Genomic DNA, 57,671 nt, shown 5'->3' with positions numbered 1-57,671 from the left:
CGCGGCCACCTCGGCCGCCTTGCCGGACGCCTCCTGGTCGCGGTTCTCCCCCACGTCGGTCACCCCGAGGCCGGCCAGCGCGACCACGTCGCCGGCCGGGTACGTCTTGGTGACCGCGATCATGGTGACCTCGGCGCGGTCGCGTCCGGCGGCGGCGCAGGCGTCCGCGATCCGGGCCCGCACCCGGGCGAGCCCGGCCGCGAGTTCGGCGCGCCGGTCGGGCCGCACCGTGGCTGGTTCGTCGGTCATCGGCGGAGCTCAGGAACCGTTCTTGAGGAAGTCGGGCACGTCCACGTCGTCGAAGAGCACCCGGCGCGGCGACTGCTGCGGGGCCGGCATGGTGGCCGGCGGCGTCACCGGCTGGCTCTGCGGCGCCGGCTGGTTCTGGTTGGTCTTGCGCGGCGCCTCGGCCGCCTTGTACGCCGGCGCGCCGCCGTCGAAGCCGGCCGCGATGACGGTGACCCGCACCTCGTCGCCGAGCGCGTCGTCGATGACCGCTCCGAAGATGATGTTGGCGTCCGGGTGGGCCGCGTCGGTGACCAGCTGGGCCGCGTCGTTGATCTCGAAGAGACCGAGGTCGGAGCCGCCGGCGATGGAGAGCAGCACGCCCCGTGCGCCGTCCATGCTCTGCTCCAGCAGCGGGCTGGAGATGGCCGCCTCGGCCGCCTCCACCGCGCGGTTCTCACCGCGGGCGCTGCCGATGCCCATCAACGCGCTGCCGGCGCCGCTCATCACGCTCTTGACGTCCGCGAAGTCCAGGTTGATCAGACCCGGCGTCGTGATCAGGTCGGTGATGCCCTGGACACCGGAGAGGAGCACCTGGTCGGCGGTGCGGAAGGCGTCCATCATGGAGATGTTGCGGTCGCCGAGCGCCAGCAGCCGGTCGTTGGGGATCACGATCAGGGTGTCGCACTGGTTGCGCAGTTCGTCTATGCCGGACTCGGCCTGCACCTGGCGGCGCTTGCCCTCGAAGGAGAACGGCCGGGTCACCACGCCGATGGTGAGCGCGCCGAGCTTGCGGGCGATGTTGGCCACCACCGGCGCGCCGCCGGTGCCGGTGCCGCCGCCCTCGCCGCAGGTGACGAAGACCATGTCGGCGCCCTTGAGCACCTCCTCGATCTCGTCGCGGTGGTCCTCGGCGGCGTTCTTGCCCACGTCCGGATTGGCGCCGGCGCCGAGGCCCCGGGTCAGCTCCCGGCCGACGTCGAGCTTGACGTCGGCGTCACTCATCAGCAGCGCCTGTGCGTCGGTGTTGATCGCGATGAACTCGACGCCCTTGAGCCCAACCTCGATCATCCGGTTGACGGCGTTGACGCCGCCGCCACCGATGCCGACGACCTTGATGACCGCCAGGTAGTTGTGCGGAGGTGTCATCTCCGGTCCTTCCCTTCGAGATTGGCATCGCCCCGACCGGGTATGGCGTGGCCAGACCGGCGGTCGACGACAGCTGTCACCACAGAGGATCAGGCTTAAACCCTCACCCTCTACTAGAGGCTTACAGTTATGTCAACCACTGATCCTCTTCGGGGCAACGTAAGCGCCCCCACGCCGAGAGCCAAGGACCCGCCCGGCGTGTCGCCGCCCCAAGCGGGACGGGTCACGTTCCGATGCGGAATCACTTGAAGGTCACCACGTCAGGCGCGCTGACGTCGATCGTGTCGGCTTTGCGACCCAGCAGCGCGGTGGCCACCCGCGCCTTGTCCGCTCCCCGGGTCGCGTCACCCCAGACGATCGTCCGGTCCGCCCGGAGGGTGAGGCTGATCCGGGCCAGACCCTCCACAGTGAGCGCGGTGAGTTCCGCGCGCAGCTGCGGGGTGAGCACCGCCAGCACCTCCAGCGCGGCCCGGGTGCCCGGGTCGTCCGGGCCGGGGGTCGCCAACCGGACCACCGGCAGGCCGTCCGGGGCACGCGGCACCGTCCGGAACACCACCCCGTCGGCGTCGAAGACCACGAACTGCCCGTCCCGGGGCACCGCGGCGACCCCGGTCCGCTCGACCACGGTCACCACCAGGGTGCCCGGCCAGTCCCGGGTGACCGTGGCCCGCCGCACCGGGGCCAGTGCGCCGATCCGCCGGCCGGTCGCGGCCAGGTCCACCCGGGCCAGCGGGACGCCGTCCGCCACCCCCGCCGCCTCCCGCACCTCGACCGGAGTGACCAGCTCGGCGCCGACCACGCGCACCTCGCGCACCCCGAACAGCCCGGTGCCGAGCACCGTCCAGGCGATCAGCGTGGCCACGGCGAGCACCGCGGCGGCCACCGCCCAGGGCAGGGCCGCGCGCATCCGCCGCTGCCGCGCCCGGGCCATGAACCGTCGGGTGGACGGCGGGACCGCGTCGCTGCCGGCCCGGACGAGCTGCCAGCGGCGCACCGGACCGCGCCGGGGGCCGCCGCCGTCCGTGCCGGCGGTACGGCCCCGCGCCGGGCCGGGGCTCATCCGGCGGCGGAGGCCGCGCCGTCCGGGTCGACGGCCGTGCCGAGGACCGCCTCGTCGGCGGGACCGGTGGAGGCCCGCGCGGTGAGGGCGTCGAGCAGCTGGTCACCCATCAGGGAGATCGGCGGGGCGCCCATGGTCACCACCACGTCGCCGGGGCGGGCCCGGCGGGCCACCTCGACCGGAGCGTCCTCCCACGAGTCGACGAACACCTTGTGCGCGGCGTCCAACGGCACCACCTCGAGCAGCGCCGCCGACCCCTCGCCGGGCTGGCGCAGCTCGCCCGGCCCGAAGACCTCCAGCAGCACCACCTCGTCGGCGATGCCCAGCGCCGCGGCGATCTCCGCCTGGAGGTCCCGGGTGCGGTAGAGCCGGTAGGGCTGGAAGACCACGATCAGCCGGCCGTCCCCGGCCACCTCGCGCAGCGTCTGCAACGCCAGCGTCATCGAGGTCGGGTGGTACGCGTACTCGTCGTAGACCAGCACGCCGTCCGCGAGGCCCTTGCGCTCGAAGCGCCGGCGTACGCCGGGGAACCCGCCCAGCGCCGCCTCGGCCGCCTCCACCGGCAGCCCCAGCAGGTACGCGGTGAGCACGGCGGAGGCGCTGTTGAGCCCCATGTGCCGGCCGGGGATCGGCAGCCGGATCTCGCCCAGCGAGCGGCCGTCGATCTCGGCCAGGTAGCGCACGCCCTGCGCGGTGGAGGCCATGTCGTCCAGCCGCAGGTCGGCGTCCGGGGAGAGGCCGTAGGTGTGCACCCGGCGGCCCTCGGCGCGCAGCGTCTCGGCCAGCCGGCGCCCGCCCGGGTCGTCGGCACAGGTGATGATGAAGCCGTCCGGGTCGGTGAGCCGGGCGAACTCGGCGAAGGTCGCCTCCAGGTTCGCCAGGTCCCCGTAGGTGTTGAGGTGGTCCGCCTCGACGTTGGTGATGATCGAGACGTACGGGCGGTAGATCAGGAACGAGCGGTCGCTCTCGTCCGCCTCGACCACGAAGTACTCGCCGGTGCCGTGGTGCGCGCCGGAGCCGACCTCGGAGATCTCCCCGCCGATGACGAAGGACGGGTCCGCGCCGGCCTGCTGGAGCACCATGGTCACCATCGAGGTGGTGGTGGTCTTGCCGTGGGTGCCGGCGACCGCCACCGTGCGGCGGCCGGTCATCGCCGCGGCGAGCGCCTCGGAGCGGTGCAGCACCCGCAGGCCGCGTCGGCGGGCCTCGGCCATCTCCAGGTGGTCCTGCGGGATGGCCGAGGAGTAGACCACGGTGTCCACGCCGTCGAGGTTGGCCACCTCGTGGGTCATGTGGATGGTGCCGCCGAGCGCGCGCAGGCCGGCCAGCGACGGCCACTCGCGCAGCTCGCTGCCGGAGACCGGCAGGCCACGGGTGAGGAAGAGCCGGGCCAGGCCGCTCATGCCGACCCCACCCACCCCGATCAGGTGGATCCGGCCCAGGTCCTCCGCGGTGAGCGTGCCGGCCGGGGTGAACTGCGCGGTGTTCATGCCAGGTACCTTCCCGTCGCGGTGGCCGGCTTCATCGGGCCACCGCCTCGTAGACGAAGTTCAGCAGCGCGACGTCGCCGTCACGCCGCCCGTACGCGGCCGCGGCGTTGCCCATCGCGGCGAGCCGGTGGGGGTCGCGGACCAGCGGGATGACCGTCCGCTCCAGCCAGTCCGGGGTCAGCTCGGCGTCGTCGACGAGCAGCCCGCCGCCGGCCTCCACCACGGGCAGCGCGTTGCGCTTCTGCTCCTGGTTGCTGTGCGGGTACGGCACGTAGATGGTGGGCAGGCCGATGGCGGCCACCTCGGCGCAGGTCATCGCCCCGCCCCGGCCCAGCATCAGGTCGGCGGCGGCGTAGCCCAGCTCCATCTCGGACAGGTAGGGCAGGGTCACGTACGGCACCGGCAGGTCGGTGGGGACCGGCACCGGCTCGTTGCGCGCGCCGATCACGTGCAGCACCTGCACGCCGTTGCGGGCCAGTTCCTTGGCGGCGCCGGAGACCGCCAGGTTGATCGAGCGGGCGCCCTGCGAGCCACCGGCGACGAAGAGCACCGGCAGGTCGGGGCGGAGTCCGAAGTGGGCCCGCGCGGCGTTGCGCATGGCGACCCGGTCCAGCCCGGCGATGCCCCGCCGCAGCGGCACGCCGACCACCCGGGCGTCGCGCAGCGACTCGGCCTGCGCGGGCTGGTGCGGGAAGCCGACCGCGATGTTCTTGGTGAACTTCATGCCGAGCCGGTTGGCCACGCCCGGCGGCACGTTCACCTCGTGGATCACGATCGGCAGCTCGCGACGCCAGGCGGCGAGGTAGCCGGGGACGGAGACGTACCCGCCGAAGCCGACCACCGCGTCGGCCTGCACCTCGTCGATCACCTTGCCCGCGGCGCGGGCGGCCTTCCACATCCGGTCCGGGGTACGCATCAGGCTCATGTTGACCGAGCGGGGCAGCTGGTACGCCGGGATCTGCCGCAGGTCGTAGCCGGCCGGCGGGATCAGCTCGTTCTCCAGCCCCTTCGGGGTGCCCAGGCAGGTGATCCGGACGCCCGGGTCGTGTCGGCGCAGGCAGTCGGCGAAGGCGAGCAGCGGGTAGATGTGCCCACCCGTGCCTCCTCCGCAGAGCACCACCGAACGCAGCGGACCCATCAGCGTCTCCTCTCGCTCGCCGTCCCGCCCCGGGTCCGGCCCTGCCGGCCGCCGCGCGGCGCGGCCTCGTCGTCCGACCGCCGCGCTCGCGACCGGGGTACGGACCCTCGGGCAGCCGGTGGCGTCGCCGGGCGGCGGCGCCGGCCGGGAAGCGGCGGCAACGGGGCCCAGAGTAGTCGGACCCACCGGGCCGGTGGACGGGCATGCAGGGCTCGGGCGGCGTCGGGCTCGGCGCGGGCGAACGAGGCGAGGATGCCGACCGCCGCCAGCGTCACGACCAGGGCGCTGCCGCCGTCGGAGATGAACGGCAGCGGCACACCGGTCAGCGGCAGCAGGCCGATCACTCCGCCGATGTTGATCACGGCCTGGCCGACCAGCCAGGCGGTGATCGCGGCGGCGGCGAGCCGGCGGAACGGGTCCTCGACCCGCCGCGCCACGCGCAGCCCGGTGTAGGCCAGCACGGCGAAGAGCACCAGGATGACGGTGCAGCCGACCACGCCGAGCTCCTCGGCGATCACCGCGAAGATGAAGTCGTTGTGCGCCGCCGGCAGCCAGCCGAACTTCAGGCTGCTCTTGCCCAGCCCGACGCCGAACCAGCCGCCGTGCTCGATGGCGTTGCGGGCCTGGACGAGCTGCCAGCAGTCGGTCTCCAGGCAGGTGGCCGGGTCGGGCGGGCTGATGAACGAGGTCAACCGGGCCAGCCGGTAGTTCTCCTCGCCGACGGCACCGGAGCCGGCGCCGAGCGACGCCACGGCCACCAGCACGCCGATGCCGAGCAGGCCCACCGCGGAGAGCGCTGCGAAGACCCGCATCCGCACCCCGGCGGCCCAGAGCAGCCCGACCACGATCGCCAGCAGGCAGAGCATGGTGCCCAGGTCGTTGTAGCCGACCAGCACGAAGAGCAGGCCGACCACCGGGAAGAGCGGGGTGGCCAGTTCCTTCCACCAGCCCAGCGCCGCGCCCTTGCGGGCGATCACGTGCGCCCCCCAGAGCACCAGCGCGAGCTTGGCCAACTCGGAGGGCTGCAGCTGGATCGGGCCGAGGTAGAGCCAGAGCAGGTTGGCCCGCAGCGGGCCCAGCGACTTGATCCGGAACAGCGAGTCCAGGGCCAGCAGCAGGTTGAGCACCAGCAGCAGCACCACGGCGGCGGCCAGCACGGGCCGGCCGAGCGAGCGGAAGGTGCTGGCGGGCAGGCGCTGGCAGGCCCAGAACGCCACGATGCCGATCACCGCGAAGACGGCCTGCTTGGTCACCGACGCCGAGGCGTCGCCGGCCTCGGCGTAGTCCTTGACGCTGGTCGCGGAGAAGACCATGGTCAGGCCGATCAGCAGCAGCAGGCCGGCGCTGGAGAGCAGCAGGTAGTAGGAGGCCAGCGGGCGGGCCAGCAGGCCGCGCAGCGCCGCCAGGCCGCCGGCGGCATCCAGGCCGGAGACCACCGCCGGCGGATCGGCGGTACGCCCCGCGCCCGCGACCCGCCGCGCCTGGGTCTGATCCGTCGTCGTCGTGCCGGTACCGCCTCGGTCCTCCCCCACGAGCCCATCATCGCCGTTTCGCCGGGCCGGTTCCCGCCGTTCGGCCCGGTCGGCGTGTCGGAATGCGCGACGGGGGCCCCTCGGCTATGAGGGACCCCCGTCGCGGGGCGTCGCGGCCCGGGCGTTCCCGGGTCCGGGCGGTGCCGGCCTGCGCGGCCCGGCGTCCGCGGCTCAGCCCATGCTGGCCAGGAAGTCGCTGTAGAACAGGCCGAGGGCGATGGCGACGCCGATCCCGGCGATGATCCAGAACCGCACCACGATGTTGACCTCGCTCCAGCCGGCGAGCTCGAAGTGGTGCTGCAGCGGCGACATCCGGAACACCCGCTTGCCGGTGGTCCGGAAGGAGATGATCTGGATCACCACCGACATGGTGATGATCACGAACAGCCCGCCGATGATCGGCAGCAGCAGGATCGTCCGGGTGGACATCGCCATGCCGGCGATCAGGCCGCCCAGCCCGAGCGCGCCGGTGTCGCCCATGAAGATCCGGGCGGGCGAGGTGTTCCACCACAGGAACCCGACGCAGGCTCCCGCCGCCGCCCCGGCGATCAGCGCGATCTCCAGCGGGTCCCGGACCGCGTAGCAGTAGTTGTCCGGGTTGGCGGTGTAGGTCGGGTCGGCGCACCAGTGCCGGTACTGCCAGAACGCGATCAACGCGTACGCGGCCAGGACCATCACCGAGGCGCCGGTGGCGAGGCCGTCGAGGCCGTCGGTGAGGTTCACGCCGTTGGTCGCGGCCATCACCACGAAGATGATGACGATCACCGAGGCGATCTTGCCGATCTCCAGCGCCGGGATGTCCCGGATGAAGCTGAGCGTGGTGGCGCCGACGGTCTCGGTGTTGGTGGCCGCGCCGCTGGCGTCGGTCATCGTGCTCGGGAAGTAGAGCGCCACCACCCCGAAGATCGCACCGACCAGGATCTGCCCGAAGAGCTTGCCGCGCTTGTTCAGGCCGCCGCTGTGCCGCTTGCGGACCTTGAGGAAGTCGTCGATGAAGCCGACCGCGCCGGAGAAGACCATCAGCCCCAGCAGCACCAGCGCGGTGATCGTCGGCTCGACCTGGGCGATCTGCGCGTCCGGCAGGGTGGTCAGGGCGAGGTGACCGGCGACGTACGCGATCACCGTGGCCAGGATGAAGACCACGCCGCCCATCGTCGGCGTGCCCTTCTTGCCCTGGTGCATCGCCGGGCCCTCGGCCCGGATCGGCTGGCCGGCCTTGAGCCGGGTGAAGACCTTGATCGCGATCGGGGTGCCGAGCAGCGAGATCAAAAACGCCACGCCGACGGCGATGATCACCGCCCTCATGCGGCGTCCCCGTTCCCGGTGGCGCCGGCGCGCAGGGCGTCGGCCACCTCCCAGGTGCGGTACCGGGAGCCCTTCACCAGGACCACATCGCCCGGTCGTAGCTCGCTGCGCAGCACCTCGACGGCCGCCGCCTGATCGGTGAGCAGCACCGACTCTCCTCCCCAGTCACTTACCGCTGTCGCGCCCTCGTGGATCGGCGCCGCCGGCTCGCCCACCACGAGCAGCCGGTCCACACCCAGCTCCGCCGCGAGCCGGCCGACCTCCCGGTGCCCGTCGCGTTCGAAGTCGCCCAGCTCGGCCATGTAGCCGAGCGCGGCAAAGATACGCCCCTCGCGGCGCAGGCCGGCAAGCGCGCGCAGCGCCACCGCCATCGACGCCGGGTTGGCGTTGTACGAGTCGTCGATCACGGTCACCCCGTCGGGCCGGTCGAAGACGTCCATCCGGCGGGTGGAGACCAGCCCCAGCTCGCCCAGGGCGACGGCCACCTCGGCCGGCGACATCCCGAGTTCGCGGGCCACCGCCGCGGCGGCCAGCGAGTTGGAGACCTGGTGCCGGCCGGTCAGCCCGAGCCGCACCGGCGCGCTCCCCTCCGGGGTGATGAGGGTGTACGACGGCCGGCCCCGGTCGTCCAGCGACACGTCGACCGCCCGGACGTCGGCGTGCGCGGCCTCGCCGTACCGGACCACCCGAGCGCCGGTGCGCGCCGCCATCGCGTCGACCAGGGGGTCGTCGGCGTTGAGCACGGCCAGCCCGTCGGCCGGCAGCGCCTCGACCAGCTCGCCCTTGGCCAGGGCGATGTTCTCCACCGAGCCGAACTCGCCGATGTGCGCGACCCCGACGTTGAGCACCACGGAGATCCGCGGCGGCACCACGTCGCACAGGTAGCGCACGTGCCCGATCCCGCGGGCGCCCTTCTCCATCACCAGGAAGCGGGTCTCCGGCGTGGCCTGCAACGCCGTGTACGGGTGCCCCAGCTCGTTGTTGAACGAGCCGGGCGGGGCCACCGTCGGGCCGAGCCGGACGGTGAGCTGGGCGATCAGGTCCTTGGTGGTGGTCTTGCCCGACGAGCCGGTCAGCCCGATCACCGTCAGCTGCGGCAGCCGGTCCACCACCGCGCGGGCCAGCCGGCCCAGCGCGGTCAGCGCGTCGCCCACCAGCACCATCGGCACCCCGGGCACCTCGCGGGTGCCGAGCACCGCCACCGCGCCCGCGTCCACCGCGCGGGCCGCGTAGTCGTGCCCGTCGACCTTCTCCCCGGGGAACGCGACGAAGAGCGCCCCGGCGGTGACCTTGCGCGAGTCGAACTCGATCGGGCCGGTGACCCGGGCGTCCGGGTCGGCGCCGACGAGACGGCCGTCGACGGCCGAGGCGACCTCGGCCAGGCTCAGCGGGATCACCGTCGGCCCGCCAGGTCCCCGAAGCGGGCGCCGAGCGCCTCCGCCAGCTCCACCCGGTCGTCGAAGGGGTGCACCTCGCCGCCGACCTCCTGGCCACGCTCGTGGCCCTTGCCGAGCAGCGCCACCACGTCGCCGGGCTCGGCGAGCCGGACCGCCTCGGCGATGGCGGCCCGTCGGCCCGGGGCCTCGATGATCCGGGCGGCGGTGCCGGCCTCGTACGCCCCGGCGAGCACCTCGGCCCGGATCGCGGCCGGGTCCTCGGTGCGCGGGTTGTCGTCGGTCACCAGCACCACGTCGGCGCCCCGGGCCGCGGCGGCGCCCATCACCGGCCGCTTGCCCCGGTCCCGGTCCCCGCCCGCGCCGATCACGCAGATCAGTCGCCCCGCGCTCAGCTCGCGCAGCGCGGCCAGGGCGGCCACGATGGCGTCGGACTTGTGCGCGTAGTCGACCACGCCGCGCACCGGACCGGCCGCGCTGACCAGCTCCAGCCGTCCCGGGACGCCGCCGCACGCGGCCACCCCTTCGGCGGCGGTCGCCGGGTCGACCCCGGCGGCCACCAGGCTGGCGACGGCCAGCAGCGCGTTGGCCACGTTGTGCCGGCCGGGCAGCGCCACCCCGGCGGGCAGCACCAGGCCGTCCGGGCCGTGGATCGTGAAGCGCTGGGCGTACCCCTCGCCGCCGACCTCGTCGGCCCACCAGGTGGCCGCGTGGTCGCCGGCCGCCGAGTAGCTGACCGTGGCGGGCTTGAACAGCGGCCGCAGCGCCGGGTCGTCGAGGTTGAGCACCTCCACGGCGCAGCGACCGTCGAAGAGCCGCGCCTTGGCCGCGAAGTAGTCGGCCGAGTCGGCGTGGAAGTCGAGGTGGTCGGAGCCGAAGTTGGTGTAACCGCCGACGGTGAACCGGACCCCGCCGACCCGCCCCATCGCAAGGGCGTGGCTGGAGACCTCCATCACCACCGCGGTCACCCCGCGCTCGCGCGCGGCGGCGAGCATCGCGTGCAGGTCGGTCGCCTCCGGAGTGGTCCGCACGCTGTCGATCACCAGGTCGCCCAGCCGGGTCTCCACGGTGCCGATCAGGCCGGTGGTGTGACCGGCGGCGCGCAGGCCCGACTCCACCAGGTAGGCGGTGGAGGTCTTGCCGGCGGTGCCGGTCACCCCGATCACGGTCAGCCCCGCGGTCGGGTCGCCGTAGACGGCGGAGGCGAGGTCGCCGAGCACCGCCCGGGGGTCGGGGACCACCAGGGCGGGCAGACCGGCCGCGGTCACCGCGGCCTCGCCGGCCGGGTCGGTCAGCGCGGCCACCGCGCCGGCGGCCGCCGCGGACGCGGCGAACTCCGCGCCGTGCCGGCGGGCGCCGGGCAGCGCGGCGTACAGGTCGCCGGGGCGAACCTCCTGGCTGGCGTGGGTCGCCCCGGTCACGGTCACGTCGGCCGCGCCCTCGGGCGGCGCGACGGCGAGCCGGGCGGCGAGGTCGCCGAGCCGGACTGCGGGCACGGTACGGGGACGTGGATTGCCGGGCACGGCGTCAGACCCTACCCGGTCGTCCGGTCCGGACCGAACAGCGCGCCTGAATGTCCGCCCCGGGAGTCGCGCCCACCGGGCCCGGCGCGGCAACTGCCTGCTGGCGTGGCCGGGACACGGTGACATGGACGCCGGACCCTCCGCAGCCGGGCGGCAGGTGACGAGCCGGGGAAGCGGGTGTCGGCCACGGCCCGACGAGCGCACCGCTTCCCGGACACCCGGTGCCATTTCCGACGCGGCGTGAGCCGAGAGGACGATTCGTCGTGGTCGGCTGCCGGCGGACCGGCGGAATGCCGCACCGGAGATTCAACGGAAGCGACGACACCCGACCCGGCGGCCCCGACATCCGGGCGATTTCCGCTGCGGGGATGCCCATTTCCGCCGCTCTCGTGACCGTCACCGGCGAACGGCCACGCCGCAGCCCCGCCGACTCGCCACCGGGGGAGCCGGACAGTGCCGCACGTCCCCGCGCCGCCCCATCCACGCCCCGGTTACCCATTGACGAAGGCAACTCGCCGCTCATCCGGGAAAGACGACGAATTTCGGCGCGGGGCCACCCGCGGGGGGAACCCGGGAGTGACGCAGGGCGAAACTCATCATGTCGCGGAAAGACTGGGTCGCCACCGGACGGCCGGCGGCCTGGGGGTCGTACACGAACACGGCGATCACATAGCGGGGCTTCTCCGCGGGCGCCATGCCGATGAACGAGGCGACCTCCCCGGGCTGCCGCACCCCGTTCACGAGCCGGAAGCCGGTGCCCGTCTTGCCGGCGACCCGGTAGCCCGGAACCGCCGCCTCGACGCCCGTGGCGTCCTCGACGGTGGTGACCGCCTCCAGCATCCGCCGCAGCGCGGCGGCGTTGGCCGGGCTGAGCACCGGCCGGGTTACCGGCGCGGCGGCCGGCGTGCGCTTCCCGTCCGCCCCGCTGACCACCTCCTTGATCAGGTGGGGCTGGACGTACGTGCCGTCGTTGGCGATGGTGGCGTACGCGGCGGCCATCTGCAGCGGCGTGGCGTCCACGCTGTGCCCGATCGGCACCGACCCGTCCGACGACAGGCTCCACTCGTCGGCGGGCAGCAGCCGCCCGGCGGCCTCCCCCGGCATCCCCTCGCCGGTGGGCTGCCCCAGCCCGAACCGCTTCTGGTAGTCGATCAGCCGGTCGCGGCCCAGCTTGTCAGCGATCTCGATGGTGCCGACGTTCGAGGAGTAGGCGAGCATGCCGGGCAGGGTCATCCGCCGCCCGTTCGCGCTGTGCGTGTCGGCGAAGACGGTGTCGCCCTTGGTGATGGTGTTGGCGACGGGCATGACGGTGTCCGGAGTGATCACGCCCTCCTGCAACGCCGCGCCGAAGGTGATCGCCTTGTGCACCGACCCCGGCTCGACCACGAAGCTGGTCGCCGCGTCCTCCCGGTCGGTCGGCCGGCTCGGCCCCGGGTTGGCGGCGTTGTAGCTGGGGTGGCTGGCCTGGGCCAGCACCTCACCGGTCGCCACGTCCAGCACCACGGCGGCGCCCACGCCACCCCGGGTCTGCGCCATCCGCCGGCCGAGCACCTGCTGCACCTGGTACTGCAGGTCCCGGTCGATGGTGAGCACCAGGGAGCTGCCCGGCTTGGCCGGGGTGGTCTGGCTGTAGCCGCCGGGGATGGGCGCGTCCAGGTCGCCCTGGCCCGCCTCGTAGACCCGCCGCCCGTCCTTGCCCTGGAGCACGTCGTCGTAGCGCGCCTCCAGCCCTTCCAGGCCGTTCATGTCCTGGCTGACGAAGCCGACCAGGTTGGCGGCGAGGTCCCCGCCGGGCACCTCGCGCCGCTCGTCGCGGTGGGTGCCGATGCCGGCGAGGTCGAGCGCCTCGATCTGCTTGGCCTTCGGGATGTCGACGCCCCGGGCCAGGTACTGGAACTGCGACTCGCCGCCGCCGGGCAGGCCGCGCCGCTGCATCTTCTCGGCCAGCTCGGAGGCGGGCACGCCGAGCAACGGGGAGAGCAGCCGCGCCGTGGTCGCCCGGTCCTTGACCTGGGTCGGGTCGGCGAAGACGTACCGCGCCTCGACGCTGCGGGCCAGCGGGGCGCCGGTGCGGTCGACGATCGCGCCGCGCGGCGCGGGCAGGTCGACGCGGGTGAGCCGGTTCTCGACACCCGCGCCCGCGTACGCCGGGGTGTCCACCGCCTGGAGGAAGACCAGCCGGATGCCGATGGTGACGAAGAGCGCCAGCACGAGCATGGTGCCCAGCCGCAGCCGGCGGCGCGGCTCGGCGAGCTTCGGCGGCCGGCGCGGCTTGTGGGAGGGGCGTCGGGTCGCCGGGCGCTCCGGCCGGCGCGGCGCGCGCCCACCGGCCCGACGGCGCGGCGGCGCCAGCTCCTCCTCGTCGTCGTCGGACCAGGCGGGCCGGGACGGGACGGTGCGGACGACGCCGGCCCGGGCGGCGGGAGCGGCCTCGCGCCGCCCGCCGCGCGCCGCCGCCCGACCACCGTCGAGCACCTGCAACGCGGGACGGAACGGGTCGCCGGAACGGCCGGCCCGGGGGGTACGCCGCTGGCCGGTCCGCTCCTCGCGGCCGGCCCGCTCTTCGCCGCTCTCCCGGATGGTCCGGCCCCGGGGGGTGTACGCCCGGGCGTCGGAGATCCCGCCGATTCCCGGCTCCCCGGCGCGCGGATCGCCGCCCCGGCCGGCCCGGGACGGGCCGCGCCGGGAGCCCGTGGTGGGGTCCCGGCGCGGTTCGTCCGATCTCGGCGGCACTGCTATCCCCCGCTGCCCTGCTGGCTGGTGATCGCCGGCTGCCCGTTGGCGGGCTGCGGCACGCCGATCATCCGGCCGTCCGGCAGCCGGATGTAGGCCGGCTCGCCGGCCTCGACCAGGCCGAGCTTGCGGGCCTCGGCGGTCAGGTTGCCCGGCGCCTTGGCCTCCTCGATCTGCTTGTTCAGCTGCTGCTCGTCCACGTCGAGGCGGGCCTGCTGCTGCTGGAGCTGCTGGAGCTTGAAGGCGTTCTCGTTGATCTTCGTGTTGACGGTGAGGATGCCCAGCACCCCGCCGACGACCAGCACTACGATCAGCGCCGCGAACGGCGCCCGCGGCACCCGCACCGGCGGGGGCGGCGCGACGCGCAGCCGGGGCCGGGCGGCCGTGGTGTCGGCGACCTTCTCGGCGGGCCGCAGCGCGGCGCTGCCCTGGATCGGGAACTCGCGCGCCCCCCGGGCGCGAGTCTCCCCCTGCCGGCCGGCGAGGTCCGCCGGCTTCCCGCCGCGCGTGGTGCGCTGCGTCGCGGTCCGGCCCCCCGACCGCGGTGCGCGCTGCCCGACGGCCTCCCGGCCGTCGCGCTTGTTGACGTTCATGTTCCCTCCCCCTCTTCGTCCGTCCCTCTGCCGTCCCCCGGCGCCGACCCACGGTCCACTGTGGAACCCGGTGTCGACCCCGTCCCCGGTTGGTGCATCGCCCTGACCCGTCGGCGGTACCGTTCGCGGTCGGTCCGCCCCTGCTGCACGGCAGCCGGATCGAGTCGTTCCGCGGCCCGCAGCCGCACCGAGGCGGCGCGCGGGTTCGCGGCGACCTCCGCCTCCCCGGGAAGCTCGGCACCCCGGCTGAGCAGCCGGAACGTCGGGCCCGACCCGGGAAGTTCCACCGGGAGGTCGACCGGGCCCTTACTGCGGACCCGGTCGGCGAGCGCCTGCTTGGTGAGCCGGTCCTCCAGCGAGTGGTAGGACAGGACCACCATGCGGCCGCCCACGTTGAGCGCGTCGAGAGCGGCCGGCAGCGCCGTCTCCAGCGCTGCCAGCTCTCTGTTTACCTCGATCCGTAAAGCCTGAAACGTTCTCTTAGCCGGGTGTCCCCCGGTTCGTCGGGCTGGTGCCGGAATGCTCTCCCTGACCAGCTCGGCCAGCCGCGCCGAGGAGGTAATCCGGCCCCGCTCGCGCTCCCGGATGATCGCCGAGGCGATCCTCCCGGCGAACTTCTCCTCGCCGTAGACCCGCAGCACCCGGGCCAGGTCCGGGTGGGAGTAGGAGTTGACCACCTCCTCGGCGGTCACCCCCCGGGTCTGGTCCATCCGCATGTCCAGCGGCGCGTCCTGGGCGTACGCGAACCCGCGGTCGGGCGCGTCCAACTGCAACGAGGAGACCCCGAGGTCGAACAGGATCCCGTCGATGCCGGTGTAGCCCAGCCGCTCCAGCACCCCGGGCAGCTCGTCGTAGACGGCGTGCTCCAGGTGGATCCGGTCGGCGAAGCGGGCCAGCCGGACCCGCGCGTGGGCGAGGGCCTCGGTGTCCCGGTCCAGCCCGATCAGCACCGTGTGCGGGTGCCGTTCCAGCACCGCCTCGGCATGCCCGGCCAGTCCCAACGTCGCGTCGACGTGCACCGTCCGGCCGCCCCGGTCCAGCGCGGGGGCCAGCAACTCGAGACACCTCTCGAGCAGCACCGGCACGTGCGTGCCGCGAAGCTCCCCCATGTCGACCCCCACTGTTGAGACGTTCCGTTCGGTCCTGCGACCCTGCTCGTCGGACGACGCCGTGCCGTCGTACCGCCAGATCCCCATCCGCTCCCGCTTCGCCTCCCGGGCCGCGGGCCCCGGAGACTGATCGTGCGCCTGGCACCGGGGAAGGGGTGCCAGGAACTCGAAAGCGGCTGGAGATCTCGCAGTACGTCGGGCGTCGTCGCGCCCTACAGGCCGCCGGGCAGCACCCCCTCCTCGATGTCGGCGAAGTCGTCTTCGCTCTCGGCGAGGTAGGTCTCCCAGGCCGCCTTGTCCCAGATCTCCACCCGGGTGCTCGCCCCGATCACCACCAGGTCCCGGTCGAGTGCGGCGTACGACCGGAGGTGGGCCGGGATGGTGACCCGCCCCTGCTTGTCGGGGACCTCGTCGTGCGCGCTCGCGAAGAAGACCCGGCTGTAGGCCCGGGCCGCCTTGTGCGTCATCGGCTGCGCGCGCAACTGGTCCGCGATCCGCTGGAACTCGGGCGTGGGGAAGACGTAGAGGCAGCGTTCCTGCCCTTTGGTGATCACGACACCCCCCGCCAGCTCGTCCCGGAACTTCGCCGGAAGGATCAACCGGCCTTTGTCGTCCAGGCGCGGAGTGTGGGTGCCGAGGAACATCGGCCCTACCCCCTCGCCCTTTAGCGGCGTTCGCGGCGCCGCTGACCCCCCGGGCCGGTGGGCCCTCCCGGCCTCACCATCGCGCCCCACTCTACTCCACTTCCCTCCACCTGCAACCAGAAACGCCCGCGTGGCGCGCCGCCGCCCCGCGCAAAAGCGCACGTCAGAAGGGGTGGAGCAGAGTGGAGGGCCGGAGCGCCCCCGGCGCCGCGTCCGCTACCCGACATAGCTCGACTCCGTCCGGCGGAGCGCGGCGCGACCGGACGCCCGAGCGGAACCGGCCGAACGGTTCGCCGTCCGCGGCGATCTGGCGGCCGTACGGGTCCGGTAACCTCGCTCGGGTGACGGACGCGAAGATGCCCCTGCGGGCAAAGGTGGCCAGCTCGGTGTCGCGGACCGCCGCGGCGCTGTCGCGGGCCGCCGGCCGAGGTGACGGCTCGGTGATCGGCGGCTGGATCGGGCTGAAGATCGACCCGGACCTGCTGGCCCACCTCTCCGCTGGCCGCGCCATCGCGCTGGTCTCCGGCACCAACGGCAAGACCACCACCACCCGGCTCGCCGCCGCCGCCGTCGGCGTGCTCGGCCGGGTCGCCACCAACTCCTTCGGCGCCAACATGCCGACCGGCCACACCTCCGCGCTGGCCAAGGCGGGCAGCACCCCGTACGCGGTGCTAGAGGTGGACGAGCACTACCTCGCGCAGGTGCTGGAGGCCACCGAGCCGCACGTCGTGGCGCTGCTCAACCTCTCCCGCGACCAGCTGGACCGGGCCAAGGAGGTCGCCATGATGGCGCAGCTCTGGCGCGCCGCGCTGGTCCGGCACGCCGACGTGCGGGTGGTGGCCAACGCCGACGACCCGATGGTGGTCTGGGCGGCCACCCCGCCGGCCGACCCGGCCCGCGGGGTCAACCCGCCGCACGTCACCTGGTTCAGCGCCGGCCAGCGCTGGCACGACGACTCCTGGGTCTGCCCCGAGTGCGGCTCCACCATCCAGCGCTCAGGAGAACAGTGGTGGTGCACCGGCTGCCCGCTGCGCCGGCCCGAGCCGCAGTGGATCGTGGAGGACGACGGGGTCCTGGACCCCACCGGCGCCTGGCACAAGGTGACCCTCCAGCTCCCCGGCAAGGTCAACCTCGGCAACGCGGCCACCGCGCTGGCCGTCGCCGCCGAGTTCGGGGTACGCCCCGTCGACGCGGTCTCCCGGCTGGGCACGGTCACCTCGGTCGCCGGCCGCTACGCCCAGGTCGACCGGGACGGGCGCAACATCCGGCTGCTGCTGGCCAAGAACCCGGCCAGCTGGCTGGAGGCGTTCGACATGGCCGACGTGGCGCCGACCCTGCTCTCCATCAACGCCCGCGACCCCGACGGGCTGGACACCTCCTGGCTCTTCGACGTCGACTTCGCCCCGCTGCGCGGCCGGCAGGTGCTGATCACCGGCGACCGGGCGTACGACCTGGCGGTCCGGCTGGACGTCAACGGCGTGCCGTTCCAGCACGTGCGGACGTTCGACGACGCCGTCCGGGCGGTCCCGCCCGGCCGGCTGGAGGTCATCGCGAACTACACCGCCTTCCAGGACATCCGAGCGGAGTTGGACCGTGTCAACTGAGAGCCTGCGCATCGTCTGGATCTACCCCGACCTGCTCTCCACCTACGGCGACCGGGGCAACATGCTGATCCTGGCCCGCCGGGCGCAGCTGCGCGGGATGCCGGTCGAGGTGCTGGAGGTCCGCTCCGACCAGCGGCTGCCCGCCACGGCCGACATCTACCTGATCGGCGGCGGCGAGGACGGCCCGCAGGCGCTCGGCGCCCAGCGGCTGCTCGCCGACGGCGGCCTGCACCGCGCGGTCGCCCAGGGTTCGGTGGTCTTCGGCGTCTGCGCCGGCTACCAGCTCCTCGGCACCTCCTTCTTCGCCAAGGGCACCAAGTGCGCCGGGCTGGAGCTGCTCGACCTCTCCTCCGACCGCGGCCCGACCCGGGCCGTCGGCGAGCTGGCCGGAGAGATCGACCCGCGGCTGGGCGTACCGGCCCTGTCCGGGTTCGAGAACCACGGCGGGCGCACCCACCTCGGCCCCGGCGTCTCGCCGCTGGCCCGGGTCACCGCCGGGGTCGGCAACGACGGCGCCACCGAGGGCGCGTGGCGCGGCAAGCTGCTCGGCACGTACTCGCACGGGCCGGCGCTGGCCCGCAACCCGGCCCTGGCCGACCTGCTGCTGCGCTGGGCCACCGGGGTGCACCAGCTCCCGCCGCTGGACGACACCTGGGCCGACCGGCTCCGCTCCGAGCGCCGCGCTGCGGTGGCCGTCGCCGACCGGGCATGATCCACGCCGTCCGGCGGCTGCTCGGGCAGCCGTCGGCGCGACGCTTCGCCCTGCTGCTGCTCCTGCTCGCCGGCTTCGCGGTGCTGCTGCTGGTGACGCCCCGGCCCGACATCGCCCGGCTGCCCCGGCTCGCCGACTCCCTCGGCGGGTACGCCCCGGTCGCGGCCATCGCCACCGGGGCGCTGCTGCTGGTCGCGCTGGTCCCCCGGACGTTCGTCACGCTCGCCGCCGGCGCCATCTTCGGCCCGCTGGAGGGCGCCGCGTACGCGCTCGGCGCGGCCCTGCTCGCCGCGGCGCTCGGCTTCAGCGTCGGCCGGGTGCTGGGCCGGGAGTTCGTGGCGGAACGGGTCCGGGGCCGGCTGGCCCGGCTCGACCGCTGGTTCGCCCGGCAGAGCGTGGTCGGGGTGATCACCGTCCGGCTGCTGCCCATCGCCGGCTTCGGCCTGGTCAGCTACGGCTACGGCACCACCGGCGCGCGGGTGCTGCCGTTCCTCGCCGGCAGCGTGATCGCCTCCGCCCCCACCGCCTTCGGCTACGCCGCGATCGGCGCGGCGGTCAGCTCGCCGGGCGACGTCAATTGGTACGCCGCCGCCCCCGCCAGCCTCGGCCTGATCGCCAGCCTGGTGCTGATCCGCCGCTGGTGGCGGGCCGAACGGCAGCGCCGGCTCGGCGTGCCGGAGCCGCGACCGTGACGGGTCGGCACCGGCCGCCACCCCGCGCCGAGGAGGTGCTGGCCGGCGGGTTCATCGCCGAGGTGGTCCGGATCGGCGACACCGTCCGCCGTACTCCCCCGGCCAACGCCGGGTTCGTCACCGCCCTGTTGACGCACCTGGAACGGATCGGCGCGCAGGTGGCACCGCGTCCGCTGGGCACCGACGAGCGGGGCCGGCAGGTGCTCAGCCACCTCGCCGGGCGGGTGCCGTGGCGGGAGCGGGAGGACGCGACCTTCTTCTCCGACGCCGCGCTGACCCGACTGGCCGAGCTGATCCGGACCCTGCACGACGCCTGCGCCGGCACCGATCTGGCCGGGGGCGCGGAGACGGTCTGCCACCGCGACCTGTCGCCGAAGAACACGGTGTACCGGGACTCTCCCGCCGGGCTGCTGCCGGTGGCGTTCCTGGACTGGGACCTCGCCGCGCCGGGCCGCCGGGTCGACGACGTGGCGTTCGCCGCCTGGCACTGGGGTGAGCTGGGCGAGGGCGCCGACCCGGCCGAGCTGGGCCGGCGCTGCCGGCTGCTCTGCGACGCCTACGACGCGGCCGCCGCCGGACCGGATCCGGTACCGCTCCCCCGGGGCGAGCTGGTCACCGTCATGCTCGACCAGATCGAGGGCACCTGGCGGGGCATCGACGCCGGCGCGGACCGGGACGAGCCCGGCATGCGCCGGCTGCGCGCGGCGGGCGCGGTCGACGGGGTACGCCGCTGGCAGGACTGGCTGCGCACCCACCGGCGCACCGTGGAGTCGCCCCTCCACGCCTGACGCCCTCTGCGCCGCCCGCTGGATTTCGCCCCGGCGTGTCGCAGCCTGCAGTGAACATGGCCGACGAGCGACATGACTGTGAGGCATATTTATGCCTCACAGTCATCGCGCTCGTTCCGGCGTGCGCCACCACGGAGGTCACGCTCAGTGTCCCGGCGTTCCGGGTGGCGATCCCCGCTGCCGGTGCTCGCCGCCAAAGTGACCGATGGCCGGCGCGGCCGCGCCTGACCGCTGCTGGGCGGTGGGTCATTCCGACGGGTGGACCAGCCGCGCCTCGTAGGCGGCGATGACCAGGTGGACCCGGTCGCGGGCGCCGAGCTTGGTGAAGAGCCGGGCGACGTGCGCCTTGGCGGTGGCCACACTGATGAACAGGTGGGCGGCGATCTCGGCGTTCGACATGCCCCGCGCGACCAGGGTGAGGACCTCCCGCTCCCGTTCGGTGACGCCGGGCAGCGCGCGCGGGCGGGGCACCGGCCCGGGCCGCCGGGCGAACTGGGCGATCAGCCGGCGGGTGACCCCGGGGGCGATCAGCGCGTCCCCGGCGGCGACCACCCGGACGGCGTTGAGGATGTCGTCCAGTGCCATGTCCTTGACCAGGAACCCGCTGGCGCCGGCCCGCAGCGCGGCGTGCACGTGGTTGTCGTCGTCGAAGGTGGTGAGGACCAGCACCCGGCTCGGGCCGCCGGCCGCGGTGATCGCCCGGGTGGCCTCGATACCGTCCGTCCCGGGCATCCGCAGGTCCATCAGCACCACGTCCGGCGCGACCTCACGGGCCAGCCGGACTGCCTCGGCACCGGTCCCCGCCTCGCCCACGACGTCGATGTCGGGGGCGTCGGCGATCAGCACCCGCAGGCCGGCGCGGACCAGCGGCTGGTCGTCGGCGAGCACCACCCGGACGGTCACCGGTCCGCCTCCGGCACCGGCAACCGGGCAGTCACCCGGAAGCCACCCTCGGGGCGCGGCCCGGCGCGGAACCGCCCGCCGAGCAGGGCGACCCGTTCCCGCATGCCGACGATGCCGTGCCCGTCGCCGGCGACCGGCCCGCCCCGGCCGTCGTCCACGACGTCCACCATCACCTCGCCGGGGCCGTGCTCCACGGTCACCCGGCACCGGTCGGTGCCCGCGTGCCGGACCACGTTGGTGAGCGCCTCCTGCACGATCCGGAAGGCGGCGAGGCCGAGGTCGGCCGGCACCTCGACCGGCCGGCCACGCCGCCGCAGGTCCACCTGGACGCCCGCGTCCCCGGCGGCGGCGACCAGCCGGTCGAGGTCGTCCAGCCCGGGCGTCGGGTCCAGCGACGCCGGCTCCGCGTCCGGCCGGCGCAGCGCGCCGAGGGTACGCCGCAGGCCGGCCAGGGTGTCCCGGCTGGTCGCCTCGATGGTGGCGAGCGCCGCGCGCGCCTGCGCCGGTTGGGTGTCGATGACCCGGGCCCCGACGCCGGCCTGGATGGCGATGACGCCGATGCTGTGCGCCACCATGTCGTGCAGCTCGCGGGCGATGCGCAGCCGCTCGGCGGTGACCGCCTCGGCGGCGGCGTGCGACCGCAGCGCCTCGGCGTGCCGGCGTCGGGTCCGGATCGAGTCACCGACGGTCCAGGCGGCCACCACCGCCAGCACCGAGAGGGTGGCCCGGGCGACCGGGTCGGAGCCCAGGTTGAGGAAGCCGGCGCCGACCTGAACCAGGAGCACCACCGCGGCGGCGGGCAGCGACACCCGGCGCGGCCGGGTCGCGGCGACCACGCCGAGCGCGGCGTCGACGGCGAGGAACTGCAGCCGGAAGACGTCGTCGAGGTAGCCCTCGTCCCCACCGTGCACGGTGCCGCTGGCTAGGGCCGCCCCGGCCAGCATGAGGCCGAGGGCGATCAGCGGCCGGCGCCGCAGCAGCACCGCGGGCAGGGCCACCACCAGCGCCGGCACCGCGTACCGCACGGGGATCCACAGCTCGCCGAACCCCAGGCCCTCGCTGCTGTACCCGACCGCCGGGGCGTAGAGCCAGAGCACCGGCAGGGTGGCCACCCCCGCCCAGGCGAGGATCGCCCGCACGGCGGAGGCGGCGCGCGGCCGGAGCGGGATGGCGTACACCCGGACACCGTAGCCACCCGCACGCCGCCCGGACATCGGCCCACGGGCGTACGCCCCGGGGCGCGTGCCGGACCGCGGATGTGTCCCTCGGCACGACGACCGGCCGCCCGCCGCGCGGCAGCGTGAACCGCATGATCGAGCTACGTGACCTGACGAAACGGTACGGCCGCACGACGGCCGTCGACCGGCTCACCCTCACCGTCCGGCCCGGGCACGTGACCGGGTTCCTCGGGCCCAACGGCGCAGGCAAGTCCACCACCCTGCGGCTGGTCCTCGGCCTGCACCGGCCCACCAGCGGCACGGTCACCGTGGACGGGACGCCCTTCGCCGACCGCCCGCGCGGGCTGCGGCACGTCGGCGCGCTGCTGGACGCCGGTGACGCGCACGGCGGGCGCAGCGCGCTGGCGCACCTGTCCGCGCTGGCCCGCAGCAACGGCATCCCCCGCGCCCGGGCGGTGGCGGTACTGCGGGAGGTGGGGCTGGCCGACGTCGCCCGGCGGCGGATCGGCGCCTTCTCCCTCGGCATGCGGCAGCGGCTCGGCATCGCCGCCGCGCTGCTCGGCGACCCGCCGGTGCTGCTCTTCGACGAGCCCTTCAACGGCTTGGACCCGGAGGGGGTGCGCTGGGTGCGGGCGCTGTTCCGCCGGTTGGCCGCCGAGGGCCGCACGGTGCTCGTCTCCAGCCACCTGATGAGCGAGATGGAGCAGACCGCCGACCACCTGGTGGTCATCGGCCGGGGTGAGCTGATCGCCGACGAGAGCCTGGCGGGGTTCGCCGCCCGCGTCGGCCCGGCCGGCGTCACCGTCCGGACACCGGACCCGGCGGCGCTGACCACGGTGCTGCGCGCCGAGGGCGGCGCCGTCCGCGCCGGGGCGGACGGGTCGCTGGTCGTCGGGGGCCTGGCCGCCGCCCGGATCGGCGACCTGGCCTGCGCGGGCGGGATCCCGCTGCACGAACTGGCCCCGCACACCGTCTCCCTGGAGGAGGCGTTCATGGACCTGACCGCCGACCGCGTCGACTACCCCGCAGGAGGCCGCCGATGAGCACCGCCACCCGCCCCGCCCGCACCGCCCACCGCACCGCCGCACCGCCGGCCCGGTTCCGCGACCTGCTCGCCGCCGAGTGGATCAAGCTGTGGTCGCTGCGGTCGACGTACGGCTCGCTGGCGGTGATCACGGTCTCCGCGCTGCTGTTCAGCGCCCGGGCCGCCCTCGCCGACCACCGGAACTGGCCGGACTACTCCGCCGAGCGGCGCGCCTTCTTCGCACCCGTCGGCGACGCCTTCCCGGAGGAGGGGTGGCTGTTCGTGGTGCTCGCCGCCGGCAGCGTCGGCGCCGTGATGATCGCCAGCGAGTACGCCAGCGGGCAGATCCGCACCACCTTCGCGGCCGTACCCGCGCGGCGGTCGGTGGCCGCCGCGAAGGTGGTGGTGCTCGCGGCGGTGATGACGGCCGTCGGTGCGCTGGCCTCGGGCGGCGCGTTCTGGCTCTCCCAGGCGATCCTCGCCGACCGGCACGCCGGCGCGTCGATCGCGGATCCCGGCGCGCTGCGCGCGGTGGTCGCGTCGGCGCTGCTGGTGCCGGTCTGCGCGCTGGCCGGGCTGGGCATCGGCGCCCTCGTCCGGCACACCGCCCCGGCGATCGTCACCACCACGGCGGTGCTGCTCCTGCTGCCGCTGGCGTTCGACACGCGCCACCGGTGGACCGCCGCCGTCAACCACGCGCTGCCGGTCCCCGCCTGGGAACGGCTGGTGGAGATCGTCCCGTTCCCGAACTACGACGGCTGGGTGGCCACGATCCCCACCTCCTGGACCGTCTTCGCCGGCTGGTCCCTGACCGCCACCCTGGCCACCCTGATCGCCCTCCACCACCGCGACCCCTGACCCGGCCCAAGATCCGCTTACGTGCAGAGAAAGAGTGGCTGTTCCGCGCGGAACAGCCACTCTTTCCCCGTAAAACCGCGAGCTCGCGGCCCGAAGGTCAGGCGACGACGGAGACCATGCGGCCCTTCACGACGATGACCTTGCGGGGTTCCTTGCCGGCCAGCGACGACGCGACCGCGTCCAGGGCCGCCGCGCGGACGGTCTCCTCGGACGCGTCGGCGGGGACCTCGACCCGGCCGCGGACCTTGCCGTTGATCTGCACCGGGTACGTCACCGTCTCGGCGACCAGCAGCGCCGGGTCGGCGGTCGGGAAGTCCGCGTACGTCAGCGAGGTGTCGTGCCCCATCCGCCGCCACAGCTCCTCGGCCACGTGCGGGGCGAACGGCGCCAGCATCAGCACCAGCGGCTCGGCCACCTCGCGCGGGGTCTGGGCCAGCCGGGTCAGCCCGTTGGTCAGCTCGATCAGCTTGGCGATGGCGGTGTTGAACCGGATCGCCTCCATGTCGCCACGGACCCCGTCGACCACCTTGTGCAGCAGCCGCCGGGTCGCCTCGTCGGCCGGGGCGTCGGTGACCCGCAGCGCGCCGGTCTGCTCGTCGACGACCGCCCGCCAGACCCGCTGCAGGAACCGGTACGACCCGACGACCGCCCGGGTCTCCCACGGACGGGACACCTCCAGCGGGCCCATCGACATCTCGTACACCCGGAACGTGTCCGCGCCGTACGCGGCGCACATCTCGTCAGGGGTGACGACGTTCTTCAGGGACTTGCCCATCTTGCCGTACTCGCGGTTGACCTCGGTGTCGCCCAGGTAGAAGCCGCCGTCGCGCTCGGTCACGTCCTCGGCCGGCACGTAGGCGCCCCGGGCGTCGGTGTACGCGTACGCCTGGATGTAGCCCTGGTTGAACAGCTTGCGGAACGGCTCGAACGACGAGACGTGGCCCAGGTCGTACAGCACCTTGTGCCAGAAGCGGGCGTACAGCAGGTGCAGCACGGCGTGCTCGGCGCCGCCGACGTACAGGTCGGTGCCACCGCAGTCGCCCTCGCCGCGCGGGCCCATCCAGTACCGCTCGTTCTCCGCGTCGACGAAGCGCTCGGAGTTGGTCGGGTCCAGGTAGCGCAGCTCGTACCAGCAGGAGCCGGCCCACTGCGGCATCACGTTGGTCTCGCGGGTGTAGCGCTTCGGCCCGTCACCCAGGTCCAGCTCCACCTCGACCCAGTCGCGCCGGCGCGACAGCGGGGTCTCCGGGTTGCTGTCGGCGTCCTCCGGGTCGAAGGTGCGCGGCGAGAAGTCCTCCACCTCGGGCAGCTCGACCGGCAGCATCTCCTCCGGCAGCGCGATCGCCGCCCCGGTCTCGTCGTACACGATCGGGAACGGCTCACCCCAGTAGCGCTGCCGGGAGAACAGCCAGTCGCGCAGCCGGTAGGTGACCGCGCCGGCGCCGTGCCCGTTCGCCTCCAGCCAGGCGATGATCGCCGCCTTGGCGTCGGCGACCCCCAGGCCGTTCAGGTCCAGGCCGCGGTCGGGCGCAGCGCTGTTGATCGCCGGGCCGTCCCCGGTGTACGCCTTGCCGTCGAAGCCCTCCGACGGCTGCACGGTGCGCACGATCGGCAGCTCGAAGACCTCGGCGAACGCCCAGTCCCGCTCGTCCTGGGCGGGTACCGCCATGATCGCGCCGGTGCCGTAGCCGGCCAGCACGTAGTCCGCGATGAAGATCGGGATCTGCCCGCCGGTGACCGGGTTGACGGCGTACGCCCCGACGAAGACGCCGGTCTTCTCCTTGGTCTCGGCCTGCCGCTCGACGTCAGTCTTGGCCGCCGCCGCCTTGCGGTACGCCTCCACCGCCGCGCGCGGGTTGGCGTGCCCGCCGGTCCAGGCGTCCCTGGTCCCCTCCGGCCAGGCGGCCGGCACCAGCGCGTCGACCAGCTCGTGCTCCGGCGCCAGCACCATGTAGGTGGCGCCGAAGACGGTGTCCGGGCGGGTCGTGAACACCCGGATCGGCTCCCGCTCGGTGGGGAAGTCGATGTGGGCGCCCTGGGAGCGGCCGATCCAGTTGCGCTGCATCAGCTTGATCGGCTCGGGCCAGTCCAGGGTGTCCAGGTCGTCCAGCAGCCGGTCGCCGTACGCGGTGATCCGCATCATCCACTGCTTCAGGTTGCGCTTGAAGACCGGGAAGTTGCCCCGCTCGGAGCGGCCGTCGGCGGTGACCTCCTCGTTGGCCAGCACGGTGCCCAGCCCCGGGCACCAGTTCACCGGGGCCTGCGAGACGTACGCCAGCCGGTGGTCGTCGACGATCGCCCGCCGCTCGGCCACGCTCAGCTCGGCCCAGGGCCGCCCGTCGGGGGTGGGGCGGTTGCCGCCCTCGAACTCGGCGATCAGTTCGGCGATCGGCCGGGCCTTGCGGATCTCCGGGTCGTACCAGGAGTTGAAGACCTGCAGGAAGATCCACTGCGTCCAGCGGTAGAAGTCGGTGTCGATGGTCGCCACCGAGCGGCGCTCGTCGTGGGCCAGCCCCAGCCGGCGCAGCTGCTCCTTGTACCGCTCGATGTTCTGCTCGGTAGTGGTCCTGGGGTGGGTGCCGGTCTGCACCGCGTACTGCTCGGCGGGCAGGCCGAACGCGTCGAAGCCCATCGCGTGCAGCACGTTGCGCCCGGCCATCCGCTGGTAGCGGGCGAAGCAGTCGGTGCCGATGTAGCCCAGCGGGTGGCCGACGTGCAGGCCGGCACCCGACGGGTACGGGAACATGTCCAGCACGTACAGCTTCTCCGCGCCGGCCCGGGGGTGGTCCGGGTCGGCCAGCGGGCCGGTCGGGTTCGGGGCGTGGAAGGTGCCCTCGCGCGCCCAGATCTCCTGCCAACGGTGCTCGATCTCGTCGGCCAGGGCTGCGGTGTACCGGTACGGGGGAATGTCGCCCGCCGGTGCGGCTGCCTCACTCATGGCGTCTCCTCGCTTCGCTCGTCGCCGCCGGCCGCGCCACGGCCGGGCTGGGTGCTGACCTCGCTCGGCGTGGTCATGGGTCGGGTATGGGGAGTGGATCCCTCCCGGTGCGGCCCGCCGGAGCGGACGGGCCGGGCCCCGCGCCGGCACTGCGCCGGCCGGCGGAGGGCACAAAAAAGCCCCTCGCGCAGGAGGGGCCGCCGTGCTGTCGCGCGTCAGCGCATCAGCACGGCCCGGTAAGAAGCAGGAAGACTCCGGCCATGATCGGCAGTGTACCCCGCCCGGTGGTCACGCACGTGGCCCGCCACCACGAGGTGGGACGGACCGGCCGGCGCCACGCGGCGGAGGCCGCGCCGCCGGTGCCCATCGTGATCATGTCCGGCACCGACAGCGACCGCCGGGTCCCCCGTCCTGGCGAATATTCGGGGCGTAACCGACCGTCTACCTGCGGGGGTCGGCGACAGCGAGAAACATGGTTAGCCTGAGAGGCCAGTGAGATTTCTGCGGCAGACGTGGCTCGGCGTCGCGAACCCAACGGCGGGTCCAGGTGCTCTGAACAGAGCTGCCGTTCCGGCGACGAGGAGGAGGCCCGTGACACAACAGACCTGGGACGAGGTGGGCGGCCTGCTGCCGCACGACGAGTTCCGCGCCGCCAGCGAAGCCATCGTGGCCAACATCGAGCAGGTCATCGAAGGCAAGACGGCGACCGTGCGCCTCGCCCTGGCCGTCCTGCTCGCCGAGGGACACCTGCTGATCGAGGACGTGCCCGGGGTGGGCAAGACGAAGCTGGCCAAGGCGCTGGCCCGGTCCATCGACTGCTCGGTCCGCCGCATCCAGTTCACCCCCGACCTGCTGCCCAGCGACGTCACCGGGGTCAGCGTCTACAACCAGGAGACGCACGACTTCGAGTTCCGCCCCGGCGCGGTCTTCGCCAACCTGGTGGTCGGCGACGAGATCAACCGGGCCTCGCCGAAGACCCAGTCGGCGCTGCTGGAGTGCATGGAGGAGCGGCAGGTCACCGTCGACGGCGTCACCTACCAGCTCCAGACGCCGTTCATGGTGATCGCCACCCAGAACCCGATCGAGATGGAGGGGACGTACCCCCTGCCGGAGGCGCAGCGCGACCGGTTCACCGCCCGGATCGCCATGGGCTACCCGGACCCGGGCGCCGAGCTGGCCATGCTGGACGGTCACGGCGCCACCGACCCGCTCCAGGAGCTGCGCCCGGTCTCCGACGCCGCCACCGTCCGCCGGCTGATCGCCACGGTCCGCCAGGTGCACGTCGCGGACGCGGTCAAGCAGTACGCGGTGGACCTGGTCACCGCCACCCGCGAGGCCCCCGACCTGCGCCTCGGCGCCTCCCCCCGGGCCACCCTGCAGCTGCTGCGCACCGCCCGCGCGGTCGCCGCGCTGGAGGGCCGCGACTACGTGCTCCCCGACGACCTGCAGGCGCTGGCGGTGCCGGTGCTGGCGCACCGCATCATTCCGACCGCCGACGCCCAGCTGGCCCGGCGCACCACCGACGCCATCGTCTCCGAGCTGGTGCACCGACTGGCCCTGCCGCAGGAGCGCAAGCGCACCCCGTACGACACGCCGCGGCCCGCCGCGGGCAACGGCCGCGGGCCGTACGAGCCGCGGAGGCCGTGACGTGCGCGACGGGCTGCGCGGCCTGACCACCCGCGGCCGCTCGTTCCTGGCGGCCGCGATCGCGGCGGCGGTCTCCGCCGCCATCCTCGGCGAGAAGGACCTGCTCCGGGTGGCGGTGCTGCTCGCCGTCCTGCCCCTGCTGGCCGCCCTCTACGTCGGGCGCAGCCGCTACAAGCTGGCCTGCAACCGGTCGCTGGAGCCGCACCGGGTGCCGGTCGGGGCCAGCTCCCGGGTGGTGCTGCGGCTGCAGAACATGTCGCGCCTGCCCACCGGCACCCTGCTGCTGGAGGACCGGCTGCCGTACGCGCTGGGCAGCCGGCCCCGGGTGGTGCTGGAGCGGCTCGGCGCGCACCAGGCCAGCTCGGTGGCGTACACGGTCCGCGCCGACGTGCGCGGCCGGTACGAGGTGGGCCCGCTGGTGGTCCGGCTGACCGACCCGTTCGGGCTCTGCGAGCTGACCCGGGCCTTCCCCAGCACCGACCATCTGACGGTGATCCCGCAGGTCACCCCGCTGCCGACGGTCCGCCTCCCCGGTGAGTACGCCGGCAGTGGCGACAGCCGGGCCCGGTCGGTCGCGGTGCACGGCGAGGACGACGCCGCCACCCGGGAGTACCGGGTCGGCGACGACCTGCGGCGGGTGCACTGGAAGTCGACCGCCCGCACCGGCGAGCTGATGGTGCGCCGCGAGGAGCAGCCCTGGGAGAGCCGCGCCACCGTCGTGCTGGACACCCGGGCGTTCGGCCACCGCGGCGACGGCCCGACCGCCAGCTTCGAGTGGGCGGTCTCCGCCGCCGCGAGCATCGCGGTGCACCTGCGCCAGTCCGGCTACAAGCTGCGGCTGGTCACCGGCTCCGGCGCCGACGTGGACGCCACCGAGGGCGCCGGCGAGGGCCTGCTCCTGGACCACCTGGCGGACGTCCGCCTCGACCAGCGCGGCGAGCTCGCCACCCTGGTGCAGCGGGTCCGCCAGCGCGCCGACGGCGGCCTGATCATCGCCCTGCTCGGGTCGGTGAGCACCGCCGAGGCGGAGCTGCTGGCCGGGCTGCGCGCCAACGGTGCGACCTGCGTCGGTTTCCTGCTGGACAGCTCCACCTGGCTCAACCTGCCGGAGAAGGCCCGCGCCGAGTCGGAGCGGGCGCACGGCGCCGCGGCGCTCGCCCTGCTCCAGGGCGGCTGGCGGGTGATCGGGGTGGACCACGGTGGCCGGCTGCCGGCGCTCTGGCCGCAGGCCGCCCGCGGCTCGCAGGGCTTCGCGCTGCGCGCGGCGCTCGCCGAGACGGTCGCCGGCGGCGTCCGATGACGGAAAGGGTGAGGTCGTGATCGCCTCCCGCAACCTCGGCTTCGTGGCCGCCGCGGCGACCCTGCTCGCCGCGGCGCCGCTGTCGTCGATCTTCGAACGCTGGACCTGGCTGATCGAGTCCGCCATCGCGGTGGCCGTGGTCGCCGGGGTGGCCGCGCTGACCCGGCTGGTCCGGACTCCCCTGTGGGGGCAGGTGCTCGGCATGCTGGCCGGCCTGCTGCTCGCCCTGACCTGGCTCTTCCCCGGCGGCACCGAACTGGTCGCGTTCCTGCCCACCCCGGCCACCCTGGCCCACTTCGGCGAGCTGCTGCAGGGCTCGTTGCAGGACATGCGCTCGTACGGCGTCGAGGTGCCGGACACCACGCCGCTGCTCTTCATCACCGTGCTCGGGGTGGGCTCGGTGGCGATCATGGTGGACGTGCTGGCGGTGGGGCTGCGCCGCCCGGCCCTGGCCGGCCTGCCGATGCTGGCGATCTACTCGGTGCCGGTGGCGGTCTACGTCGACAGCGTGCCCGCCCTGCCGTTCGTGGTCGGCGCCTGCGGCTACCTGTGGCTGCTGGTCACCGACAACGTCGACCGGGTACGCCGGTTCGGCCGCCGGTTCACCGGCGAGGGCCGCGACGTCGACGTCTGGGAGTCGTCCCCGCTGGCGGCGGCCGGTCGGCGGCTGGCGGTGGTGGGCGTGGCGCTGGCCGTGGCCCTTCCGCTGGCCGTGCCCGGCATGACCGGTGGGCTGCTGGACCAGGTCAACTCCACCGGCGAGGGCACCGGCAACGGGCGGCCCGGGCAGGGCGCCAGCCCCGGCCGGATCGACCTCTTCGCGGCGCTCAGCGGCCAGCTCAACCAGAGCGAGGTGGCCGAGATGGTCAAGGTGACCACCACCGAGCCGAGCCCGTTCTACCTGCGCTTCGGCGTCGCCGACGAGCTGCGGCCGGACGGCTTCCGGGTGCGCCCGCCCAACGGCCGGCGGGTCGACCGGGACCTGCCCGCCCCACCGGCCCGCCAGGGCGCCGAGCAGCAGCGGTACCGGGCCACGGTGGAGGTCACCCGCAACCTGGAGATGCCCCTGGTGCCGGTCTACTCCGACCCGGTCAGCACCGACGGGCTCAACGGCAACTGGCTCTACGACGCGAACCTCGGGGTGGTCTTCTCCAACCGGGACAACTCCCGGGGCAAGCGCTACTCGTTCGAGTACGTCCGCTCGACCTTCTCCCCGGCGGCGCTGCGCAAGGCCCGCTCCCTGCCGGCTGAGCACCCGATCGCCGTGCAGCAGACCCGGCGGCCGGCGGTGCAGCAGGTCGACCTGCTGGTGTCCCGGCTGGTCGAGGGGAAGCGGAGCGACTACGACAAGGTCCGGGCGATCTACGACTACTTCTCCCGGGACAACGGCTTCAGCTACTCGCTGAGCACCAAGGGCGGCACCAGCGGCGAGGAGATCGTCGACTTCCTCACCAACAAGGTCGGCTACTGCCAGCAGTACGCGGCGGCGATGGCCTGGCTGGTGCGCTCCGCCGGCATCCCGGCCCGGGTGGCGTTCGGCTTCACCAACGGCACCGGCGCCGGCAGCGACACGTACGTGCTGACCAACCGCAACCTGCACGCCTGGACGGAGGTCTACTTCGACCAGATGGGCTGGGTTCCGTTCGACGCGACCCCGGCGTACGCGGTGCAGGGCGCGAACCGCTCGGCCTGGGCCCCGGACAGCGACGCCCCGGATCCGGAGCCCTCGGAGACCACCGCCCCCGGCACCTCCCCCGACGACCCCGCCGCCACGGCCGGGCCGGAGCGGGAGGACGCCGCCGACCGGGAGATCGACGCCGGCTTCGACGCCGCCGGTGGCGGGCCGACCCGGCGCGCGCCGAGCTGGCCCTGGTGGACGGCGGGCGCGCTGCTGGCGCTGGTCGCTCTGCTCTGCGTGCCGGCGCTGCGGCGGATGGCGCTGCGGCGTCGCCGCCACGGCCGGCCGGCGCCGGCGGTCACCGCGGCGGGCGCCGCCGCCGGGCCGGACGGGGCGGGCGCCGGGGCGCCCGGCATGGTCGTGCTCGGCGCCGACCACGACCGGGCCCGCGCGGACGCCCACGCGGCCTGGGACGAACTGCTCGACACGCTGGTCGACTACCGGGTACGCGTGGACCGCACGGAGACGCCCCGGGCGACCGCCGAGCGGCTGGCCCGCGAGGCCGTCGGCGACGACAGCGCCGCCGCGTCGGCGGTACGGCTGCTCGGCCGGGCGGAGGAGCGGGCCCGCTACGCCCGCGATCCGCTCACCGGGGAGCCGTTGCACCCGGCGTTGAAGGCGGTCCGGGGCACCCTCGCCGCCCGGTCGGACCGGCGCACCCGGTTCCTCGCGGCGGTGCTGCCGCCGTCGGTGCTGCTGCGCTGGCGGCTGGCCGTGGCGGACTCGTCCTCCCGGTTGGTGGCCGGTGGCGGGCGGACCCGCGCCCGGCTGCTGCGCTGGAGCCCGCGCCGGCTGCTGGCCAACCGCTCCGCCCGCCGCGCCTGACCCACGGCTCCGCCCGGGCACCGTCGGTGCCCGGGCGGAGCCATTGTCAGATCCGCTGCCTGATCGCGGAGACGGGCCACCAGGCCCCGACACCTTTTCTGGCTCACACCGAGGACGATCGGGACCGCATCGGGCGTGGGTCGGCAACACGTCGGATCGGCCTTCGACCGGGGGCCGGACGTGCAGGTACGACGGAGGTGACCGGAGCGCGTCCGGCGCCCACCGTCGTGGCGACGCCCACCCGCCTCAACGGCGGTGGGCGTTCAGCGATGTCCCTCCGGGCGCTGCCGCCACCGGTCCTCCATGCGGTCCAGCAGCGACGGCCGTCGACCCCCCGCGCGCCCGCGCGGACGACGGCGACTCGTCGTGCCACCCACCACGTGCAGGTCGGGTGACTGCGACCGGCGATGCGACTGCACCGCGTAGCCCAGGGCGGCCAGCATGACGACGAAGCCCGCCACTGCCAGCGGCGGAGTCTTGATCACCGCGCCGTAGACCAACAGGGCCAGGCCGACGACGACCACACCGGCAGCGACGAGCAGGCGACGCCGCGCGTGGAAACGCGGGTCGCTGGCGCGCACGGCCGAGGCGAATTTGGGGTCCTCGGCAAGCGACCGCTCGATCTGCTCGAACAGCCGCTGCTCGTGCTCCGAGAGCGGCACGGCACTCCTCCCCGGTCACGTTGGTCGGCCCGGTCGGGCCGACAGACCGTAGCAGCCAACCGGCTGCTTGCCGTCAAGTCTACGAGGGGTCTCGCGCGTCGGAAAGCGGGACGACCTACGGCCGGGTCGGATTTTCGCCTCGACGGGGATCACGCCGGCCGAGCAGACTGGCCGGACCTATGACGGACCGCCCGAAACGGGCAGCAGCGGCGTCGGCGGCAGCTTCCGCCTCCCGCCAGCCGCGCTCGGGCGCGCCGAGAGTCAACTGCCGCGGCGTCTCCGTCGCCCCGGCCAACCCCTCCACCCGTACGCCGACGAGCCGGACCCGCTCTCCCGGGTCGAGAACGGTGTAGAGCCCCCAGGCGGTGTCGAAGATCTCCCGGGCCACGTCGGTGGGCACGCCGAGGGTGCGGGACCGGTTGACCGTGCGGAAGTCGGTCAGCCGCACCTTGAGCGAGACGGTCCGCCCGACCTGCCCCGCCCGGCGCAGCCGGGTGCCGACCTTCTCACTGAGGGCGAGCAGGGTACGGCGGATCTCCAGCGGGTCGGCGACGTCGGCGTCGAAGGTCGTCTCGGCGCCGATCGACTTCTCCACGTGCTCGGGGCTGACCGACCGGGGGTCGCGCCCCCACGCCAGCTCGTGCAGGTGGGTGGCGGACGCCTCGCCGACGGCCTTGCGGAGCATCCCGTACGGCGCCTCGGCGAGGTCGCCGATGGTGGTCAGCCCCAGCCGGCGCAGCGTCTCGGCGGAGCGCTCCCCCACCCCCCAGAGCGCGCCGACCGGCAGCGGGTGCAGAAACTCCAGCACCCGGTCGGCCGGCACCACGAGCAGGCCGTCCGGCTTGGCCCGGGTGGAGCCGAGCTTGGCCACGAACTTGGTCGGCGCCACCCCGACGGAGCAGGTCAGCCCCTGCTCGGCGGCCACCCGCGCGCGGATCCGGCGAGCGATCTCGGCCGGCGGACCGAACAGCCGCCGGGCGCCGGCCACGTCGAGGAACGCCTCGTCCAGCGAGAGCGGCTCGACCAGCGGGGTGACGTCCCGGAAGATCTGCATGACCGCCCGGGAGGCGGCCGTGTACTGCCCGAAGTCGGGCGGGAGGTAGACCGCGTGCGGGCAGAGCGCGCGGGCGCGCATGGTGGGCATGGCGCTGCGGACGCCGTACCGCCGGGCCTCGTAGCTGGCGGAGCTGACCACGCCGCGCGGCCCGACCCCGCCGACCACCACCGGGCGGCCGCGCAGCTCGGGGCGGCGGCGCACCTCCACCGAGGCGAAGAAGGCGTCCATGTCGACGTGCAGGATCGGGCTGCCGGAGTCGTCGGCGTCGGGACCGAAACGCGGGTCACCACCACCGCGCGGCAACGACTGGCTCCGACCCATTCCCGCAGGTTAGCCCGCCGGTACGACAGCCCGGCCGGTCAGCCCCGCACCACCAGCAGCGGGATGGTCAGCTCCGCCGCCGTGTCCGCCCCGTGGTACGCCACCAGCCGGGACACCATGGGCGGCTCGGAGCGGCTGGCCAGCACGGCGTACGTGCCGTGGCAGGTCACCACGACGTCGCCGACGCGCCGCAGGTGCTCCGGCGGCACCGGGCCGAACCGCCCGGCGGCCACCGCCTCCGCCCGGGTCTCGACCCGGGCGGCCGGGCCGAGCACCGCCGACCAGGCGGCCACCACGTCGTCCACCGCGCCCGGCTCGACGTGCAGGTACCGCACCCGCGGCTCGCCGGCGACGACCCGCACCCCGGCCCGCAGCCGGGGGTCGGTGTCCAGGTCGAAGCGGTGCGCGGCGGGCACGTCGAGCTGCCCGTGGTCGGCGGTGACCAGCAGCGCGGCGTCCGGCGGCAGGCCGTCGACGAGCCGGGCGAGCAGCGCGTCCACCTCGGCGGCGGCGACCCGCCAGGGTGCGGAGTCGACGCCGGTGAGGTGGCCGTGCCGGTCCAGGTCGGGGTGGTAGCCGGAGACCAGGGTCGGCCCGGGACCGGCGGCGAGCGCGGCGAGCATCGTCGCGGCCAGGGCGTCCACCCCGGCGGCGCCCCGGTAGTCGCCGCCCCGGTTGGCGGCCAGGGTCAGCCCGCTGCCGGCGAACTCGGGACGGCTCACCACGGTCACCGCGACGCCGGCCGCCCGGGCCCGCTCCCACTGGGTGCGGACCGGCTGCCAGGTCAGCGGCTCCGGGTCGCCGGTCCACTCGATGTGGTTGAGCACCCGGTCGGTGCCGGGCACCCGGACGGTGAAGCCGAGCACCCCGTGCGGCCCGGGCGCGACGCCCGCGCCCAGGCTCACCAGGCTGGTCGGGGTGGTGGAGGGGAAACCCGAGGTCAGCGGCCGGCCGACGGTGGCGGTGAGCCCGGCCAGGATCGGCGCGTACGGCGCGGCGGTCGGGATCTGGTACCAGCCGAGCCCGTCGACCAGGAGCACGGCGATCCGGCGTACCCCGGCCAGCCGGGGGGTGAGGCCGAGCAGGTCGACCGCGCCGGGCACGCCGAGCACCGCCAGCGCGCTGGGCACCACGTCGGCGAGGCTGCCGCCGCCGTAGCGGGGCGCCACCACGTCCAGCGGACCGGGCGGGGCCGGGGAGGTCATGCCGGCCGGCGGGCGAACAGGTGCAGCTGGGCGGCGAGGTCCCGGTACGGCGACCGGGCGGCGAGGGCCCGTTCCAGCTCGACCAGGGCGGTCGCCTGGCCGTCGGCCACGGCGGCGGGAAGCAGGTCGGCGAGGACGCGTACCCCGTGGATCTCCTCGACGGTGAGCCCGGCGGCGCGCAGCAGCGCGGCGGCGCCCTCGGCGTCGAAGCGCCGGCGCAGGGTGTCCCGCGGCCCGGCGGAGCCGTCCGGGGCGGCGGCGAGCGCGGCGGCGACGTCCAGGTGGCCGTTCATCGCCCGGGCCAGCACGGCGGCGGCGCGGCCGGCGACCAGCACGCTCGCCGCACCCCCGGGCCGCAGCGCGGCGGCCAGCGCGTCGACCACCGGCGTCGGGTCGTCGACCACCTCCAGCACGGAGTGGCAGAGCACCAGGTCGGCGCTGGCCGGCTCGACCAGCCCGGCCAGTGCGTCGCCGTCGCCCTGCACGGCGCGTACCCGGGCGGCGACCCCGGCCTCGGCGGCCCGGCGGGTCAGCGCGGCGAGCGCGTCGGGACTGGCGTCGACCACGGTGACCCGGTGCCCGGCCTGGGCGAGCGGAACGGCGAAGCCGCCGGTCCCGCCGCCGACGTCCAGCACGGTCAGTTCGTCGCCGGCGCGTCGGTCCAGCTCGGCGGCGAGGACCGACCAGATGACAGCGGTACGGGGGGTCAGCGGCGGCCCGGTGAACCGGCCTCGGGTGGTCTGCTCCACCCGGTCGAGCCTAGTCACCCACGCCACCGGACCCCCCGCAGGCGGTACCGCGTTGGTCAGGACTCGCCGCCGGCGGCGGGGTCCTCCTCCGCGCGGGACCGGTTGGCGTTGGCCACCGGGCCGTCGTGCACCTGGTACTCGCGCGTCTCCACGTCCTGCGCCGGCGCCCATCCGGCCGCGAGCCGGGTACGCCGGGCGTTCGCCACGCCGCCGGTGTGCATGCTGTTCGACGTCATCGCGTCTTCCCCCTTGCCGCGAGCGGGCCACTCTGCCCGCACGTGCCGGAAGTCTCCCGCCTGGCGTCCGAGGAAACCGTAATGTGGATCACTGGATCAACGGAAATCCCGGGACGCCGGGCTGACCGGTGGCTCGATGGCGTCCAGCCGATCCGCGGTGAGGCTGGTGACTCCCTCGTGCCGCTGCAACCGGCCTCGCACCACCAGGGCCGCGCTGGTGCGGGCGATCCGACGGTAGCGCTGCCACAGCCCCGGGGAGCAAGTGACATTGAGCATCCCCGTCTCGTCCTCCAGGTTGAGGAAGGTGACCCCGCCGGCGGTCCCGGGCCGCTGCCGGTGGGTGACGATCCCGCCGACCCGGATCCGCCGACCCGGCTCCACCCGGCCGAGCCGGGCGATCGGCACCGCGCCGAGGGCGTCGAGCCGGTCGCGGATGAACCGGGCCGGATGGCTCTCCGGGGACAGCCCGGTCGCCCAGACGTCGGCGACCAGCCGGTCCACCGCCTCCATCCCGGGCAGGGTGGGCGCGGCCGTCCCGGTCACCGTGCCGGGCAGCCGGCCCGGCCGGTCCTGAGCCGCCGCGCCGGCGGCCCAGAGCGCCTGCCGCCGGGTCAGCCCGAAACAGGCGAAGGCGTCCGCGGTGGCCAGCGCCTCCAAGTGCGCGGCGGTGAGCCCAACCCGCCGGGCCAGGTCCGGCATGTCCCGGTACGGCCCGTGCGCCGCCCGCTCCGCCTCGATCCGCTCGGCCACGTCGTCACCGAGGGTGCGTACGCTGCCCAGCCCGAGCCGGACCGCCGGACCGCCCAGCCCCCAGGCGTGCGGCGGCTCCCCCGGCTGGCTCCCCCACCGGGTCTCCGGCGTCGACTCCAGCACCGCCTTGGCCCCGCTGGCGTTGATGTCCGGCCGGCGGACCTCCACGCCGTGCCGGCGGGCGTCGTCGACCAGGGTCTGCGGCGAGTAGAAGCCCATCGGCTGGGCGTTGAGCAGCGCGGCCAGGAACGGTCCCGGGTGGTAGCGCTTGAGCCAGGAGCTGGCGTAGACCAGGTAGGCGAAGCTCATCGCGTGGCTCTCCGGGAAGCCGTAGCTGGCGAACGCGGTGAGCTTGCGGTAGACGTCGTCGGCCAGCTCGCCGGTGATGCCCCGCTCGGCCATCCCGGCGTAGAGCCGGTCGGCGATCTGCGCCATCCGCTCCACCGAGCGCTTGGCCCCCATGGCCCGGCGCAGCTGGTCGGCCCCGGCCGCGTCGAAACCGGCCAGGTCGATCGCGAGCTGCATGAGCTGCTCCTGGAACAGCGGCACGCCGAGGGTCTTCTCCAGCGCGTTGCGCATCAGCGGATGCGCGAAGGTCACCGGCTCCTGGCCGTTCTTGCGCCGGATGTACGGATGCACCGAGCCGCCCTGGATCGGGCCGGGCCGGATCAGCGCCACCTCGACCACCAGGTCGTAGAACTCGCGGGGCTTGAGCCGGGGCAGGGTGGCCATCTGGGCGCGGCTCTCCACCTGGAACACCCCGACCGAGTCGGCCCGGCAGAGCATGTCGTAGACCTCGGGGTCGTCCAGCGTCATGTCGCCCAGGTCGAGGGTCATCCCGATCATGTCGTAGCCGTAGTGCAGCGCGGAGAGCATGCCCAGGCCGAGCAGGTCGAACTTGACCAGGCCGACGGCGGCGCAGTCGTCCTTGTCCCACTGGAGCACGCTGCGGCCGGGCATCCGGCCCCACTCCACCGGGCACACCTCGATCACCGGCCGGTCGCAGATCACCATGCCGCCGGAGTGGATGCCCAGGTGCCGGGGGAAGGTCTGCAGCTCGTTGGCGTACGCGACCACCTGCTCGGGGATGTCCTCGACGTCGACCGACGCCACCGAGCCCCACCGGTCGATCTGCTTGCTCCAGGCGTCCTGCTGGCCGGGGGAGAAACCGAACGCCTTGGCCACGTCCCGCACCGCCGAGCGGGGCCGGTACGAGATGACGTTGGCGACCTGGGCGGTGTGCTCCCGGCCGTACCGGGTGTAGACGTGCTGGATCACCTCCTCCCGGCGGTCGGACTCGATGTCCACGTCGATGTCGGGCGGGCCGTCGCGTTCCGGGGCGAGGAAGCGCTCGAAGAGCAGCCGGTGCCGGACCGCGTCGACGTTGGTGATCCGCAGCGCGTAGCAGACCGCCGAGTTCGCCGCCGAACCCCGGCCCTGGCAGTAGATGTCCTGCTCCCGGCAGAACGTGACGATGTCGTAGACCACCAGGAAGTAGCCGGGGAAGCCCAGCTCGTCGATCATCCGCAGCTCGTGCTCCAGCTGCGCGTACGCCTCGGGGTGCGCCTCGGGCGGGCCGTAGCGCTCCCGGGCGCCCACCATCGTCAGGTGGCGCAGCCAGCTCATCTCGCTGTGCCCCGGCGGCACCGGGTACGCCGGCAGCTGCGGCGCGACGAGCTGCAGGTCGAAGGCGAGCTCGGCGCCGAACTCGGCGGCCCGCGCCACCGACCCCGGGTACGCGGCGAACCGGGCCGCCATCTCCGCGCCGCTGCGCAGGTGCGCGGTGGCGGCGGCGGGCAGCCAGCCGTCGATCTCGTCCAGGCTGCGCCGGGCCCGGACCGCCGCCAGGGTGGTGGCGAGCCGGCGCCGGCTCGGGGTCGCGTAGTGCACGTTGTTGGTGGCCACCGTGGGCAGCCCGGCGGTGGCGGCCAGCTCGGCGAGGGCGTCGTTGCGGTCGGCGTCGACCGGATGCCCGTGGTCGGTCAGCTCCACCGCCACCGTCTCGGCGCCGAAGAGGGCGGTGAGCCGGTCCAGCTCGCGGGCCGCCGCGTCGACGCCCTCGGTGAGCAGCGCGCCGGGCACGTGCCCCTTGCGGCAGCCGGTGAGCACCAGCACGTGGTCGCGCAGCTCGGCGGCGACCTCCTCCAGCTCGCCGTAGACCGGGCGGCCCTTCTCCCCGCCGCGCAGCTGGGCACGGGAGATGGTGGCGGCCAGCCGGGCGTACCCCTCGTGGCCGTGGGCGAGCACCAGCAGGTGCGCGCCGTGCGGGTCGGGTTCGCCGTTCTGCGGACCGGGCAGCCCGAGGGAGAGCTCGGCGCCGAAGATCGTCGGCAGGTGCAGCGCGCGGGCCGCCTCGGCGAAGCGGACCACGCCGTAGAAGCCGTCGTGGTCGGTGACGGCGAGCGCGGTGAGCCCCAGCCGGGCGGCCTCCTCGGCCAGCTCCTCCGGGTGGCTGGCGCCGTCGAGGAAGCTGAAGTTGGTGTGCGCGTGCAGCTCGGCGTACGGGACCGTGCCGTCCGGGGAGGGCAGCTCGGGCGCCTCGTACTGCTGGCGCTTGCGGCTCCAGGCCGGGGCGTCACCGCCGTCGGCGTCGACCGCGAGCGGGTCGACCACGTGCAGGTGCCGCTCCTCGCGCGACCGCCCACCCCGCGGCCTCCCGCCACCGCCCGACCCGTCGCCGCCCGACCCGTCGCCGGCTCGCCCGGAGAGCACCCGTTCCAGCTCCGACCAGGGCAGCTTGGGGTTGTGGAAGCTCATCTGATCGCCCCCGCGGGCGACCGGGTCCCGACGACCGGCTCCACCGACGGAAGGGTCGGTGAGCGATATGTCTGAGAGTCATGAATATGCCTGACAGTCATGTCGCTCACCGGGGCATCCGCCCCCGACACGGAGCGGACCAGCCGGTCGGGCGCGCCGGCTCCGCGAGGGAACCACCCCGGACCGGACGGGACCGGCTCAGTCATAGATCGCCTCCACCAGCCACTGGCCGGCCTCGACCGCCAGCAGCAGGGCGGCGCCGTCGGCCAGGCAGACCTGGAACCGGGCCCGGCGCCGCGCCTCGGCCGGGGCCCACCAGCGCTCGTCCACCGGCCACGGGCCGGCCCAGCCGACGATCTCGACCGGCCGGGCCGTACCGACGGCCAGCCGGGCCGGCGCGGCGCTCACCGTCAGGCGGGCGCTGACCACGACCGGCTCACCCGCGGCGTCGTGCACGGTCGCGGTGAGCGGGGTGGGCAGCACCACGGCCGGTGCGGGCGGCGGCAGCCGCCCCGGCCACGGCGGGACGGCGCTCCCCCCGCCGGCGGTGCCACCGGCACGGCCCGCACCGGCGGCCCGGCCGGCGCCCGTGGCACGGCCCGCACCGGCGACCCGGTCGGCACCCAGGGCCGGCTCGCCGGGCAGCGGCGGCGGGCCGGGGCGGGCGGGGAGCCGCTCGTCGCCCCAGGGAACCAGGTGGGTCTGGTCGGCCGGGGAACGACCACCGCCGAGCACGGCGGTGACCACCGCCTCCGGGCCGAGGATGCCCTGCACCCGGCTCAACGCCCGGTGCGCCCGCTCCCGCTCCTCGCCGGTCTCGCCCCACAGGCCGGGTTGCAGCCCCGACCGGGCCAGCACCCCGTCGGGGACCAGCCGCAGCCGGACGATCCCGGCGGTCGGCCGGGCCGGGCGGGCGCCGGCCCGGCCGGTGCTGCCGGAGAGCCAGCCGTCGAGCTGCCAGCGGACCCGGTCGGCGATGGCCGCGGCGGTGAGCAGGCCGTCGTGCCGCCAGACCCGGTGCAGCTCCTGGCCGTGCGCGGTGACCGCCTCGATGCCGAGCCGGGTGCAGGCCAGCCCGTACCCGGCGAGCCGGTCGTGCAGCCGCTCGGCGAGCGCGCGGGCGGCGAAGGCGGCCGCGTCGACCCGGTCGAGCGGCTCGTCGTGGTCGGCGGTCACCGCCAGGTCGACCGGGGGCTGCCGGACGGCCAGCGGGCGGTCGTCGCGCCCGGCGGCGAGCCGGTGGGCCAGCGCCCCGTCGAGGCCGAACCGGGCCAGCACGTCACCGCCGGGCAACGCCGCGAAGTCGCCGAGGGTACGCACGCCGAGCCGGCGCAGCAGGTCGGCCAGCGCGGGCCGGCCGAGCGCCTCGACCGGCAGTTCGGCCAGGAACTCCGGCGTCCCGCCCGGTGGCACGACCCGGCCGGCGCGCGCGGCCAGCCCGGCGGCGAAGACCCCGTCGGCGATCCCGACCTGGCTCTCCACCGCGCAGGCCTGGGCCACCTGCTCGATGATCCGTTCGGCGGCCGCCTCCTCGCCGCCGAGGTAGCGGCTGGGGCCCCGGGCGGCCACCGCGCAGGCGCCGGGGCGTACCACCTCGACGCCGGCGACGACCTCCTCGACGGCGGCGACCACCGGTTCGAAGGCGCGGGCGTCCCGCCCGGGGTCGTGGTCGACGACGGTCAGCTGCGGGCAGCGTCCCTGGGCCTCCCGTCGGCGCAGGCCCCGCCGCACCCCCTCGGCGCGGGCCTGCTCGGAGCAGGCCACCACCCGGTTGGCGTGCAGCACGGCGACCGGGCCGGTGGCCGGCACCCCGTCGACGATCTCGGCGGCGATGACCGACCAGTCCGGGCACCAGAGCAGCAGGGTGCGCACCGGCGTGCCGGTCACGCCGACCCGACCACGGTGAGCGCGCCACGCCGGGACCGGCCGACGCCGTCCGCGGCCGCCGGCCGGGGGATGACGCGGGTGAGCCCGTCGCCGGGCAGCCAGACCTTGATCTCCTTGGGCCGGGCGGCCGCGCCGCGCCCGCGCGCCGACACGGTCACCTCGCGGCGGCGCAGCCGGCCCCGGCCCGCCCCCAGCCCCTCCCAGACCCCGCGGACCACCTGGAGCGTGACGTCCGCGCCGTCCCACCGGCCGTACGGGACGAGCACGCTGCCGCGCTGCCGGGCCCGGGCGGCGAGCCGGTTGGCGACCGAGGCGGAGACGGTGTGCGGCACGGCGGTCACCACCACGTCGACCCCGTCGATCAGGGCCGCGACGACGGTGGGCCACTCCGGGCCGGGGTCGGGCACCAGGGCGAGCCGGTCCAGGGCGATCCCGACCTCGGCGGCCGCGCCGGCCCCGAAGGTCGGCACCCCGACCACCGCGCACCAGGAGCCGGCCCGGGACGCCTCAGCGAGCAGCGCCAGGACCAGGGAGGTGCCGCCGCTACGCCGGGGCTGGCCGGCGGAGACCGCGATCGTGCTGCCCCGGCGCAGCCCGCGGTTGGGCAGCAGGCCGGTCAGCTCGGGCGCCACCGGGAGCACCCGGTGGCCGCCCGCCGGGTCCGGCGCGCTCGCCGGGCGTACCAGACCGGCCAGTGCGGCGGAACCGACCACCATGCGGCCCGCCATGGACCAACCCCCCGTCGTGTTTCTCTGCTGTGGATCAGGTGTCGCTGCCGGATGGACGCCGGGTGTGCCCGGCGGGGGACCCGGGCGGCGTCGGGTCAGGCGGCCAGGCCGTCGAGGGTCGGTTGGTGGGCCAGGCCGAGCGCGGTCTCCACCACCGAGACGAACTGCTCGGCGGCCCGGAGCAGGTCGTCGGCCTCCCGGGCGCTCACCACGCGGGGTATCCCCGCCTCGGCGGCGGCCCGCTTGCCGGCGCCGGCGGCGAAGTAGGCGGCCCACTGGTCGAGCTCGGGGGCGACCGTGGAGAGCAGGACCCAGACGCTGGTGATCCGGTGGCGTCGGGTGGGGGCGGGGCGGGCGCGGGCGGCGAGCAGGGCCGCGGCCGCGCGCAGCGCCGCGAGGTGGGCCGCGGCGTAGCGCAGCCCGTCGGGGCGGGTCTGGGCGGCCTCGCTGAGCCCGATCCGGGCCACCGCGAGGAGCTGGGCCGGGGTGCGGTGCGGCAGCACGTGCGCGGGCACCGTCGGTGCCTGGGCCGGGTTGGTCGGCATGACTGTCTCCTCCGCGTGACCGGGGCGGGCGCGACGCGCGACGGAGAGGATCCGTCGGCGGGCGCCCGGAGCGGGTGGTGCGGAGGAAGACGCACCGGATGGGGGGCCGGCCGGGTGTGGACGCTTCCCCACACCACACCCGGCCGGCGGACCGGCGGGTTCGTCGTCCGCCGCCCGGGGGTCGTGGGCGGCGGACGACGATCCTGCCTTGACGGGACCGGGCTCGCGACTGCCCGGAACCCGGTGCGGTCCGCGAAACCGCACCTCTCCCGGGAGCCGGAGCCGCGAAACACCGCTCCCGGGCGTTGGAACGGGCGTACGACTCAATCGAACACTCGTTCTAACTGCTCTGACAGTACACCCTCCCTCCGACGAAAACGCAACGTGTGGCGTCCGGCGTGCCGCCGGCTCCCATCGACCGCGGCCGGGGAGCCGACGCGCCGACCTGCCGACCGGCCCCACCGCGCCGGGGCGTACCGGGAAGAATGGCGACATGCAGCCACACCCGAACGTACGGACGGTGCAGGCGGCGCTCGACGGCGCGGACGCGCGCGACGGCGCGGGCGCGCCCAGCGCGGTCCGCCTGCTGCCCGAGGCGGTCCACACCGCGGCCGCCGCCGCCGCGGCGCTCGGCGTCGACGTCGGCGCCATCGCCAACTCACTGGTCTTCGAGGCCGACGACGCCCCGCTGCTGGTGCTCACCTCCGGCGCGCACCGGGTGGACACCGCCGAGCTGGCCGTCCGGCTCGGGGTCACCCGGCTGCGCCGGGCCACCCCGGAGTTCGTCCGCGAACACACCGGCCAGGTGATCGGCGGGGTCGCCCCGCTGGGCCACCCGCGCCCGCTGCGCACCCTGGTCGACACCGCCCTGCAGGAGTACCCCGAGATCTGGGCGGCCGGCGGGGTGCCGCAGGCGGTCTTCCCCAGCACGTACGCCGACCTGCTGCGGATCACCGCCGGCACCCCGACCGAGGTGGCGTGAGCGAGCCCGCCGGGGCGGCGGCCGGCGACACCGTCCCCGAGCTGGTCACCCTGCACGTGTGGCGGGTCTCCCGGGCCGCGCTGCCCCGGGCGCTGACCCGGATGGCGCTCGACCCGCGCCGGCTGCGCGCCACGCCGGGCGTCCGCTTCGGCAAGCTGCTCGGCACCGGGACCGGCACCGGCTTCGACCCCGGCGACGCCGACCTGACCCGGTGGGCCGCGCTGACCGTCTGGGACTCCCCCGCCGCCGCCGAGGGCTTCGACGCCTCCCCGGTGGGCCGGGCGTGGGCCCGGATCGCCCGGGCGGCCGTCCGGGTCGACCTGCGCCCGGTGAGCAGCCGGGGCGAGTGGTCCGGCCGGCGCCCGTTCGGCGACCCGCCCGGCGGCCGGGTCGACGGGCCGGTGCTGGCGCTGACCCGGGCCCGGCTGCGGCCCCGCCGGGCGGCCACCTTCTGGACGGCGATCCCCCCGGTGGCCGCCGCGCTGCACGCCGCGCCCGGCCTGCTCGCCCGGTTCGGCGTCGGCGAGGCCCCGCTGGGCTGGCAGGGCACGGTCAGCGTGTGGCGCGACCCGACGGACCTCGTGGCGTTCGCGTACCGTCACCCGGAGCACCGCGCCGCGATCAGCCGCACCCCCACCGAGGGGTGGTACGCGGAGGAGCTCTTCGCGCGGTTCGAGGTGCGCGACGTGGTCGGCGACCGGACGGTGCTGGGGTGGGTCGCCGACGGCGACGCGGCAACGGTGAAGGGACACGCATGAGGTTGGTGCGGTGGACGCCGGACGATCTCGTCCGGCGGCTGGACGACGTGGTCACCGTCTACGGGGAGGCGATGAACTACCGCGCCGACCTGCTGGAGGCCCGCCGTGGCTACATCGCCACCCACGTGCGACGGCCCGGCTTCCGCGCCGTCGCCAGCCTCACCACCGACGGCCGCCTGGCCGGCTTCGGGTACGGCTACCTGGGCGCGCCCGGGCAGTGGTGGCACGACCAGGTGCACCGGGCCCTGGACGCGCGGGCCCGCCGGCGCTGGCTGACCGACTGCTTCGAGGTGGTGGAGCTGCACGTCCGGCCGCCCGCGCAGGGACACGGCCTGGGCACCCGGCAGCTGACCGCCCTGCTCACCCTCGCCGAGGGCACCACCACCCTGCTGTCCACCCCGGAGGCCGACGAGCAGACGTCGCGGGCCTGGCGGCTGTACCGGCGCTTCGGCTTCGTCGACGTGCTGCGGCACTTCCACTTCCCCGGCGACGAACGCCCCTTCGGCGTGCTCGGCCGGGACCTGCCGCTGGCCGCCGCCGAGCCGGCCGCCACCGCCGAGTCCGGCCCGGCCGTGCCGTGATCCGACAGCGGGCCCCCTGGGCGTTGCTGGCCGTCCTCGTCCTCGCCCAGATCTGCTACCCCCTCACCACCGGCGAGACCCGGGCCCGGCTGACCGTCGCCACCGTCGTGCTGGGCTACCTGCTCTCGGTCGGCCACGCCCTGCTGCGCCGCGGCCCGCGTACGGCGGGAGCGCTGGTCGCGGTGGCCACCGGCGGCGGCTTCGCGATCGAGGCGCTCGGGGTCGCCACCGGCTTCCCGTTCGGCAGCTACGACTACTCCGGCGAACTCGGCCCGAAGCTGGCCGGGGTGCCGCTGATCATCCCGCTGGCCTGGACCTGGATGGCGTGGCCCGCCTGGCTGGCCGCCGTCCGGCTGACCTCGTCCGGGCCCGGCCGGATCGCGCTGGCCGCCGTCGGGCTGGCCGCCTGGGACCTCTTCCTCGACCCGCAGATGGTGGCCGAGGGCTACTGGGTGTGGCGGGACGCCGACCCGGCCCTGCCCGGGCTGCCCGACATCCCGGTCAGCAACTACCTGGGCTGGCTGCTCTTCGCGGTGCTGCTGATGAGCGCGCTGCGCCCGCTGGCCGGGCCGTCCGTCGCGGTCACCGACTCCCGCGACGACCCGATGTTCGCGCTCTACCTGTGGACGTACTTCTCCAGCGTGCTGGCCCACGCGGTCTTCCTCGACCTGCCCGCCTCGGCGCTCTGGGGCGCGGCCGGCATGGCGGCGGCCGCGGTGCCGCTGGCGGTGACGCTGCTCCGCGCCCGCCGGCACGGCGACGACGGGCGGGCACCCCGCCGGCCGGCGCGTCCCGGCGTCGACGCCACCGCATGAGCGGACGCAGCAGCGGGGAGCGCGCGCGGCAGCCTCACGGCGCCCTCGACCGCCGGGCGGCGACGGCATGACTGCCGCGCTCCTCGGCCTGGTCCTCGCGCTCGCCGCGCTGACCGCGCACACCGCGGTCAACGCGGGCCGGTGGCTGCGCCGCCCCGCCGGCGGGCCGGTCGAGGTCACCGAGGCGGTGGCGGTGCTGCTGCCGCTGCGCGACGAGGCGGCCCGGCTGACCGGCTGCCTGCGGTCGCTGCTCGCCCAGCAGGGGGTGCCACGGCTGCGGATCGTGGTGCTCGATGACGGGTCGACCGACGGCACCGCCGACGTGGTCCGCGCGGTGGCCGGCGACGATCCCCGGGTCACCCTGCTCACCGGGGTCACCCCGCCGCCGGGCTGGCTGGGCAAGCCGCACGCCTGCCACCAGCTCGCCGGCCGGGTCGGCCCGGACGCCACCGCCCTGGTCTTCGTCGACGCCGACGTGGTGCTCACCCCGTACGCCGTCGCGGCGGCGGTCACCGAACTGCGCGCCGCCGGGGCGACGCTGCTGTCGCCGTACCCCCGGATCCTGGTGCGGACGGCGGCCGACCGGCTGGTGCAGCCGCTGCTGCAGTGGTTGTGGCTGACCTTTCTGCCGCTGCGGGCGATGGAACGCTCGCCGCGGCCGTCGCTGGCCGCCGCGGGCGGGCAGTTCCTGGTGGTGGACCGGGCCGCTTACCAGCGGGCCGGCGGGCACGCCGCGGTGGCCGACAAGGTCCTGGAGGACATCGAGCTGGCCCGGGCGGTCAAGCGGTCCGGCGGGCGGATCGCCCTGGCCGACGGCTCCCGGCTGGCCGCCTGCCGGATGTACGAGGACTGGCCGCAGCTGCGCGACGGCTACACCAAGTCGCTCTGGGCCTCCTTCGGCCGCCCGAGCGCGGCGGCGCTCGTGGTGACCCTGCTGCTCCTGCTCTACACCGCGCCCCCGCTGGCCACCGTCGCGGCGCTGGCAGCCGGCGCGCCGACGGTGGCCGCGCTCGCGGCCGCCGGCTACCTGCTCGGGGTCGCCGGGCGGGTGCTCAGCGCCCGGGCCACCGGCGGCCGGGCCTGGCCCGACGCGCTGACACACCCCGTGTCGGTCGTGGTCCTCGGTTGGCTGACCCTGCGGTCGTACCATCTGCGGAAGCGGCGACGTCTGTCCTGGCGGGGCCGCCCGGTCAGCTAGGAGGACGCGGCATGGCGCGGATCGTGGTCGTCGGCGCCGGGGTGGGCGGCCTGGCCGCCGCCGCCCGGCTGGCCGTCACCGGACACGAGGTCACCGTCTTCGAACGGGCCGCCACCGTCGGCGGCAAGCTCGGCCGGTACGCGCACGACACCCCGGCGGGTTCGTTCCACTTCGATACCGGCCCCAGCCTGTTCACCCTGCCCCAGGTCTTTCACGACCTGTTCGAGGCGACCGGGGCCAAGCTCGACGAGTACCTCGACCTGGTGCCGCTGGACCCGATCGTGCGGCACGTCTTCCCCGGCGGCGGGCCGGCGCTGGACTCCTGCGCCGACCCGGCCGAGTTCGCCGCCCGGATCGGCGCGGCCCTCGGCGACCGGGCCGCCGCCGACTGGCAGCGGCTCTGGCGCCGGGCCGCCCGGGTGTGGGAGGCCTCGCACCGCGACATCCTGCGCCGGGCCGTCGGCTCGCCACGCGACCTCGCCGCGCTGGCCTGGCGGCTGGGCGACCTGGCCGCCATCGGTCCCGGCCGCAGCCTGCGCGGGCTGGGCCGGTCGCAGCTGTCCGACCCGCGGCTGCGGATGCTGCTCGACCGGTACGCCACCTACACCGGCGCCGACCCGCGCCGCGCCCCGGCCGCGCTGGTCGCCGTCCCCTACGCCGAACTGACCTTCGGCGGCTGGTACCTGCGCGGCGGGCTGGGCACCCTGGCCGACGCGCTGCTGTCGCGCTGCCTGGACCTCGGCGTGGTCGTGCAGACCGGCGCCACGGTCACCCGGATCGACGCCGCGGGCGGCCGGGTGCACGGGGTACGCCTCGCCGGCGCCACCGCGCCCGTCCCCGCCGACGTGGTGGTGGCCAACACCGACGCGCTCACCCTCTACCGGGACCTGCTGCCCGCCCCGCGCCGGCTGGCCGGGCTGACCGACCGCAGCCTGGCCGGCTTCGTGCTGCTGCTCGGGGTACGCGGCGACTCCGGGCTGGCCCACCACAACGTGTTCTTCCCCCGCGACTACGACGCCGAGTTCGACGCGGTCTTCGGCGACCCGGGGCGGGGCGTACGGGCCCGGCCGGCGGCCGACCCGACCGTCTTCGTCACCGTCGCCGACGACCCGATGGTCCGCCCGGACGGGCACGAGTCGTGGTTCGTGCTGGTCAACGCCGCGCGCCACGGCACCGCCGCCGGGGCGGTGGACTGGCGCCGGCCGGGGCTCGCCGAGGCGTACGCCGACCGGATCCTCGACGTGCTCGCCGAGCGGGGCGTCGACGTCCGCGACCGGCTGGTGTTCCGGGAGGTCCGCACCCCCGCCGATCTGGACGCCGCCACCGGCGCGCCGGGCGGCACGATCTACGGCACGGCGGGCGGGCTGCTGCGCCCGGCCAATCGGGGCCCGGTGCACGGGCTCTGGCTGGTCGGCGGCTCCAGCCACCCGGGCGGCGGCCTGCCGATGGTCACCCTCTCCGCGCAGATCGTCGCCGAGGAGATCGGCCCGGCCTGGTAACGCGCGCCGTCCGAGGCCACCTCTGACGCACGGTTTGCGGCGTGTCGGGGTGTCCGGCGACGGAGTCACCCCGACACGCCGCAAACGGTGTCGATCATGGCGGCCTGTCCGGCCGGGGCGGGGCGGCGAGGGGTCAGCCGGCGTCGATCAGGGCGCGGCGCACGGTCGACAGCAGTTGCCCCAGGCCGAAGCCGGCCAGCAGCACCCAGACGGCGATGGCCATGGTGATGGTGCCGGCGGCCAGGTCCGGGTCGATCAGCCCGGTCAGCCCGGCCAGCAGCAGCCCCACCAGGGCCACGCAGACCCGGGTGGGGCGCTCCCCCACGGTCACCGCGCCGATGTCGCGCATCCCGGCGGCGACCGCGCGGGCCCGGACGTACTCGTGCAGCCAGGACAGCGCACCGCCGGCGACCACCAGCGCGCCCGGCGCGCCGACCAGCCAGAACGCGGTCAGCCAGGCGATCTCACCGAGCCGGTCGGCGACCGAGTCGTAGACGTAGCCGAGCCGGGTGGTCCGGCCGGTGGCCACCGCCACCGCCCCGTCGACGCTGTCCGCCACCGCGGCGAGCAGCACGAACAACGCCCCCAGCAGCGGCCCGTTCACCGACCGTACGGAGAACAGCGGCACGCAGAGACAGAGCAGCACCCCGGCCACGGTCACCGCGGTCGGGCCGACCCGGAGCCGGCCGAGGATGTACCCCACGTGGTAGGCGAAACGCAGCCAGGCCCGGACCACCGGCGCGGCGGCGCGCGGGTCGAAGCCGCCGTGCAGCCGGGCCCAGGCGGTCGCGTAGTCGTCCCACTTCAGCTGTGTGCCCACCATCTCCTCAACCGTCGCGGCGCGGTTCAGGTGTCGGGGTGCGGGCGTTCACACCCGGGCGCCGGCCTGGAGACTGCGCCAGACCTCCCGGGTCGCGGTGGACCGGTTGAGGGTGATGAAGTGGATCCCCGGCACCCCCTCGTCCAGCAGCCGGGCGCACATCTCGCTGGCCTGCTCGATGCCGAGCCGGCGCACCGCCTCCGGATCGTCGGCGACCCGCGCGAACCGTTCGGCGAGGGCGGGCGGGAACGGTGCCCCGGACAGCTGCACGGACCGCTCGATGGTGCCGATCTGGGTCACCGGCATCACGCCGGCCAGGATCGGGGTGTCGCAGCCGGCGGCGGCGACCCGGTCGCGCAGCCGCAGGTAGTCGTCGGCGTCGAAGAACATCTGGGTGATCGCGAACTCCGCGCCGGCCCGGCACTTGCGGACGAAGTGCGCGGTGTCGCTGGCGACGTCGGCGGAACGCGGGTGCTTGTACGGGAAGGCGGCCACGCCGACGCTGAAGTCGCCGGCGTCGCGGACCAGCCGGACCAGTTCCTCGGCGTAGAGCACGCCCTCGGGGTGGCGGACCCACTCCCCACCCGGGTCGCCCGGCGGGTCGCCGCGCACGGCGAGCACGTTGCGCACCCCGACGCCGGCCAGCCGGCCGATGACGTTGCGCAGCTCGGCGACCGAGTGGTTGACCGCGGTCAGGTGGGCCATCGGCAGCAGGGTGGTCTCGGTGGCGATCCGCTCGGTCACCGCCACCGTGGTGTCCCGGGTCGACCCGCCCGCGCCGTAGGTGATGGACACGAACGAGGGCCGCAGCGACTCCAGCTCCCGGATGGCCTGCCAGAGCAGCCGCTCGCCCTCAGCCGTCTTGGGCGGGAAGAACTCGAAGGAGAAGGTCGGCTGCCGGTCACGGATCAACGCCCCGATCGCCGGCTGGGGATTGGGGAGGACGGAGGGAAGACCGAGCGCCACGTCCTGACTCTAGCGGGCACCGGCCCGCGTACCCACGATCTTCCCATCGTGGCATCGACAGCCGTCGGCGTACGGCGGCGGGCCGGTCGGCGCGGCGACGCACGGCGGGTCCGGCCCGCCGTCGTACCCCCGGGGTAGACAGGAACCAGCGCGGGTGGCGCCGGTCGGGGCCGGTGCCCGGGGGCACGCGCGGGGGTCAGCACCGACCGACGGCGCGCCGGTCCCGTCCTGCCGGACGGCCGGCTCGCCGCGCCGACGCCCGACCGGAGGACCGATGACCCCGCCCGACCCCCGCCTGCTCGGGCCGCTGATCGCCCAGCTGCGGCTGGCCCGCGGCTGGAGCCAGCAGCGGCTCGCCGCCGAGCTCTGCGCCGCCTCCGGCGCCCCCACCGTGACTCGGCACGAGATCTCCCGCTGGGAGCGCCAGGCCCGGTTGCCGGGCGACCGCTGGCTGCACCGGCTGGCCCTGGTGCTCGACGCGCCGGCCGGGCTGCTGGTCGAGGCCGCCGGGCGCAGCCGGCACCGCGGCCCGGTGGGCGCGGGCGGATCGCGGTCCCGGTCGGCCCTGCTGGCCCTGGCCCAACGCTGGGTGGCCGACCCGCACGCGCCGCTGCTCGTCGCACCGGCGGTGGTGGACCGCGCCGCCGACGCGGGCGTACCCGGGCGGTCCGAGCCGGGCGGGCCGCCCGGCCCCGGCGAGCTGGCCGAACTGCGCCGGCTCGACGACCTCAGCGGCGGCGCCGACCTGGCCCCGGCCGGGGCGTACCGGCTGCGGCGGGCGGCCCGGGCGCTGGCCGGGGCGGGCCCTGCCGAGCGGCGGCGGCTGCTGCCGGTGCTGGCCGAGACGGCCCAGCTCGCCGGGTGGCTGCACGCCGACGCCGGCGATCCCGCCGCCGGGCTGGACGCCTACCGGCTCGGGCTACGGGCCGCCGCGGCGGCCGGTGACCCGGCGCTCGCCGGGCACGTGCTCGGATCGGCCAGCCACCTGCTGGCCGGGGCCGCCGACCCGGAGGGTGCGCTGCTGCTGGCCCGCACCGCGTACGCGGGGGCCCGCCGCTCGGCCGGTCCCGGGCTGCGGGCGCTGCTGCTGCACCGGGTGGCGCTGGCGGCCGCGCTGGGCGGGCGGACCCGGGCCGCCCGGCAGGCCCTCGACGCGGCGCGACGCGCAGGCGGCGCGATCGAGCCGGCCGCCGAGCCGCCCTGGCTCTACTGGCTCGACGGCGCCGAACTGGCGGCGATGACCGGCCGCACCCTGGTCGCGCTCGGCCGGCCCCGGCCGGCCCTGCCGCTGCTGCGCGCGGCCCGGCGGGCCGGCCGACCTCGCCGGGCCGCGGTCTACGGCGGCTGGCTGGCCCGCGGCCTGCTCCAGCTCGGCGAGGTGGAGCAGGCCTGCGCGGTGGCCGGGGCCGCGCTGTTGGACGCGGTGCGCGCCGGGTCGGCGCGGGCCGCGACCCCGCTGGCCGAGCTGGAGCGCCGGCTGGCCGCGCACGGCGGGGAGCCGGCGGTACGCCGCTACGCCGCGCTGCTCGCCGACGCCCGCGGCTTCCTGCCCCGCGGCCCGGTCACCACCCCCGTCCGGTCGTCGGCGGGGCGGCGGGCCGGGCCGCCGGGCGGGTCGGGTGCGACGCGCCGACCCGGTGGTGGCACGCGGCCAACGCCGACCGGCTAGCGTCGGTACGTGACCCACGCAGCTCCCGTCTCTCCCGTCGACCGCGCCGGCCTGCGTCAGCGCGTCGACAAGGCCCTGGCCGAGTTCCTGGCCAACCAGCGCACCTGGATGACCGGCGTCGACGACGCGTTGGTGCCCGTCGCCGAGGCGATCGAGGCGTTCGTGCTGGGCGGCGGCAAGCGGCTGCGCCCGGCGTTCGCGTACTGGGGGTACCGGGGCGCCGGCGGGGTCGACTCCGACCACGTGGTGACCGCCCTGGCGGCGTTGGAGTTCGTGCAGGCCAGCGCGTTGATCCACGACGACCTGATGGACCGCTCGGACACCCGTCGCGGCGAGCCGGCGGTGCACCGGCGGTTCGCCGCCCGGCACCGCGCGGCCGGCTGGGGCGGCGACCCGGACGGGTTCGGCGACGCCGCGGCGATCCTGCTCGGCGACCTCTGCCTGGTCTGGTCCGACGAGCTGCTGCACTCCGCCGGCCTGGAGCCGGGCACGGTGGCCCGGGCCCGGCCGGTCTTCGACGAGATGCGTACCGAGGTCACCGTCGGGCAGTACCTGGACGTGCTGACCCAGGCCATCGGGGACACCTCGGTGGAGCGGGCCAGCAAGGTGGCCCGGTACAAGTCGGCCAAGTACACGGTCGAGCGGCCGCTGCTGCTCGGCGCCGCGCTGGCCCAGGCGTCGGCGGACGTACGCACGGCGTACTCGGCGTACGGGCTGCCGCTGGGCGAGGCGTTCCAGCTCCGCGACGACGTGCTCGGCGTCTTCGGCGACCCCGCGCAGACCGGCAAGCCGGCCGGGGACGACCTGCGCGAGGGCAAGCGCACCTATCTGGTGGCGGCGGCCGTGGAGGCGACCGACGACGCCGGTCGGGAGTTGCTGCTCGGCCAGCTGGGCGATCCGGAGCTGGACGAGGCCGGGGTGACCCGGCTGCGGGAGCTGATCACCGCCAGCGGGGCGCTGGCCCGCACCGAGCAGCGGATCGTCACCCTCACCGACGCCGCACTGGCCGCCCTCACCACCGTCGACCTCGACACCGAGGCCCGCCAAGCCCTGGTCGACCTGGCCATCGCCGCCACCCGCCGCGCCGACTAACCCCCTCCCTCCCCTCCCCTCCCCTCCCCGGAACCCCGGCGATCATGAAGTTGGCGGCAGTCAGGAGATCCACGACTGCCGCCAACTTCATGATCAACGCGGAGACCCTGGGGGCGGGGGGCGCGGGGGTGCGGGGGTTAGAAGCCGAGGGCTTGGGCGCGGCGTTTGACCTCGCGGGCGTGGTCGCCGCCGAGGGTGGCCGCGGCGGTGCCGCCGGTGAGGGTGTCGTCGGGCTGGTAGAGCCAGCGCATGGCGGCCTCGTCGTCGTAGCCGGCGTCGGCCAGCAGGTTCAGCACGCCGGGCAGGTGCTTGAGCACCGTCTTGTTCGCCACCAGGTCGGCGGGGATCCGGCGGACGCCGTCGCGGCGGACGGCGATCAACTCGCGGTCGCGGATCATCTGGTGGATCTTGCTGATCGGCAGGTCGAGGCGCTCGGCCACGTCGGGCAGGGTCAGCCAGTCGGCCGGGTCGGTCGGGCCGGCGAGCGCGGCGCCGGAAGCCTGGTCGGCGGGTACGGAATCGGTCACCCGACAACCCTGCCACGTCGTCCCGGGCGGGGTGCACCGGCACCCCGGTTGGCCTGCGGAAGCGCGGCGGGACGGATCGGATCGGCCACCGGCTGTAGCATCCTGTTCAACCTTCACCCTCTGGACACATAGACTGCCTGCCGATGGACACACAGGTCGCCGACACGTTGCTGGGCTCGCTGCTCGACGGGCGCTACCGCATTCGCGGGCGCGTCGCGCGCGGCGGCATGGCGACCGTGTACACCGCCACCGACGAGCGCCTGGAGCGCACCGTGGCGGTCAAGATCATTCACCCGACCCAGGCGCCGGAGGCCCGCAGCCGGGCCGCCGGGTTCATGGCGCGGTTCACCGACGAGGCGAAGACGATCGCCCGGCTGACCCACCCGAACGTGGTGGCGGTCTACGACCAGGGCAGCCACGGCGGGCTGCCGTACCTGGTGATGGAGTACGTCCGCGGCCGCACCCTGCGCGACGTGCTGGCCGAGCGGCGCCGGCTCAACCCGGACGAGGCGTTGGCGATCATGGAGCAGATGCTCGCCGCGATCGCCGCCGCGCACCGGGCCGGGCTGGTGCACCGGGACGTGAAGCCGGAGAACGTGCTGGTCGCCGAGGCGCCCACCGGCGGCGTGGCGAACCTCGTCGACAGCGTGGTGAAGGTCGCCGACTTCGGCCTGGCGCGCGCGGTCGAGGCCAGCTCCGAGGAGGAGAACGGCAACCAGCTCATGGCGACCGTCGCGTACGTGGCGCCGGAACTGGTCACCGAGGGGCACGCCGACCCGCGCACCGACGTCTACTCGGCCGGCATCGTGCTGTTCGAGATGCTCACCGGGCGGGTCCCGTACGACGGGGACCGGCCGGTGGACGTGGCCTGGCAGCACGTCGACCGGGACGTACCGGCGCCGTCGACCCTGGTGCCCGCGCTGCCCAAGGCGCTCGACGACCTGGTCGCGCGGGCCACCCGGCGCGACCCCGGCGCACGCCCGACCGACGCCGGCGCCCTGCTGGCCGAGGTGCAGGTGGCCCGGGACGACCTGGGCAACCCGAACACGCACACTGCCGTGCTGCGCCCGGTGGGCGACGAGAACTCGGCGGTGGCCCAGCCGACCATGATCGTGGCGGCGGTCCGCCCGGCCGAGCGGCCCACCTGGGCCCGACTGCCCGACGGTGGCCAGCAGCGGCACCGCCGCCGGGCCGCCCCGGAGCCGGACCTCAAGGCCCGGTTCGCGGCGCTGCGCACGCAGGTGATGGGCAGCCCGCGCGGCCGGCTCTCGGTCGCCGCCGCGGTGGTGGCGCTCGGCCTGCTCGCCGCGATGGGCGGCTGGTGGGTCGGGGTGGGCCGCTACACGGTCGCCCCGGAACTGGTGAGCCTGAGCAAGGCCCAGGCCCAGGCGCAGGCGGACAAGGCCGGCTTCACCCTGGCCTACGCCGAGCCCCGCTACGACGAGCAGACCCCGCGGGACAGCGTCGTGGCGCAGGAGCCGGTCTCGGCTGCCAAGATCCTCAAGGGCGGCACCATCACGCTCACCCTCTCGCTGGGCCCGGAGCGGTTCCCGGTGCCGGACGTCGTGGGCAAGGAGTTCGAGCTGGCCGAGGCGGAGCTGACCGGCGCGAAGCTGGTGGTGGCCAAGGGCACCCCGCGCTACGACGACGACCTGCCGGCCGGGGTGGTGCTGGCGACCGACCCGAAGATCGGCGCCGAGGTCAAGCCGGGCACGAAGATCACCGTCATCCTGAGCAAGGGGCGGGCTCCGATCACGGTGCCGAACCTGCTCGGCAAGAACCTCGCCGAGGCGCGGGCCACGCTGGCCCAGCTCGGCCTGGTGCCGACGGAGACGTACAAGGACTCGGACAAGCCGAAGGACGAGATCCTCGGGCAGAGCCCGGCCAACGGCACCGGGGTCGAGAAGGGCGCCCAGGTCCGGCTCGAGGTCAGCAAGGGCCCGGCCCAGGTGATCATGCCCCGGGTCGTCGACCTGCCGTGTCCGCAGGCCAAGCAGCAACTGGAGAGCCAGGGCTTCCCGGTGACCGTGCAGTTCAACCCGAACGGGATCGTCCGGTTCCAGAACCCGCCGGAGAACTCCCCGGTGCCGCCGGCGACGCCGGTCACGATCGGATGCCTGTGACCAGGCGACCGGTCGGCTCGCACACCCCCACCTCGGGCGGCCTGGCCCGGGCGGCCCTGCCGTACGTCGACGCGGCCGGCTCCGAGGTGGTGCAGGTCTACGTCTCCAACTCGCGCGGCTGGGCACTGCCGGCCGGCGACCCGGCCCAGGACGCGCTCTTCGCCGACGGCTGCGCCGAGCGGGGCGTACCGGTCTTCATCCACGCCTCGCTGCTGGTGAACCTCGGCTCCCCCACCGCAGCGACCGTGCAGCGGTCGGCGGAGACCCTGGCGCACGCGCTGCGCCGGGGGCGGGCGATCGGCGCCCAGGGGGTGGTGTTCCACGCGGGCAGCGCGGTCGACGCCGGGTACGCCGAGACCGCCTTGCGGCAGGTTCGCGAGACGCTGCTGCCGCTGCTGGACGAGGCGGCGGCGGCCGGCGGGCCGATGCTGCTGGTCGAGCCGAGCGCGGGCGGGGGCCGCTCGCTGGCCTCCCGGGTGGAGCAGTTGGGCCCCTACCTGGACGCGGTGGAGCGGCACCCGGGGCTGGGGGTCTGCTTCGACACCTGCCACGCCTGGGCGGCCGGGCACGACCTGGCCGCCGAAGGCGGCATGACGGCGACCCTGGACACCCTGGTGGCGACCGTGGGGGCGGACCGGCTGCGGCTGGTGCACGCCAACGATTCCAAGGACCTGTGCGGTTCCACCCGGGACCGGCACGAGAGCATCGGCAAGGGCAGCATCGGCGAGCCCGCGTTCGCCGAGCTGATGGCCCACCCGGCCACCGCCGGCGTCCCCGTGGTGGTGGAGACCCCCACGGAGAAGCACGAGGGCCACGCCGCCGACATCGCCACCCTCAAACGCCTCCACCCCTGACCCACCCGGCCCCGCCGCCCCACCCCACCCACCCGCACCGCCCGGGTTGATCAAGAAGTTTGCGTCCGCCCGGAGCCGGAACCTGACGCAAACCTCTTGATCAACGCACCGAGCCCCGGGCCCGGGGTGGGCGCGGGGCTCGGGTGCGGGAGCGGGTCAGGCGCGGAGCAGGCGGGTGAGGATCTCCACGGCGCGGTCGATCCCGGCGTCGTCGACGTCCATGTGGGTGACCAGGCGGGCGGTGCGCGGGCCGAGCACCGAGACCAGCAGCCCCTCGGCACGGGCGGCGGCGGCGAGGGCCTTCGCGTCCAGCGGGTGCTTGGTCAGGTCCAGCGGGACCAGGTTCGTCCGGACCGGCGCGGCCAGCACCCCGAACGGGGCCACCGCCTCGGCCAGCCGAGCGGCCTTCGCGTGGTCCTCGGCGAGCCGGGTGACGTGGTGGGCGAGCGCGTACCGGCCGGCGGCGGCGAGGACGCCGACCTGGCGCATGCCCCCGCCCATCCGCTTGCGGAGGAACCGGGCCCGCTCGATCTTCTCGGCGCTGCCGACCACCAGCGAGCCGATCGGCGCGCCGAGCCCCTTGGAGAGGCAGACCGACAGGGTGTCGAAGAGCGCACCGTACCCGGCCAGCGGCACCCCGTCGGCGACGTGGGCGTGCCAGATCCGGGCGCCGTCGCAGTGCAGCGCCAGCCCGTGCTCGTCGGCGACCCGGCGCAGCTCGCGCAGCGTGGCCAGCGGGATCACCCCGCCGCCGCCCCGGTTGTGGGTCTGCTCGACGGCGATCGCCCGGGTCGGCACCGCGAAGTAGCCGTCGGGCCGGACCATGCCGGCGACCATGTCCGGGTCGA

At 75.3% G+C, this 57,671-nt stretch carries 48 protein-coding genes (2 of these 48 cut by a window edge); 19 read left to right on the top strand and 29 right to left on the bottom strand.

The window, feature by feature from the left end:
- From V6U88_RS05510 to mraZ, 13 genes are all read right to left on the bottom strand, one after another.
- Window positions 1-249, bottom strand: the 5' portion of a protein-coding gene (locus V6U88_RS05510; protein WP_334450415.1) for a YggS family pyridoxal phosphate-dependent enzyme. Its footprint begins 498 nt before the window's first position; the window shows 249 of its 747 coding nt (coding positions 1-249); the start codon lies at window positions 247-249; its stop codon lies off the left edge, out of view.
- A gap of 9 nt (window positions 250-258) precedes the next feature.
- A complete protein-coding gene (gene ftsZ, locus V6U88_RS05505) occupies window positions 259-1,374 on the bottom strand; it encodes a cell division protein FtsZ (RefSeq protein WP_334450414.1) in 1,116 nt (371 codons plus the stop codon).
- 241 nt (window positions 1,375-1,615) lie between these two features.
- Window positions 1,616-2,434 carry a cell division protein FtsQ/DivIB gene (locus V6U88_RS05500; protein WP_334450413.1) on the bottom strand — a complete coding sequence of 273 codons (819 nt, stop codon included), beginning with the start codon at window positions 2,432-2,434 and terminating at the stop codon, window positions 1,616-1,618.
- Window positions 2,431-3,924: a UDP-N-acetylmuramate--L-alanine ligase gene (gene murC, locus V6U88_RS05495; protein WP_334450412.1), complete on the bottom strand. Its 1,494-nt coding sequence runs from the start codon at window positions 3,922-3,924 to the stop codon at window positions 2,431-2,433. Before murC ends, V6U88_RS05500 begins: the two co-directional genes overlap by 4 nt.
- Window positions 3,925-3,955: 31 nt before the next feature.
- Window positions 3,956-5,062: an undecaprenyldiphospho-muramoylpentapeptide beta-N-acetylglucosaminyltransferase gene (gene murG / locus V6U88_RS05490; protein WP_334450410.1), complete on the bottom strand. Its 1,107-nt coding sequence runs from the start codon at window positions 5,060-5,062 to the stop codon at window positions 3,956-3,958.
- Window positions 5,062-6,468, bottom strand: a complete 1,407-nt coding sequence (locus V6U88_RS05485) for an FtsW/RodA/SpoVE family cell cycle protein (RefSeq protein WP_334450618.1) — start codon at window positions 6,466-6,468, stop codon at window positions 5,062-5,064. The genes murG and V6U88_RS05485 overlap by 1 nt, the downstream gene beginning before the upstream one ends.
- Window positions 6,469-6,765: 297 nt before the next feature.
- Window positions 6,766-7,899, bottom strand: coding sequence for a phospho-N-acetylmuramoyl-pentapeptide-transferase (gene mraY, locus V6U88_RS05480; protein WP_334450408.1), 1,134 nt, complete (start codon window positions 7,897-7,899; stop codon window positions 6,766-6,768).
- Window positions 7,896-9,296 (bottom strand): UDP-N-acetylmuramoyl-tripeptide--D-alanyl-D-alanine ligase, encoded by a 1,401-nt coding sequence (locus V6U88_RS05475; RefSeq protein WP_334450406.1) that lies wholly within the window; start codon window positions 9,294-9,296, stop codon window positions 7,896-7,898. The genes mraY and V6U88_RS05475 overlap by 4 nt, the downstream gene beginning before the upstream one ends.
- Window positions 9,293-10,816, bottom strand: a complete 1,524-nt coding sequence (locus V6U88_RS05470) for a UDP-N-acetylmuramoyl-L-alanyl-D-glutamate--2,6-diaminopimelate ligase (protein WP_334450404.1) — start codon at window positions 10,814-10,816, stop codon at window positions 9,293-9,295. Before V6U88_RS05470 ends, V6U88_RS05475 begins: the two co-directional genes overlap by 4 nt.
- A 519-nt stretch (window positions 10,817-11,335) precedes the next feature.
- On the bottom strand, window positions 11,336-13,549 hold the full coding sequence (locus V6U88_RS05465) for a peptidoglycan D,D-transpeptidase FtsI family protein (protein ID WP_334450402.1): 2,214 nt from the start codon (window positions 13,547-13,549) through the stop codon (window positions 11,336-11,338).
- A gap of 2 nt (window positions 13,550-13,551) precedes the next feature.
- Window positions 13,552-14,142, bottom strand: coding sequence for a hypothetical protein (locus V6U88_RS05460; RefSeq protein WP_334450400.1), 591 nt, complete (start codon window positions 14,140-14,142; stop codon window positions 13,552-13,554).
- The gene (gene rsmH, locus V6U88_RS05455) at window positions 14,139-15,251 is read right to left on the bottom strand and encodes a 16S rRNA (cytosine(1402)-N(4))-methyltransferase RsmH (RefSeq protein ID WP_334450398.1); all 1,113 of its coding nucleotides are present in this window, start codon (window positions 15,249-15,251) and stop codon (window positions 14,139-14,141) included. Before rsmH ends, V6U88_RS05460 begins: the two co-directional genes overlap by 4 nt.
- A 212-nt stretch (window positions 15,252-15,463) precedes the next feature.
- On the bottom strand, window positions 15,464-15,895 hold the full coding sequence (gene mraZ / locus V6U88_RS05450) for a division/cell wall cluster transcriptional repressor MraZ (protein WP_088961118.1): 432 nt from the start codon (window positions 15,893-15,895) through the stop codon (window positions 15,464-15,466).
- Between the two features lie 356 nt (window positions 15,896-16,251).
- Here mraZ and V6U88_RS05445 point away from each other — a divergent pair, with 356 nt between their 5' ends.
- From V6U88_RS05445 to V6U88_RS05430, 4 genes are read left to right on the top strand one after another with little or no spacing between them, the layout of a single operon-like run.
- Window positions 16,252-17,499, top strand: a complete 1,248-nt coding sequence (locus V6U88_RS05445; RefSeq protein ID WP_334450616.1) for a MurT ligase domain-containing protein — start codon at window positions 16,252-16,254, stop codon at window positions 17,497-17,499.
- Window positions 17,489-18,211 carry a type 1 glutamine amidotransferase gene (locus V6U88_RS05440; RefSeq protein ID WP_334450394.1) on the top strand — a complete coding sequence of 241 codons (723 nt, stop codon included), beginning with the start codon at window positions 17,489-17,491 and terminating at the stop codon, window positions 18,209-18,211. The genes V6U88_RS05445 and V6U88_RS05440 overlap by 11 nt, the downstream gene beginning before the upstream one ends.
- On the top strand, window positions 18,109-18,903 hold the full coding sequence (locus tag V6U88_RS05435) for a TVP38/TMEM64 family protein (protein WP_442934571.1): 795 nt from the start codon (window positions 18,109-18,111) through the stop codon (window positions 18,901-18,903). Before V6U88_RS05440 ends, V6U88_RS05435 begins: the two co-directional genes overlap by 103 nt.
- Window positions 18,900-19,691 (top strand): phosphotransferase, encoded by a 792-nt coding sequence (locus tag V6U88_RS05430; protein WP_334450390.1) that lies wholly within the window; start codon window positions 18,900-18,902, stop codon window positions 19,689-19,691. Before V6U88_RS05435 ends, V6U88_RS05430 begins: the two co-directional genes overlap by 4 nt.
- 246 nt (window positions 19,692-19,937) lie before the next feature.
- On the opposite strand, the gene V6U88_RS05425 is transcribed toward V6U88_RS05430, so the two are convergent.
- Window positions 19,938-20,594: a response regulator transcription factor gene (locus V6U88_RS05425; RefSeq protein WP_334450388.1), complete on the bottom strand. Its 657-nt coding sequence runs from the start codon at window positions 20,592-20,594 to the stop codon at window positions 19,938-19,940.
- Window positions 20,591-21,772, bottom strand: coding sequence for a sensor histidine kinase (locus V6U88_RS05420; protein WP_334450386.1), 1,182 nt, complete (start codon window positions 21,770-21,772; stop codon window positions 20,591-20,593). The genes V6U88_RS05425 and V6U88_RS05420 overlap by 4 nt, the downstream gene beginning before the upstream one ends.
- A gap of 131 nt (window positions 21,773-21,903) precedes the next feature.
- Between V6U88_RS05420 and V6U88_RS05415 the strand changes: the two genes are divergently transcribed.
- Window positions 21,904-22,815, top strand: a complete 912-nt coding sequence (locus tag V6U88_RS05415; protein ID WP_334450384.1) for an ABC transporter ATP-binding protein — start codon at window positions 21,904-21,906, stop codon at window positions 22,813-22,815.
- Window positions 22,812-23,654, top strand: a complete 843-nt coding sequence (locus V6U88_RS05410; protein ID WP_334450382.1) for an ABC transporter permease — start codon at window positions 22,812-22,814, stop codon at window positions 23,652-23,654. Before V6U88_RS05415 ends, V6U88_RS05410 begins: the two co-directional genes overlap by 4 nt.
- A gap of 97 nt (window positions 23,655-23,751) precedes the next feature.
- On the opposite strand, the gene leuS is transcribed toward V6U88_RS05410, so the two are convergent.
- Window positions 23,752-26,592, bottom strand: coding sequence for a leucine--tRNA ligase (gene leuS, locus V6U88_RS05405; RefSeq protein WP_334450380.1), 2,841 nt, complete (start codon window positions 26,590-26,592; stop codon window positions 23,752-23,754).
- Window positions 26,593-27,183: 591 nt separating this feature from the next.
- Between leuS and V6U88_RS05400 the strand changes: the two genes are divergently transcribed.
- The 3 genes from V6U88_RS05400 to V6U88_RS05390 are packed head-to-tail and all read left to right on the top strand — an operon-like array spanning window position 27,184 to window position 32,042.
- Window positions 27,184-28,239: an AAA family ATPase gene (locus tag V6U88_RS05400; protein WP_334450378.1), complete on the top strand. Its 1,056-nt coding sequence runs from the start codon at window positions 27,184-27,186 to the stop codon at window positions 28,237-28,239.
- 1 nt (window position 28,240) lies between these two features.
- Entirely contained in the window at window positions 28,241-29,539 is a 1,299-nt protein-coding gene (locus V6U88_RS05395) for a DUF58 domain-containing protein (protein ID WP_334450376.1), read from the top strand.
- Between the two features lie 16 nt (window positions 29,540-29,555).
- Window positions 29,556-32,042 carry a transglutaminase TgpA family protein gene (locus tag V6U88_RS05390; RefSeq protein WP_334450374.1) on the top strand — a complete coding sequence of 829 codons (2,487 nt, stop codon included), beginning with the start codon at window positions 29,556-29,558 and terminating at the stop codon, window positions 32,040-32,042.
- 263 nt (window positions 32,043-32,305) lie between these two features.
- Here the strand turns inward: V6U88_RS05390 and V6U88_RS05385 are convergent, their stop codons facing one another.
- From V6U88_RS05385 to V6U88_RS05345, 9 genes are all read right to left on the bottom strand, one after another.
- Entirely contained in the window at window positions 32,306-32,704 is a 399-nt protein-coding gene (locus V6U88_RS05385; protein ID WP_088961106.1) for a DUF3040 domain-containing protein, read from the bottom strand.
- 115 nt (window positions 32,705-32,819) lie between these two features.
- Window positions 32,820-34,082: a DNA polymerase IV gene (locus V6U88_RS05380; RefSeq protein WP_334450370.1), complete on the bottom strand. Its 1,263-nt coding sequence runs from the start codon at window positions 34,080-34,082 to the stop codon at window positions 32,820-32,822.
- 38 nt (window positions 34,083-34,120) lie between these two features.
- On the bottom strand, window positions 34,121-35,287 hold the full coding sequence (locus V6U88_RS05375; protein WP_334450368.1) for an alkaline phosphatase family protein: 1,167 nt from the start codon (window positions 35,285-35,287) through the stop codon (window positions 34,121-34,123).
- Entirely contained in the window at window positions 35,284-36,054 is a 771-nt protein-coding gene (locus V6U88_RS05370; RefSeq protein WP_334450367.1) for a methyltransferase domain-containing protein, read from the bottom strand. The genes V6U88_RS05375 and V6U88_RS05370 overlap by 4 nt, the downstream gene beginning before the upstream one ends.
- Before the next feature lie 38 nt (window positions 36,055-36,092).
- Complete coding sequence (locus V6U88_RS05365) at window positions 36,093-36,272, bottom strand: hypothetical protein (protein ID WP_088961103.1); 180 nt, start codon at window positions 36,270-36,272, stop codon at window positions 36,093-36,095.
- Window positions 36,273-36,368: 96 nt separating this feature from the next.
- A complete protein-coding gene (locus V6U88_RS05360; RefSeq protein ID WP_334450366.1) occupies window positions 36,369-39,779 on the bottom strand; it encodes an error-prone DNA polymerase in 3,411 nt (1,136 codons plus the stop codon).
- 198 nt (window positions 39,780-39,977) lie between these two features.
- Window positions 39,978-41,666 carry a DNA polymerase Y family protein gene (locus V6U88_RS05355; RefSeq protein ID WP_334450363.1) on the bottom strand — a complete coding sequence of 563 codons (1,689 nt, stop codon included), beginning with the start codon at window positions 41,664-41,666 and terminating at the stop codon, window positions 39,978-39,980.
- Window positions 41,663-42,394, bottom strand: coding sequence for a hypothetical protein (locus tag V6U88_RS05350; protein WP_334450361.1), 732 nt, complete (start codon window positions 42,392-42,394; stop codon window positions 41,663-41,665). Before V6U88_RS05350 ends, V6U88_RS05355 begins: the two co-directional genes overlap by 4 nt.
- 95 nt (window positions 42,395-42,489) lie before the next feature.
- A complete protein-coding gene (locus tag V6U88_RS05345) occupies window positions 42,490-42,939 on the bottom strand; it encodes an SAV_6107 family HEPN domain-containing protein (protein WP_334450359.1) in 450 nt (149 codons plus the stop codon).
- Between the two features lie 493 nt (window positions 42,940-43,432).
- Between V6U88_RS05345 and V6U88_RS05340 the strand changes: the two genes are divergently transcribed.
- The 6 genes from V6U88_RS05340 to V6U88_RS05315 all read left to right on the top strand — a co-directional run bounded on the left by V6U88_RS05340 (window position 43,433) and on the right by V6U88_RS05315 (window position 48,772).
- Window positions 43,433-43,921: a YbaK/EbsC family protein gene (locus V6U88_RS05340; protein WP_334450357.1), complete on the top strand. Its 489-nt coding sequence runs from the start codon at window positions 43,433-43,435 to the stop codon at window positions 43,919-43,921.
- On the top strand, window positions 43,918-44,679 hold the full coding sequence (locus V6U88_RS05335; protein WP_334450355.1) for a monooxygenase: 762 nt from the start codon (window positions 43,918-43,920) through the stop codon (window positions 44,677-44,679). The genes V6U88_RS05340 and V6U88_RS05335 overlap by 4 nt, the downstream gene beginning before the upstream one ends.
- The gene (locus tag V6U88_RS05330; protein WP_334450353.1) at window positions 44,676-45,260 is read left to right on the top strand and encodes a GNAT family N-acetyltransferase; all 585 of its coding nucleotides are present in this window, start codon (window positions 44,676-44,678) and stop codon (window positions 45,258-45,260) included. Before V6U88_RS05335 ends, V6U88_RS05330 begins: the two co-directional genes overlap by 4 nt.
- A complete protein-coding gene (locus tag V6U88_RS05325; RefSeq protein WP_334450614.1) occupies window positions 45,260-46,075 on the top strand; it encodes a carotenoid biosynthesis protein in 816 nt (271 codons plus the stop codon). Before V6U88_RS05330 ends, V6U88_RS05325 begins: the two co-directional genes overlap by 1 nt.
- A gap of 67 nt (window positions 46,076-46,142) precedes the next feature.
- Window positions 46,143-47,273 carry a glycosyltransferase gene (locus tag V6U88_RS05320; RefSeq protein ID WP_334450351.1) on the top strand — a complete coding sequence of 377 codons (1,131 nt, stop codon included), beginning with the start codon at window positions 46,143-46,145 and terminating at the stop codon, window positions 47,271-47,273.
- Between the two features lie 11 nt (window positions 47,274-47,284).
- Window positions 47,285-48,772, top strand: a complete 1,488-nt coding sequence (locus tag V6U88_RS05315; protein WP_334450349.1) for a phytoene desaturase family protein — start codon at window positions 47,285-47,287, stop codon at window positions 48,770-48,772.
- A 133-nt stretch (window positions 48,773-48,905) separates the two neighbouring features.
- Here V6U88_RS05315 and V6U88_RS05310 read toward each other — a convergent pair whose 3' ends face one another.
- Both V6U88_RS05310 and metF read right to left on the bottom strand, forming a co-directional pair.
- Window positions 48,906-49,595, bottom strand: coding sequence for a CDP-alcohol phosphatidyltransferase family protein (locus V6U88_RS05310; protein ID WP_334450347.1), 690 nt, complete (start codon window positions 49,593-49,595; stop codon window positions 48,906-48,908).
- A gap of 45 nt (window positions 49,596-49,640) precedes the next feature.
- Window positions 49,641-50,558 (bottom strand): methylenetetrahydrofolate reductase [NAD(P)H], encoded by a 918-nt coding sequence (gene metF, locus V6U88_RS05305; protein WP_334450345.1) that lies wholly within the window; start codon window positions 50,556-50,558, stop codon window positions 49,641-49,643.
- Window positions 50,559-50,832: 274 nt separating this feature from the next.
- Between metF and V6U88_RS05300 the strand changes: the two genes are divergently transcribed.
- On the top strand, window positions 50,833-52,227 hold the full coding sequence (locus V6U88_RS05300; RefSeq protein WP_334450343.1) for a helix-turn-helix transcriptional regulator: 1,395 nt from the start codon (window positions 50,833-50,835) through the stop codon (window positions 52,225-52,227).
- A gap of 9 nt (window positions 52,228-52,236) precedes the next feature.
- Window positions 52,237-53,319, top strand: a complete 1,083-nt coding sequence (locus V6U88_RS05295; RefSeq protein ID WP_334450341.1) for a polyprenyl synthetase family protein — start codon at window positions 52,237-52,239, stop codon at window positions 53,317-53,319.
- Between the two features lie 137 nt (window positions 53,320-53,456).
- Here V6U88_RS05295 and V6U88_RS05290 read toward each other — a convergent pair whose 3' ends face one another.
- Window positions 53,457-53,846, bottom strand: coding sequence for an Rv2175c family DNA-binding protein (locus V6U88_RS05290; RefSeq protein ID WP_334450339.1), 390 nt, complete (start codon window positions 53,844-53,846; stop codon window positions 53,457-53,459).
- Window positions 53,847-53,989: 143 nt separating this feature from the next.
- Between V6U88_RS05290 and pknB the strand changes: the two genes are divergently transcribed.
- Entirely contained in the window at window positions 53,990-55,969 is a 1,980-nt protein-coding gene (pknB, locus tag V6U88_RS05285) for a Stk1 family PASTA domain-containing Ser/Thr kinase (RefSeq protein ID WP_334450337.1), read from the top strand.
- The gene (locus V6U88_RS05280; protein WP_334450335.1) at window positions 55,960-56,823 is read left to right on the top strand and encodes a deoxyribonuclease IV; all 864 of its coding nucleotides are present in this window, start codon (window positions 55,960-55,962) and stop codon (window positions 56,821-56,823) included. Before pknB ends, V6U88_RS05280 begins: the two co-directional genes overlap by 10 nt.
- 156 nt (window positions 56,824-56,979) lie before the next feature.
- Here the strand turns inward: V6U88_RS05280 and V6U88_RS05275 are convergent, their stop codons facing one another.
- Window positions 56,980-57,671, bottom strand: partial view of a threonine aldolase family protein gene (locus V6U88_RS05275; RefSeq protein WP_334450612.1) — the 3' portion only. It continues 328 nt past the right edge of the window; only the last 692 of its 1,020 coding nucleotides appear in the window; its start codon lies off the right edge, out of view; its stop codon occupies window positions 56,980-56,982.

Source organism: Micromonospora sp. CPCC 205739 (assembly GCF_036906795.1).
Taxonomy (GTDB): Bacteria; Actinomycetota; Actinomycetes; order Mycobacteriales; family Micromonosporaceae; genus Micromonospora.
The sequence above is the reverse complement of the archived record's forward strand: the minus strand, read 5'-3'. Positions and strand labels throughout refer to the sequence as shown.

Bases quoted from the DNA above. Each gene is read 5' to 3' on its own strand.
- mraY (WP_334450408.1), bottom strand. From the start codon at position 7,899: ATGAGGGCGGTGATCATCGCCGTCGGCGTGGCGTTTTTGATCTCGCTG.
- murC (WP_334450412.1), bottom strand. From the start codon at position 3,924: ATGAACACCGCGCAGTTCACCCCGGCCGGCACGCTCACCGCGGAGGAC.
- V6U88_RS05300 (WP_334450343.1), top strand. From the start codon at position 50,833: ATGACCCCGCCCGACCCCCGCCTGCTCGGGCCGCTGATCGCCCAGCTG.
- V6U88_RS05415 (WP_334450384.1), top strand. From the start codon at position 21,904: ATGATCGAGCTACGTGACCTGACGAAACGGTACGGCCGCACGACGGCC.
- V6U88_RS05460 (WP_334450400.1), bottom strand. From the start codon at position 14,142: ATGAACGTCAACAAGCGCGACGGCCGGGAGGCCGTCGGGCAGCGCGCA.
- V6U88_RS05360 (WP_334450366.1), bottom strand. From the start codon at position 39,779: ATGAGCTTCCACAACCCCAAGCTGCCCTGGTCGGAGCTGGAACGGGTG.
- V6U88_RS05280 (WP_334450335.1), top strand. From the start codon at position 55,960: ATGCCTGTGACCAGGCGACCGGTCGGCTCGCACACCCCCACCTCGGGC.
- ftsZ (WP_334450414.1), bottom strand. From the start codon at position 1,374: ATGACACCTCCGCACAACTACCTGGCGGTCATCAAGGTCGTCGGCATC.
- V6U88_RS05330 (WP_334450353.1), top strand. From the start codon at position 44,676: ATGAGGTTGGTGCGGTGGACGCCGGACGATCTCGTCCGGCGGCTGGAC.
- murG (WP_334450410.1), bottom strand. From the start codon at position 5,062: ATGGGTCCGCTGCGTTCGGTGGTGCTCTGCGGAGGAGGCACGGGTGGG.
- V6U88_RS05345 (WP_334450359.1), bottom strand. From the start codon at position 42,939: ATGCCGACCAACCCGGCCCAGGCACCGACGGTGCCCGCGCACGTGCTG.
- V6U88_RS05320 (WP_334450351.1), top strand. From the start codon at position 46,143: ATGACTGCCGCGCTCCTCGGCCTGGTCCTCGCGCTCGCCGCGCTGACC.
- rsmH (WP_334450398.1), bottom strand. From the start codon at position 15,251: ATGGGGGAGCTTCGCGGCACGCACGTGCCGGTGCTGCTCGAGAGGTGT.
- V6U88_RS05315 (WP_334450349.1), top strand. From the start codon at position 47,285: ATGGCGCGGATCGTGGTCGTCGGCGCCGGGGTGGGCGGCCTGGCCGCC.
- V6U88_RS05340 (WP_334450357.1), top strand. From the start codon at position 43,433: ATGCAGCCACACCCGAACGTACGGACGGTGCAGGCGGCGCTCGACGGC.
- mraZ (WP_088961118.1), bottom strand. From the start codon at position 15,895: ATGTTCCTCGGCACCCACACTCCGCGCCTGGACGACAAAGGCCGGTTG.
- V6U88_RS05375 (WP_334450368.1), bottom strand. From the start codon at position 35,287: ATGACCTCCCCGGCCCCGCCCGGTCCGCTGGACGTGGTGGCGCCCCGC.
- V6U88_RS05445 (WP_334450616.1), top strand. From the start codon at position 16,252: ATGCCCCTGCGGGCAAAGGTGGCCAGCTCGGTGTCGCGGACCGCCGCG.
- V6U88_RS05350 (WP_334450361.1), bottom strand. From the start codon at position 42,394: ATGGCGGGCCGCATGGTGGTCGGTTCCGCCGCACTGGCCGGTCTGGTA.
- V6U88_RS05365 (WP_088961103.1), bottom strand. From the start codon at position 36,272: ATGACGTCGAACAGCATGCACACCGGCGGCGTGGCGAACGCCCGGCGT.
- V6U88_RS05500 (WP_334450413.1), bottom strand. From the start codon at position 2,434: ATGAGCCCCGGCCCGGCGCGGGGCCGTACCGCCGGCACGGACGGCGGC.
- V6U88_RS05380 (WP_334450370.1), bottom strand. From the start codon at position 34,082: ATGGGTCGGAGCCAGTCGTTGCCGCGCGGTGGTGGTGACCCGCGTTTC.
- pknB (WP_334450337.1), top strand. From the start codon at position 53,990: ATGGACACACAGGTCGCCGACACGTTGCTGGGCTCGCTGCTCGACGGG.
- V6U88_RS05310 (WP_334450347.1), bottom strand. From the start codon at position 49,595: ATGGTGGGCACACAGCTGAAGTGGGACGACTACGCGACCGCCTGGGCC.
- V6U88_RS05410 (WP_334450382.1), top strand. From the start codon at position 22,812: ATGAGCACCGCCACCCGCCCCGCCCGCACCGCCCACCGCACCGCCGCA.
- leuS (WP_334450380.1), bottom strand. From the start codon at position 26,592: ATGAGTGAGGCAGCCGCACCGGCGGGCGACATTCCCCCGTACCGGTAC.